The sequence below is a fragment of the Yaniella soli genome, from assembly GCF_054782375.1.
In genome coordinates this window covers 1-57,311 of the sequence record NZ_BAAGSP010000001.1, presented here as the reverse complement: position 1 = coordinate 57,311, position 57,311 = coordinate 1, and the positions used below count along the sequence as shown (strand labels likewise).

The 57,311-nt window shown below is 57.8% G+C and carries 53 protein-coding genes, 2 tRNA genes, 1 other RNA gene and 2 pseudogenes (1 of these 58 running past the window's edge); 30 read left to right on the top strand and 28 right to left on the bottom strand.

The features are described 5' to 3' along the window. Together ACYVJT_RS00290 and ACYVJT_RS00285 are read left to right on the top strand one after the other, a co-directional pair. A protein-coding gene (locus tag ACYVJT_RS00290; RefSeq protein ID WP_343959201.1) for a sensor histidine kinase crosses the window boundary here: on the top strand, positions 1-1,395 show its 3' portion. It extends 507 nt beyond the left edge of the window; only the last 1,395 of its 1,902 coding nucleotides appear in the window; its start codon lies beyond the left edge, outside the window; it ends in the stop codon at positions 1,393-1,395. 86 nt (positions 1,396-1,481) lie between these two features. Next, positions 1,482-2,594: a fatty acid desaturase family protein gene (locus tag ACYVJT_RS00285; RefSeq protein WP_343959204.1), complete on the top strand. Its 1,113-nt coding sequence runs from the start codon at positions 1,482-1,484 to the stop codon at positions 2,592-2,594. Between the two features lie 52 nt (positions 2,595-2,646). On the opposite strand, the gene ACYVJT_RS00280 is transcribed toward ACYVJT_RS00285, so the two are convergent. From ACYVJT_RS00280 to ACYVJT_RS00265, 4 genes are read right to left on the bottom strand one after another with little or no spacing between them, the layout of a single operon-like run. Then, positions 2,647-3,711, bottom strand: coding sequence for a lipoyl synthase (locus tag ACYVJT_RS00280; RefSeq protein ID WP_343959206.1), 1,065 nt, complete (start codon positions 3,709-3,711; stop codon positions 2,647-2,649). After that, positions 3,689-4,357: a lipoyl(octanoyl) transferase LipB gene (lipB, locus tag ACYVJT_RS00275; RefSeq protein ID WP_343959208.1), complete on the bottom strand. Its 669-nt coding sequence runs from the start codon at positions 4,355-4,357 to the stop codon at positions 3,689-3,691. The genes ACYVJT_RS00280 and lipB overlap by 23 nt, the downstream gene beginning before the upstream one ends. 51 nt (positions 4,358-4,408) lie before the next feature. Further along, positions 4,409-5,278: an Fpg/Nei family DNA glycosylase gene (locus ACYVJT_RS00270; RefSeq protein WP_343959210.1), complete on the bottom strand. Its 870-nt coding sequence runs from the start codon at positions 5,276-5,278 to the stop codon at positions 4,409-4,411. Next, on the bottom strand, positions 5,278-5,784 hold the full coding sequence (locus ACYVJT_RS00265; protein ID WP_343959212.1) for a ribose-5-phosphate isomerase: 507 nt from the start codon (positions 5,782-5,784) through the stop codon (positions 5,278-5,280). The genes ACYVJT_RS00270 and ACYVJT_RS00265 overlap by 1 nt, the downstream gene beginning before the upstream one ends. A 104-nt stretch (positions 5,785-5,888) precedes the next feature. Here ACYVJT_RS00265 and pepN point away from each other — a divergent pair, with 104 nt between their 5' ends. Next, entirely contained in the window at positions 5,889-8,342 is a 2,454-nt protein-coding gene (gene pepN / locus ACYVJT_RS00260; RefSeq protein WP_343959214.1) for an aminopeptidase N, read from the top strand. Here the strand turns inward: pepN and ACYVJT_RS00255 are convergent. Together ACYVJT_RS00255 and ACYVJT_RS00250 are read right to left on the bottom strand one after the other, a co-directional pair. Then, on the bottom strand, positions 8,339-9,289 hold the full coding sequence (locus ACYVJT_RS00255) for a PKD domain-containing protein (RefSeq protein ID WP_343959216.1): 951 nt from the start codon (positions 9,287-9,289) through the stop codon (positions 8,339-8,341). The two genes, pepN and ACYVJT_RS00255, sit on opposite strands and share 4 nt — an antisense overlap. Beyond that, positions 9,289-10,056: a DUF6318 family protein gene (locus ACYVJT_RS00250; RefSeq protein WP_343959218.1), complete on the bottom strand. Its 768-nt coding sequence runs from the start codon at positions 10,054-10,056 to the stop codon at positions 9,289-9,291. The genes ACYVJT_RS00255 and ACYVJT_RS00250 overlap by 1 nt, the downstream gene beginning before the upstream one ends. Before the next feature lie 104 nt (positions 10,057-10,160). Here ACYVJT_RS00250 and ACYVJT_RS00245 point away from each other — a divergent pair, with 104 nt between their 5' ends. Next, positions 10,161-11,906 carry an HNH endonuclease signature motif containing protein gene (locus ACYVJT_RS00245; RefSeq protein ID WP_343959221.1) on the top strand — a complete coding sequence of 582 codons (1,746 nt, stop codon included), beginning with the start codon at positions 10,161-10,163 and terminating at the stop codon, positions 11,904-11,906. A 108-nt stretch (positions 11,907-12,014) separates the two neighbouring features. Here ACYVJT_RS00245 and fdhD read toward each other — a convergent pair whose 3' ends face one another. After that, positions 12,015-12,953 carry a formate dehydrogenase accessory sulfurtransferase FdhD gene (gene fdhD / locus ACYVJT_RS00240; RefSeq protein WP_343959223.1) on the bottom strand — a complete coding sequence of 313 codons (939 nt, stop codon included), beginning with the start codon at positions 12,951-12,953 and terminating at the stop codon, positions 12,015-12,017. 57 nt (positions 12,954-13,010) lie between these two features. Here fdhD and ACYVJT_RS00235 point away from each other — a divergent pair, with 57 nt between their 5' ends. Genes ACYVJT_RS00235 through ACYVJT_RS00225 form a run of 3 tightly spaced genes read left to right on the top strand, consistent with a single transcriptional unit; the run spans position 13,011 to position 15,546 of the window. Continuing rightward, positions 13,011-14,123: a ThiF family adenylyltransferase gene (locus ACYVJT_RS00235; protein WP_343959225.1), complete on the top strand. Its 1,113-nt coding sequence runs from the start codon at positions 13,011-13,013 to the stop codon at positions 14,121-14,123. Beyond that, positions 14,120-15,319: a molybdopterin molybdotransferase MoeA gene (locus ACYVJT_RS00230; RefSeq protein ID WP_343959227.1), complete on the top strand. Its 1,200-nt coding sequence runs from the start codon at positions 14,120-14,122 to the stop codon at positions 15,317-15,319. Before ACYVJT_RS00235 ends, ACYVJT_RS00230 begins: the two co-directional genes overlap by 4 nt. Next, complete coding sequence (locus ACYVJT_RS00225) at positions 15,316-15,546, top strand: MoaD/ThiS family protein (RefSeq protein WP_343959229.1); 231 nt, start codon at positions 15,316-15,318, stop codon at positions 15,544-15,546. Before ACYVJT_RS00230 ends, ACYVJT_RS00225 begins: the two co-directional genes overlap by 4 nt. Here the strand turns inward: ACYVJT_RS00225 and ACYVJT_RS00220 are convergent. Continuing rightward, the gene (locus tag ACYVJT_RS00220) at positions 15,543-15,989 is read right to left on the bottom strand and encodes a molybdenum cofactor biosynthesis protein MoaE (protein ID WP_343959231.1); all 447 of its coding nucleotides are present in this window, start codon (positions 15,987-15,989) and stop codon (positions 15,543-15,545) included. The genes ACYVJT_RS00225 and ACYVJT_RS00220 overlap by 4 nt on opposite strands. Positions 15,990-16,062: 73 nt before the next feature. Here ACYVJT_RS00220 and ACYVJT_RS00215 point away from each other — a divergent pair. Together ACYVJT_RS00215 and ACYVJT_RS00210 are read left to right on the top strand one after the other, a co-directional pair. Next, positions 16,063-16,488: pseudogene (locus tag ACYVJT_RS00215) on the top strand (OsmC family protein); the annotation flags it as partial. A 147-nt stretch (positions 16,489-16,635) separates the two neighbouring features. Next, a complete protein-coding gene (locus tag ACYVJT_RS00210) occupies positions 16,636-17,109 on the top strand; it encodes a globin (protein ID WP_425579895.1) in 474 nt (157 codons plus the stop codon). Positions 17,110-17,131: 22 nt separating this feature from the next. Here ACYVJT_RS00210 and ACYVJT_RS00205 read toward each other — a convergent pair whose 3' ends face one another. Further along, on the bottom strand, positions 17,132-17,869 hold the full coding sequence (locus tag ACYVJT_RS00205) for a DUF8185 domain-containing protein (RefSeq protein WP_343959233.1): 738 nt from the start codon (positions 17,867-17,869) through the stop codon (positions 17,132-17,134). A gap of 35 nt (positions 17,870-17,904) precedes the next feature. On the opposite strand from ACYVJT_RS00205, the gene ACYVJT_RS00200 reads away from it, so the two are divergent. After that, the gene (locus tag ACYVJT_RS00200) at positions 17,905-18,795 is read left to right on the top strand and encodes an acyl-CoA thioesterase (RefSeq protein WP_343959235.1); all 891 of its coding nucleotides are present in this window, start codon (positions 17,905-17,907) and stop codon (positions 18,793-18,795) included. 49 nt (positions 18,796-18,844) lie between these two features. After that, positions 18,845-20,203: an MFS transporter gene (locus ACYVJT_RS00195; RefSeq protein WP_343959237.1), complete on the top strand. Its 1,359-nt coding sequence runs from the start codon at positions 18,845-18,847 to the stop codon at positions 20,201-20,203. Between the two features lie 67 nt (positions 20,204-20,270). Here the strand turns inward: ACYVJT_RS00195 and ettA are convergent, their stop codons facing one another. Beyond that, positions 20,271-21,953: an energy-dependent translational throttle protein EttA gene (gene ettA, locus ACYVJT_RS00190; protein ID WP_343959239.1), complete on the bottom strand. Its 1,683-nt coding sequence runs from the start codon at positions 21,951-21,953 to the stop codon at positions 20,271-20,273. Positions 21,954-22,033: 80 nt separating this feature from the next. After that, positions 22,034-22,483, bottom strand: a complete 450-nt coding sequence (locus ACYVJT_RS00185) for a single-stranded DNA-binding protein (protein WP_343959241.1) — start codon at positions 22,481-22,483, stop codon at positions 22,034-22,036. Between the two features lie 29 nt (positions 22,484-22,512). Here ACYVJT_RS00185 and ACYVJT_RS00180 point away from each other — a divergent pair, with 29 nt between their 5' ends. Then, positions 22,513-22,650, top strand: a complete 138-nt coding sequence (locus ACYVJT_RS00180) for a hypothetical protein (protein ID WP_343959243.1) — start codon at positions 22,513-22,515, stop codon at positions 22,648-22,650. Beyond that, positions 22,641-22,714: transfer RNA gene (locus tag ACYVJT_RS00175), tRNA-Arg, on the top strand. Before ACYVJT_RS00180 ends, ACYVJT_RS00175 begins: the two co-directional genes overlap by 10 nt. Positions 22,715-22,785: 71 nt before the next feature. On the opposite strand, the gene ACYVJT_RS00170 is transcribed toward ACYVJT_RS00175, so the two are convergent. Then, positions 22,786-23,445, bottom strand: coding sequence for a response regulator (locus ACYVJT_RS00170; RefSeq protein WP_343959245.1), 660 nt, complete (start codon positions 23,443-23,445; stop codon positions 22,786-22,788). Further along, positions 23,442-24,719: a sensor histidine kinase gene (locus ACYVJT_RS00165; RefSeq protein WP_343959247.1), complete on the bottom strand. Its 1,278-nt coding sequence runs from the start codon at positions 24,717-24,719 to the stop codon at positions 23,442-23,444. Before ACYVJT_RS00165 ends, ACYVJT_RS00170 begins: the two co-directional genes overlap by 4 nt. 108 nt (positions 24,720-24,827) lie before the next feature. Between ACYVJT_RS00165 and ACYVJT_RS00160 the strand changes: the two genes are divergently transcribed. Next, complete coding sequence (locus tag ACYVJT_RS00160) at positions 24,828-25,649, top strand: GAP family protein (protein WP_343959250.1); 822 nt, start codon at positions 24,828-24,830, stop codon at positions 25,647-25,649. A 14-nt stretch (positions 25,650-25,663) separates the two neighbouring features. Here ACYVJT_RS00160 and mptB (ACYVJT_RS00155) read toward each other — a convergent pair whose 3' ends face one another. Next, the gene (gene mptB / locus ACYVJT_RS00155) at positions 25,664-27,346 is read right to left on the bottom strand and encodes a polyprenol phosphomannose-dependent alpha 1,6 mannosyltransferase MptB (protein WP_343959252.1); all 1,683 of its coding nucleotides are present in this window, start codon (positions 27,344-27,346) and stop codon (positions 25,664-25,666) included. Then, positions 27,256-28,851, bottom strand: a complete 1,596-nt coding sequence (gene mptB / locus ACYVJT_RS00150; RefSeq protein WP_343959254.1) for a polyprenol phosphomannose-dependent alpha 1,6 mannosyltransferase MptB — start codon at positions 28,849-28,851, stop codon at positions 27,256-27,258. The genes mptB (ACYVJT_RS00155) and mptB (ACYVJT_RS00150) overlap by 91 nt, the downstream gene beginning before the upstream one ends. Before the next feature lie 103 nt (positions 28,852-28,954). Between mptB (ACYVJT_RS00150) and orn the strand changes: the two genes are divergently transcribed. Next, complete coding sequence (gene orn / locus ACYVJT_RS00145) at positions 28,955-29,638, top strand: oligoribonuclease (protein ID WP_343959256.1); 684 nt, start codon at positions 28,955-28,957, stop codon at positions 29,636-29,638. Between the two features lie 73 nt (positions 29,639-29,711). Beyond that, a tRNA-His gene (locus ACYVJT_RS00140) sits at positions 29,712-29,787 on the top strand. 85 nt (positions 29,788-29,872) lie between these two features. Here ACYVJT_RS00140 and ACYVJT_RS00135 read toward each other — a convergent pair. Both ACYVJT_RS00135 and ACYVJT_RS00130 read right to left on the bottom strand, forming a co-directional pair. After that, on the bottom strand, positions 29,873-30,295 hold the full coding sequence (locus tag ACYVJT_RS00135; RefSeq protein WP_343959258.1) for a PIN-like domain-containing protein: 423 nt from the start codon (positions 30,293-30,295) through the stop codon (positions 29,873-29,875). Continuing rightward, complete coding sequence (locus ACYVJT_RS00130) at positions 30,292-30,918, bottom strand: DUF433 domain-containing protein (RefSeq protein WP_343959260.1); 627 nt, start codon at positions 30,916-30,918, stop codon at positions 30,292-30,294. The genes ACYVJT_RS00135 and ACYVJT_RS00130 overlap by 4 nt, the downstream gene beginning before the upstream one ends. Before the next feature lie 358 nt (positions 30,919-31,276). On the opposite strand from ACYVJT_RS00130, the gene ACYVJT_RS00125 reads away from it, so the two are divergent. Next, on the top strand, positions 31,277-32,056 hold the full coding sequence (locus tag ACYVJT_RS00125; RefSeq protein ID WP_343959262.1) for a MerR family transcriptional regulator: 780 nt from the start codon (positions 31,277-31,279) through the stop codon (positions 32,054-32,056). After that, positions 32,057-32,818, top strand: coding sequence for an enoyl-CoA hydratase/isomerase family protein (locus tag ACYVJT_RS00120; RefSeq protein WP_343959264.1), 762 nt, complete (start codon positions 32,057-32,059; stop codon positions 32,816-32,818). It abuts the gene before it with no gap. Between the two features lie 24 nt (positions 32,819-32,842). Here ACYVJT_RS00120 and ACYVJT_RS00115 read toward each other — a convergent pair whose 3' ends face one another. The 3 genes and pseudogenes from ACYVJT_RS00115 to ACYVJT_RS00105 all read right to left on the bottom strand — a co-directional run bounded on the left by ACYVJT_RS00115 (position 32,843) and on the right by ACYVJT_RS00105 (position 36,160). Continuing rightward, a complete protein-coding gene (locus ACYVJT_RS00115; protein WP_499418006.1) occupies positions 32,843-33,877 on the bottom strand; it encodes an MMPL family transporter in 1,035 nt (344 codons plus the stop codon). A gap of 159 nt (positions 33,878-34,036) precedes the next feature. Then, positions 34,037-35,245 (bottom strand): annotated as a pseudogene (locus ACYVJT_RS00110) (MMPL family transporter); the annotation flags it as partial. A 312-nt stretch (positions 35,246-35,557) separates the two neighbouring features. Then, complete coding sequence (locus ACYVJT_RS00105) at positions 35,558-36,160, bottom strand: TetR/AcrR family transcriptional regulator (protein WP_343959268.1); 603 nt, start codon at positions 36,158-36,160, stop codon at positions 35,558-35,560. Positions 36,161-36,346: 186 nt separating this feature from the next. Here ACYVJT_RS00105 and ACYVJT_RS00100 point away from each other — a divergent pair, with 186 nt between their 5' ends. Together ACYVJT_RS00100 and def are read left to right on the top strand one after the other, a co-directional pair. Beyond that, the gene (locus ACYVJT_RS00100) at positions 36,347-36,652 is read left to right on the top strand and encodes an antibiotic biosynthesis monooxygenase family protein (RefSeq protein WP_343959270.1); all 306 of its coding nucleotides are present in this window, start codon (positions 36,347-36,349) and stop codon (positions 36,650-36,652) included. Further along, on the top strand, positions 36,653-37,270 hold the full coding sequence (gene def / locus ACYVJT_RS00095; RefSeq protein WP_343959272.1) for a peptide deformylase: 618 nt from the start codon (positions 36,653-36,655) through the stop codon (positions 37,268-37,270). 95 nt (positions 37,271-37,365) lie between these two features. On the opposite strand, the gene ACYVJT_RS00090 is transcribed toward def, so the two are convergent. The 3 genes from ACYVJT_RS00090 to rnpB form a co-directional block, all read right to left on the bottom strand. Continuing rightward, complete coding sequence (locus tag ACYVJT_RS00090) at positions 37,366-38,826, bottom strand: glyceraldehyde-3-phosphate dehydrogenase (RefSeq protein ID WP_343959274.1); 1,461 nt, start codon at positions 38,824-38,826, stop codon at positions 37,366-37,368. Positions 38,827-38,946: 120 nt separating this feature from the next. Next, positions 38,947-39,675: an HNH endonuclease family protein gene (locus ACYVJT_RS00085; RefSeq protein ID WP_343959276.1), complete on the bottom strand. Its 729-nt coding sequence runs from the start codon at positions 39,673-39,675 to the stop codon at positions 38,947-38,949. A 27-nt stretch (positions 39,676-39,702) separates the two neighbouring features. Beyond that, positions 39,703-40,064, bottom strand: an RNA gene (gene rnpB / locus ACYVJT_RS00080) — RNase P RNA component class A. Positions 40,065-40,128: 64 nt separating this feature from the next. Between rnpB and ACYVJT_RS00075 the strand changes: the two genes are divergently transcribed. After that, entirely contained in the window at positions 40,129-40,878 is a 750-nt protein-coding gene (locus ACYVJT_RS00075; RefSeq protein ID WP_343959278.1) for a YaaA family protein, read from the top strand. Here the strand turns inward: ACYVJT_RS00075 and ACYVJT_RS00070 are convergent, their stop codons facing one another. After that, positions 40,879-41,610, bottom strand: a complete 732-nt coding sequence (locus ACYVJT_RS00070; protein ID WP_343959280.1) for a zinc ribbon domain-containing protein — start codon at positions 41,608-41,610, stop codon at positions 40,879-40,881. It abuts the gene before it with no gap. A gap of 6 nt (positions 41,611-41,616) precedes the next feature. Continuing rightward, complete coding sequence (locus ACYVJT_RS00065) at positions 41,617-42,525, bottom strand: Nif3-like dinuclear metal center hexameric protein (protein ID WP_343959282.1); 909 nt, start codon at positions 42,523-42,525, stop codon at positions 41,617-41,619. A 310-nt stretch (positions 42,526-42,835) separates the two neighbouring features. Here ACYVJT_RS00065 and ACYVJT_RS00060 point away from each other — a divergent pair, with 310 nt between their 5' ends. The 4 genes from ACYVJT_RS00060 (at position 42,836) to ACYVJT_RS00045 (ending at position 48,446) form a co-directional block, all read left to right on the top strand. Then, on the top strand, positions 42,836-43,666 hold the full coding sequence (locus ACYVJT_RS00060) for an NlpC/P60 family protein (RefSeq protein WP_343959284.1): 831 nt from the start codon (positions 42,836-42,838) through the stop codon (positions 43,664-43,666). Positions 43,667-43,796: 130 nt separating this feature from the next. Further along, entirely contained in the window at positions 43,797-44,840 is a 1,044-nt protein-coding gene (locus ACYVJT_RS00055; protein ID WP_343959286.1) for an NAD(P)-dependent alcohol dehydrogenase, read from the top strand. A 36-nt stretch (positions 44,841-44,876) separates the two neighbouring features. Further along, positions 44,877-47,519, top strand: coding sequence for an ATP-dependent helicase HrpB (hrpB, locus tag ACYVJT_RS00050; RefSeq protein WP_343959288.1), 2,643 nt, complete (start codon positions 44,877-44,879; stop codon positions 47,517-47,519). An 18-nt stretch (positions 47,520-47,537) separates the two neighbouring features. Then, a complete protein-coding gene (locus ACYVJT_RS00045; protein WP_343959290.1) occupies positions 47,538-48,446 on the top strand; it encodes a macrolide 2'-phosphotransferase in 909 nt (302 codons plus the stop codon). A gap of 194 nt (positions 48,447-48,640) precedes the next feature. Here the strand turns inward: ACYVJT_RS00045 and ACYVJT_RS00040 are convergent, their stop codons facing one another. Then, a complete protein-coding gene (locus tag ACYVJT_RS00040) occupies positions 48,641-49,297 on the bottom strand; it encodes a response regulator (protein WP_343959292.1) in 657 nt (218 codons plus the stop codon). Further along, on the bottom strand, positions 49,294-50,454 hold the full coding sequence (locus tag ACYVJT_RS00035; protein ID WP_343959295.1) for a sensor histidine kinase: 1,161 nt from the start codon (positions 50,452-50,454) through the stop codon (positions 49,294-49,296). The genes ACYVJT_RS00040 and ACYVJT_RS00035 overlap by 4 nt, the downstream gene beginning before the upstream one ends. Before the next feature lie 133 nt (positions 50,455-50,587). Between ACYVJT_RS00035 and ACYVJT_RS00030 the strand changes: the two genes are divergently transcribed. After that, entirely contained in the window at positions 50,588-51,058 is a 471-nt protein-coding gene (locus tag ACYVJT_RS00030; RefSeq protein ID WP_343959297.1) for a hypothetical protein, read from the top strand. Between the two features lie 99 nt (positions 51,059-51,157). Here ACYVJT_RS00030 and ACYVJT_RS00025 read toward each other — a convergent pair whose 3' ends face one another. Continuing rightward, positions 51,158-53,284, bottom strand: a complete 2,127-nt coding sequence (locus ACYVJT_RS00025; protein WP_343959299.1) for a penicillin-binding transpeptidase domain-containing protein — start codon at positions 53,282-53,284, stop codon at positions 51,158-51,160. A gap of 160 nt (positions 53,285-53,444) precedes the next feature. Here ACYVJT_RS00025 and ACYVJT_RS00020 point away from each other — a divergent pair, with 160 nt between their 5' ends. From ACYVJT_RS00020 to ACYVJT_RS00005, 4 genes are all read left to right on the top strand, one after another. Further along, positions 53,445-54,134 (top strand): VldE C-terminal domain-containing protein, encoded by a 690-nt coding sequence (locus tag ACYVJT_RS00020; RefSeq protein WP_343959301.1) that lies wholly within the window; start codon positions 53,445-53,447, stop codon positions 54,132-54,134. 79 nt (positions 54,135-54,213) lie between these two features. Continuing rightward, the gene (locus tag ACYVJT_RS00015) at positions 54,214-55,323 is read left to right on the top strand and encodes an FUSC family protein (RefSeq protein ID WP_343959303.1); all 1,110 of its coding nucleotides are present in this window, start codon (positions 54,214-54,216) and stop codon (positions 55,321-55,323) included. A gap of 97 nt (positions 55,324-55,420) precedes the next feature. After that, a complete protein-coding gene (locus tag ACYVJT_RS00010) occupies positions 55,421-55,672 on the top strand; it encodes a hypothetical protein (protein WP_343959305.1) in 252 nt (83 codons plus the stop codon). A gap of 130 nt (positions 55,673-55,802) precedes the next feature. Further along, on the top strand, positions 55,803-57,026 hold the full coding sequence (locus ACYVJT_RS00005) for an acyltransferase family protein (protein ID WP_343959307.1): 1,224 nt from the start codon (positions 55,803-55,805) through the stop codon (positions 57,024-57,026). Positions 57,027-57,311: the final 285 nt, after the last annotated feature.

Sequence of the window (57,311 nt, the reverse complement as noted above, 5' to 3'; positions counted from 1 at the left end):
ATCGTGCCACCGGGCAACACCGCTCAGTATGTTGTGGATGCTGCCGTTGCGGTTGCACTGGGAGTGTTTTTCCTCGTCACCCTGTCGCCGCTCGTCAACGGGTTGGCGTCCTTCGATGCGTGGCTTACCAGAGCGTTATTAGGAGGCCGTCACAACCCCGCCGCCACGGGTGCTCCGGGAGACGACACTGTCGCAGTGGAAGCCGAGGGACAGGAATCGTTCAGCGCAACGGCTTGGTCTTGGACCGGTGCGATTTTCGCCTCGGTCGTGCTCCTGGCGGTCGGCTGGCCCGTGGTCGCGGTGATCTATTCGATCAACGCGGCAGTGGTCATGGGCTTGGCCATCATGCACTGTGGAGCCATCGTGATGACGTTACGTTGGACGTGGCCCGGTCTCATCGTCGCGACGGTCGCTTCGGGAGCGTTCATGCTCGTGACTGCCTCTGCGGGTGTGGCAGTGTGGCCCTGGCCCGTCACCGTGTTCTTAACACAGTGTGCGGTGCTGATCGTAGCGGGCATGGTCCGTCCCTGGTATTACGCGGTGTCGGGTTGGTCCGCCAGCGTCATCCTCACCATCGTCGGGCTGCTGACGGTGGCACCGCAGCTGCCTGCCGGGGCGATGGCGAATAGCATCGTGTTTGTGTCAGTCAGCGCCGGCGTCGTGGTCGCTGCCACGTTGAGCAGAATGTGGATCCGCAATGCCGGCCGTCTCAAAGCAGCTGAACGAACCAGCGCCATGCAGGACCGGCGCAGCAAAGAACTCACTGAACGTAACCGGATTGCGCGCGAACTACACGATGTTGTCGCCCACAGCATGTCGGTGATCAGTGTGCAGGCGGCAACCGCACAGTATCGGAATCCGGGCATTGATGAGCGGTCGCAGCGTGAGTTCGACGAAATTGCCAGCTCCTCGCGACAAGCGCTGGCCGAGATGCGGATGCTGCTGAGTATTCTTCGCAATGAAGACGACCCACCGACCGTACCTACCCCGGGGCTGGCAGATATCGACGCATTGATCGATGCCACGCGGGTTTCGGGGACGGCCATTCATTATCGCGGACTTGGCGCCGCTGATGAGGCTGTGGTCGGTCACGTCGCGCCGGCAACTGGCTTAGCGGCCTATCGCACCGTACAAGAAGCGCTCAGTAATGCGCTGCGCCATGCACCAGGCACACAGGTCGACGTCGCACTAGAAGTGGCCGCAGGACGCGACGATACCCACTGGATTCACATCGCGGTCACCAACGGGCCGCCCCCACAGGACATCGTCGAGACACCCGGTTCAGGTCTCGGGCTAGCTGGCATCCGCGAACGAACGGCAGCCGTCGGCGGCACGTGTGAAGCCGGGCCCACTCCAGCAGGCGGCTTTGCAGTCTATGCGAACCTTCCGTTGTGACGATTGGGACCCCATACCCCAGTAGGGGGTCAGAATGGCTCTGACGGGTGATGTGCCAGGTCAGGCCGGTACATAGTCTGAAGGGTATGCCTAGCCCACAAGAATCTTCCAGCAATATGACACTTCCCGCCGCCTCACGACCCCGGCCAGCGCCCGACAATAATCAGCACGTCAGCGGCTTCTTTGAACTCCAGCAACGCGTCAAAAATGCGGGACTGATGGAACGCCGCGTCGGGGCCTACATCTTCCGGATGGTCGTATTGGGCCTCGCGTTTGTCGGCGCGTTTGCGCTGGTGGTGGCATTGGGAAACACCTGGTGGCAGCTCGCGGTCGCAGCATTATTTGGTGTGCTGTTCACCCAGGTCGCGTTTCTCGCCCACGACGGAGCCCATCAACAAATTTTTGCCGCCGGTCGGCACAACGCGTGGTTTTCCAGAATCGCCGGGAATTTGGTCGTAGGGATGAGCTACGGCTGGTGGACACGGAAACACGGACGTCACCACGCACATCCCAATACGGTCGGTAAAGATGACGACATCGCCACAGGCACCCTGGTCTTCGTACCGGAAGAGGCCAAAAACCGCAGTGGTTTCATGGGATGGCTGACACGGCGTCAAGGGTGGTTGTTCTTTCCACTATTGACCCTGTTTGCGCTCGCGTTGCACTACACATCGGTGAAATCCATCGTGCAGAATCCAAAACTCAAATACCGCAAAACCGAACTCGCGTTGTTGGCACTGCGCTTTACCGGGTTTCCGGTACTGATGATCCTACTGCTCGGCCCGGGGCTCGGTGCGGCCTTTATGGGCGTCCAACTCATGGTGTTCGGTGTGTATATGGGTGGCAGTTTTGCTCCCAACCACAAGGGCATGCCGCTGATTCCCAAGGATGCGAAGGTCGATTTCTTGACGCGTCAGGTGCTGACGTCACGCAATATTCGCGGTGGCAGAATCGTGGACTGGGCGATGGGCGGGTTGAACTATCAAATTGAGCACCACCTGTTCCCGCGGATGCCCAGTGCAAACCTGCACCAGGTTCGTCAAATTGTTCGCGAACATTGCGCGGAACAGGGCATACCGTACACCGAGACCGGACTCATCGAGGCCTACCGGATTGTGATTAAGTATCTGAATCGTGTGGGCCTCGGCGAGGCCGATCCCATGGAATGCCCGTTGATCACGCAATTGAGACCACGTTAAACACCACAGCGCCTGTCCTTTTATGAGGGCAGGCGCTGTACTGTGCGGTCGGTTAGTTCATCGACACCGCGGGGATGGCCGCAACGTCGTCATCGGTATCGTCAAAACGGGCGGCGACGGATTCGGCTTCCTGACGGGCAGGGGTCTCGGCGTTGTCTACCAGCGATGAGAACTGTGCCGGAATCTCGCGGCCCAAAAACCGCATCGCCTCGACATAGAGTTTGCCGGAACGATAGGACGAACGCACCAGTGGACCCGACATCACCGCCGCGGCACCATGTTCATAGGCAAAGTCGCGCAGCCGCAGGAATTCGTTGGGTTTGATCCAGCGATCCACCGGATGATGCAGCGGTGAGGGCCGCAGATACTGGGTGATGGTGATGATGTGGGTACCGGCCTGAATGAGGTCGATGATCGTGTCCTCAATTTCTTCGGTGGTCTCCCCCATGCCCAGAATCAGATTGGATTTGGTGACGAGCCCAGCATCGCGGGCCGCAGTGATTGCAGCCAAGGATTTTTCGTAACGGAACGCCGGGCGAATGATTTTCATCAGCCTTGGCACGGTTTCAATGTTGTGGGCAAAGACCTCTGGTTTGGCGTCGAAAATCTTCTGCAGTGCAGAATCACCGCCGCGGAAGTCATCCACCAACAGTTCGACACCGGTGGACGGGGTGCGCTTGTGAATGGCACGGGCCGTTTCGGCATATAGCCAGGATGCCCCGTCCTCAAGGTCGTCGCGAGCCACACCCGTCACCGTCACATAGCGCAGGCCCAGTTCCTCGACCGAATCGGCCACGCGGTAGGGTTCATCGGTGTCATACTCATCGGGTTTGCCCGTCGCAATGTCGCAGAAAGCACAGTGGCGGGTACACACCGCGCCGCCGATGAGGAAGGACGCTTCCCGGTCTTCCCAGCACTCGTAAATATTGGGGCAATTCGCCTCGGCACAGACCGTATTCAGCGAAGTGTTTGCCACCTGACTGCGCAGGTTCTGGTACTCGGGGCCCACGGTGGCACGGGTCTTGAGCCATTCTGGACGGGGTTCGCGCGGTACTTCGGCGTTGCGTGCTTCGATACGCAGCAGTTTGCGACCATCAGCCTGCGGGATGGTAGACATTGACGTCTCCTTCAGTCGTGATTGGGGCAAGAAGTGGTTCAAGACGATGTTCAAGTGCAGCAGTCAGTGGTTCCGCCACGGCAGCCAGTGTGGTGGGAACGCCTTCTTCGGCCATCGAGGTAACCGTGGCATCGGTAATACCGCACGGAATGACCCCGGCAAAGGCGGTGGCCGGGTCGGTGTTAACGTTCAGTGAGATGCCGTGTAGTGTCGCGTCTTGCGAGATTTTCAGGCCGACCGCCGAAATTTTTCGATTTCCGATCCATACCCCGGCGCGCCCTTCGATGACGCCAACGTCGAGGCCGAAATGGTCGCGCAAGGTGTCGAGGACGGCACCTTCGACCGCGCGGATGTATTTGATGACATCGACGGGAGCGGCAAGCTTCACCAGTGGATAACACACCAGCTGGCCGGGCCCGTGCCAGGTAACTGAGCCGGCGCGATCGGTGTCGATGATCGACAGGGCATCATCAAGAATGTCGTGCTGTTGGGTGTGGCGGCCGGCCGTATACGTTGATTCCGCTTCGAATATCAGAAACGTATTTGGATGCTGGCCCGTGGCGATCCGGGCATGCAGTTCCCGCTGGAGCGTATCCATCGCGGTGTAAGTTTTCAGGCCGGTATCGAGTAAATTTATGACATGCACAACCTCAACTAAACCACACATCACCCATTGCTTGAAGGGTTGATGAAGCGATCATGACTTCTGGCACGACGTGCACCAATACAGTTTTCGTGCCTCCAACTCTTCCACGATGATCGTGCGGTAGCCACACACCAGACACTGTTGCCCCTGGCGCTGGTACACATAGTTGGCGTGCTCAGGCCACGCGTCGGATAAGGCAATGCCGGGACGATGTTCGGGCTCGGTGGTGATGATCCGACCGGTTTCCACACCGATGCCCAGCAGGTGCACTTGATCCTGCCAGATCTGCTCGCGCGTTTCGGCGGTCAGTGCCTTGGCCGGGGTATGCGGATTCAGTTGCAATCGGAAGAGCCCTTCGGCCCGGAAAATATTGCCAATGCCGCCGATGATTTTCTGGTCCATCAAAATGGCACCGATGCGGCGCCGGGTTTTGGCTGCGACATCGTAGAACCGTTGTGGATCGGCATCGGCACGTAGCGGGTCCGGACCAATGGCGTCGATGACGTCCTGGGATTCGGCAATCGTCAGTGTTCGACAGATCGCCGGACCTACCAGATCGGCCCACGAATCGTCACCCACAATACGCACCCGCGTGGTCGGTCGGGGTTCGGTCAGCTCAGCGGCGGCGTCACCGTGGTCTTCTTGTTCACCGATCTTGCGTGGCGCTCCGATGGAGGAATGCTGTTGGCCCCCGAAGGTCCAGGCCCCGTACATGCCCAAGTGCACGTTGAGCACCAAATCATGGTCGAAGTATAAAAACCAGTGTTTGCCGTAGGCCTCGGATGCGACGGCGCGGTGCCCGTTGAGCAGGTGCGCGCCGTCGGCGAACCGTCCCTGCGGCGAGGACAATTCCAGCTTTTGGGTGAGAAACACCTCGTCAAAGTGCTGAGCAATCCGATGAATCGAGTGACCTTCAGGCATTAACGCTTGGCAATCCCGTCGGTACCCAGTGCAAAACCGGCGATGGCTCCGGTGGTTTCGAATTCCGCGATCTGACCGATGCGCCGGGCATGGCGATCTTCGTTCGACCATGAGCCGGTCAGAAATGCCTGGATGATTTCCAGGGCTTCGGATGGTTCGTGCTGGCGCCCGCCCACGGCCACCACCTGAGCGTTATTGTGTTCCCGGGCCAACTGCGCAGTCGAGATATTCCATGCCAATGCGGCGCGAATCCCGGCAACTTTATTGGCGGCCATTTGCTCGCCGTTGCCCGAACCACCCAGCACAATGCCCAACGAATCCTGGCCTGCTGCACGCTCCGCTGCGACCGCTTTCGCCGCATTAATACAGAACGATGGGTAGTCATCAGCGGCATCATAGTGTTGTGGACCGTGATCGATCATGTCGTAGCCGGCATCGGCCAAATTCTCGATCAAATACTGTGCCAGTTCTAAACCGGCATGGTCGGTAGCAATGTGAACGCGCACGTGGGCTCCTTCATTCGGAAAACTTCTCGCGTCCAGCCTAGTCGGGTTTAGTCCCCGCCCCGATTGGTGAAACAATAGTGACAACCCGTTGAAAGGATCACCGCGTGACTCAATCCCACACCATCACTCGAGACGAAGCGCAGCTACGTGCCGCCATGCTGGATGTTCATACCTACCGGTTGGACATTGATGTCACCGATGCCAATGTGTTTCGGGTCCAGGCCGTCATCACTTTTTCGGCCGCGGAGTCAGCCGTGGGAGGTTCGACGTTCATCGACCTGTTGGAACATGACGTCTACTCGGCTGAACTCAACGGACACACGGTCGAGTATGACGGGTCTCGGCTGCGGCTTGAACCGTTGCAGCTCGACAATGAGCTCATCGTCTCGTCGACGGCCGAGTACTCATCCACGGGTGAAGGGTTGCATCGCTATATTGATCCTTTCGATGAGGCCGAGTACCTTTACTCGCAATGTGAACCCGCCGATGCGCGGCGCATTTTCCCCGTATTTGAACAACCCGATCTCAAGGCCACCTTCGCGTTGGGGGTGACCGCCCCGTCGTATTGGACCGTGTTGTCCAATGAGCCAGGAACGCATGTGCTGGACGGCGAGGTCGCGCACTGGACGTTCGACGCCACACCGGTGATGTCGTCGTATCTGTTCGCCCTGATCGCCGGGGAATACACCGAGGTAGCCACCGGTTCGTCGAAGAGTCGGGTCCCGTTGGGGTTGTGGGCGCGCAAATCCATGGCGGTCTACGTGGGTGCCGAGGACATTCTGGACATCACCCGGTCCGGATTCGCATTCTATGAGCACCAGTTCGGTGTGGTATATCCATTCTCCAAATATGATCAAATCTTTGTGCCCGAGTTCAACGCCGGCGCCATGGAGAACGTGGGCGCGGTGACCATTACCGAGGACTATATATTCCGCTCGGCCGTTCCCGCGGCCATGGTGCAGCGCCGGGCCATCACGATCCTGCACGAGCTCGCGCATATGTGGTTCGGCAACCTGGTGACGATGCGGTGGTGGGATGACCTGTGGCTCAACGAATCCTTCGCCGAATTCGTGTCCCACCTGGCTGCTGTGGACGCCGGATTCGCCGATGCCTGGACCACCTTTAACGCCACCGAAAAAACCTGGGCCTACCGGCAAGACCAGTTGGCCACGACCCACCCCGTCATCGCCGATATGGTCGACCTCGACGCCGTGGCCGTCAATTTCGACGGGATCACCTATGCCAAGGGGGCGGCCGTGCTGCGTCAACTTGTCGCCTGGGTCGGTACCGAACACTTTATGGCGGGGGTGCGCAACTATTTCACCGAGTACGCCTGGGCCAACACCACATTCGGTGACTTGCTGCGGCCTCTTGAGGACGCGTCGGGGCGTGAACTGTCCAGCTGGGCCGAAGAATGGCTACACACCACCGGTGTCAACACCTTGTCCTGGCAACGCGATGGCGACGAGGTGATCATCACCCAGTCCTCACCGGTTCGCAAGCATCGCGTGGTCGTCGGTTTCTACGACGTCGTCGACGGGAAGCTCACCCGCACCTCGTCGGTAGCCATCGATCTCCAGGAGAAAACCACGTGCCTTCCCGCTGACGATGCCGCGCTGATGCTGGTCAACGACGAAGACCTGACCTACGCCAAACTCCGCCCCGATGCCGCTTCCTTGCAGGTGCTCACGGAACGCCTGTCTGACGTTGACGATTCGCTGGCTCGCTCGTTGTTGTGGGGTACCGCATGGGATCTGACCCGTGATGGCGAGGCGTCTGCCGCCTGGTTCCTCGAGCTCATCCTGACCCATGTGGCGTCCGAGACTGATTCATCCGTGGTGTTCTCCCTGTTACGCCAGGCCACCACCGCGCTAAAGTATTTTGTGCCGACCGAACACGCATCGGCGACCCGGCAGCATTTTGCCCACGGGCTGTGGCAACTTGCCGAAGATGCTGTTTCCGGCTCCGATGTCGAGTTGCAACTGGTGCAAGCATTCATCCGTCATACCCGCTCCGAATCCAAAGTATCGGAGCTTGCCGACGGCCACGGGCTGGCCGGTTTCTCCGTCTCAACCGATATGGCCTGGTCCGCGATACAACGACTCGTGGCACTCGGTGTTGTCGGTGAAGCTGATATCGAAGCAGCCCATGCCGAGGATGACTCTTCCACCGGCTACCTGGCGGCCGTGCAGGCCCGGGCGATGATCCCGACGGCCGCCGCGAAGGCCGAAACCTGGCAGCGCATCACCGGCGGGGACCTCACCAATCTCGAGCTTCGTCACATGGTGATGGGCTTCGCCGACGTCCACGATCACGAACTGCTGGCCGGCTACGTCGACGAATACTTCAACCGCATCGAAGATCTCTGGGCCGCTAGCAGTTTCGAAACCGCCGAGACCTTTGCCCTGGGGTTGTTCCCGCTGTGGGCCAGCACCGAGGAGACGGCCAGTCGCACCATGACCGTGGCTTCATCGACAAGATACAGAGGTTTGCAGCGGATACTTACCGAACTGCATGACGATGTGCGCCGTGCCCTCACCGCTCAGTCAGCGTTTTAGCGCTCGAGTCCTTCACAGCCCCAAGCACTTGGGTTCTCGAGACAACTTTGGTCGACGTTTCGGGTCACGGCACGCCAGATGCGAATCTCGGTGGGCTCCGCCTGCTGAGTGACCGTTGAACTCACCTCCTGCACCTCTCCCCCGTCAACCTGGTAGGTTCCCTCAAACACCGTGGTCAGTTCGACGGTGTATAGGCCCGTCTCGTTGTACTGGTGGCTCGTGTCCGTTTCAGTGTTAAACTCATCGACCGGATAACCAGGCAGTTCAGTCACCAAAGTGTCGCCATCCCCATAGTCCCAACGGTATTCAATAGGTGTCGCGGTGATGGTCACCTCCTGGTCGAACATTATTCTCGTCACCGTTTGTGGCTCGTGATGGCTGGAGTAAAAGTTCGTGTGCGCATTCTTTAAGCCAAATGGTCCGCGATCCATAAGAATCTGCGGTGATTCGGGAATCAACTCCAGCAAGTCCGATTCTGTAATGGTGATCGTAACCGGTTCATTCACCACTTGCGCCTCTGGAGCTGGGGCCTGCGGTGCTGGTGGTGGGGCCGGCTCCCCAGGTAAAAACACATACTGGGCCAGGCACAACTCTATGCCCAGGTATTCCCTATACATTCCTGTGCACTGTTCCTGAATAGTTCTTGGCGGTGCCGCAGCTTGCGGATTCGACTTCCCACCACTTGTACTGCTTCCGCCGGAGCTGCTGGCGTTCGATTTTGTTGGAACGGGAGATGGAGGTCGTGACGAATTAGGGTTGATATATTTTAGTTCGGTACCACTACTAGCTTGCCTACGATTCTCAGAGGACACGCGCCATGAGTTCTCTTGCACCTCACCTTCAAACTCAGTCGAAGCCTTCGCCACGGTCCCGCCCATAAATAAAGATCCAAAGCAAAGAAGTATTAAAATCGACCAAAAAAACCAGGCTCGGATCACATGAGTCACTATTCCACCCATGTCACGCTCTCTTCTAGTCCAAGCCACTCAACTTCCCATCGTTGGCCAGTTGCATCAAAATACAGAAGACTTACCCATTTCTTTATATCCGGTTTGTCAAAGCTGTCTTGGTGCAAAATACCATCGTTCTCATAGAAATCGATGCCCGGTTCGTCTAACTCAAAGAAAACATGCGCAACTGGTTGGCTGCGTTCCTCATCATCTCCCAATTGAACTTCAGTAATTTCAATTTGTAGCTCTCCTTGAAGAACAACCCACTCTCCTTCACCGTAGGAATGTTCCCAACCTTGAATCGACTCGAAACAAAATTCACAGTCCTCAGACGAGACCAAGGCAAGCGGCTCCGTATCGCCGGTAAGCCGTGCATACTCTTCCGTTTCCCAAAAATATTCAAGGGTCGCCTCAGCGCCTTCTTCAGAATTCTCGGTGGCTACGGCAGGCAGGTTCGGCTCGGGTACGTTTTGGGCTGGGCCGTCTGCAGAGGCAGGAACATACTCCAACGATTCGGTGTCCGACGCATCGATAGTGTCACCGAGTGTTTCTTCGTCATCATTGGAACATCCAGTGAGGCCTACGGCCAGAGTCAAACCAACTAAACCGGTGACCAAACGATTTCGGACAGACTTCTTCATGAGTGGAGACATCAAGGCGCTTTCAAGTGAGTGATGAATAAAGGCTGTGATATTAAGGTAACCCGCAATTGACAGGGTAATCCAGGTCTCGTTTGCAGGATGTGGAAAACTTTTTAAAGTCAATGACTCTCACGAACTTGTCCACATTTGCTCCGACTCGCTCAGCGGGATGTGCGATTTTTGGTCACGATGGGAAGCAGCCGAACACGACTGGAGGTGACTTCCCAATGACTCAAACCGCAGCAGCGCCGCTGAATCCACTTGAGACGCTCGACTTGCATATCGCTGATGGACGCGTTGATTGGGCAGCCCTCTCGCACGAGCAACTCCATGACCTGATTCGGGGTGCTCGTCAACGCATCGAAGACATTGAACCCCGTGAGCCGACTGAAGGGCTGCTCCAGCGTTCATTAATGTTGGAAGAGACAGCGCGCTCATTCGCACCACTCCAGCATCGCTACACAGGGCTACTTAAAGACGCATTCGATACTCCGAAGTTGCGCTCAACTGTCGACCTGCCAAAAGGAAAAACACCGTTCCGGGATGCCACGGATATGCTGGCCAAAACGCACGGCATACGAGCATATGAAGCATCGGGACGAACCAAGATCGCTGTGGCGATGACACCGAAACGTGCATCAGACCCGGAACGAGATGACACAGTCGCCGTCGGGGAAACGAAGCTGCCCATCTTGGGAGCGATCCAAGCACAAGGAAACATTCATCCGTCGAAACTCTCGTCGGCATTAAACATGATCAACGCCGTCGACCAGGAAGCTGAAGCAGCAGGCAAAGATCAAGAGTATCGAGACAATCTGCAGCGCCTCGTCGAGAAGGACTTGGCCGGAAGAATTGGGGCCACGTCACCGGAAGAGTTCAGTCACTATGTTTCGAACAAGAAGAAGGACATACTGGCATCGATTGATCCGGCAGATAAGAAATTTACACAAGGCCAGACCGATGCGATGCATAGCGCGTGGTGCGAGGGTACCGTTCGTGGCAACCAGAACGCATACAAATGGGTCATCATCACGGATGCAGAGGGAAACGAAGCCTTCAAAACCATCGAAGCAACAGCCAATAATCCACGTGCCAAAGATGACGACGAGCAGGAATTCGACAGCCGAACGCGCGGTCAACGCAGTATGCACGCGTTTCGTGATGCCATCAAATTTGCTCTGGCCAATCTCTCGAATTCGGATTTGCGCGGGGCCAACGGTGCCCACACCCAAATGGTGGTGATGGCTGATTACCCAACCCTGATGGAAGGGGTCCGTCGGGAACTTGCCGAGCTCCTTCCGGACATTGAAGCCGAACAACGCGAACGGCTCTTGGCGATGCTCGCCGAGGCAGAGTTGGCCAAAGAGATCGGTGACTCACCTGAAGACGAGGACGTTGAAAATGGGAGCCTTATTCCGGCGCCAAATGCCAGGGTGACCGGCAAAACAGCACGGGAATTGGAACTGGATGGAGAAGTCGTCACGTTACCGCCGCCAAAAACTCCTGATATTAGCGCCATCTTGCACGATGACAATTTAGATCGGCTACAACCACGGATTTCGCAAGGCATTTACACACCGTATATGCCACCGGATGCACTGCTCCGAATGCTCTGCGATGTGAGCGTTTCGCCGGTAACACTAACTGGACGAAGACAGGTCCTGTCGATCGGTCGAAAGCAACGGAAATTCTCTGAATCAATACGGCGCGCCATTTTAGCCAGAGATCGCGGGTGCACTGTGCCCGGATGTCACTGGCCGGCCGCCTGGTGCGAACTCCACCACGTCATCCCCTGGTCACAAGATGGGGAGACGAGTGTCGAAAACGGCACCCTCATGTGTTCGCATCACCACCAGGCGTTGCACGCCAAAATGCTTCACATTGAACGAGTCGACGGCGAAATCCAATTCAGGCTCCACCCGTTGCTTGACCCTGCCCAACAACCACGGAAAAACTACTTTTGGCAGAGCTGACTCGACATTCCACCTGACCGAGCCGTCATCAATAACTCCCCGTATTCGAAAGAAACGTCGGATACGGGGAAACTTTTGTGCCCGATGATCCCTTTAAGTCCGGGCGGTTTAAGCCTGGGCGGTAGACGTTGCCTCGTCGGGTGCCTCTTCGTCTGCTGAATGCGGTGGCACAATACGGTGCTCCCCCGCATAAATGACGCACCGATGACCCCGAGTAAATCCCACCAACGTCATACCCGATTCCTTGGCGAGCTCGACGGCTAGCGAGGATGGCGCCGAGACGGCAACCAGCATTGGCATACCGGCCATAGCGGCCTTCTGAACGAGCTCGAAACTCGCGCGCGACGAGGTGACTAAGAGGTGGCGGCTTAATGGGAGCAGCCCTTCCATTAAGGCCCATCCCAGCACCTTGTCCACGGCATTGTGTCGCCCAACGTCTTCTCGGACCACAAGGAACTCACCGGTATCAACATCGTATATGCCTGCTCCGTGCAGTCCACCAGTCTTGGCGAAAACTTTTTGGTCCTCGCTGAGTTTATCGGGCAGCCCCATCACGGTGTGCTCATCGAGTGTGAAAGCCGAGCGCTCGTCGATGGGGTAACACCCGGTTTGGTGTACGTCGTCCAAGGATTGTCGCCCACAGAGACCACACGACGAATTCACGACCAGCTGCCGTTGCGTCAGCGCACCCGGTGACGGCACATGCGGGGCCAACGTGATATCGACGACGTTGTCAGACGTGTCCTCGAGCGAAACACGAGAACCGACGCCGAGCTGCTCGAACGGGTATAGCCCCTTGGGACCCTGATCCTTTTGGCAGTAGCGCACACGGGTGAGGTCGTCGGCAGAATGAATGATGCCCTCGGACAAGGCGAACCCCACGGCAAGCGAAAAATCGTGGACCGGGGTGCGCATCGTGACAGCCAACCGGGTGCCATTAACACGAATCTCCAGAGGTTCTTCGACCGCGAGTGTGTCGGCACGGTGGGTTCGCTCGCTATCGATATTGACACGAGCGACACGGACTCGGGCTTGTGAAGAACGCATGGCCCCATCTTAGCGTTGCCGGTCACTTAATGGCAGGGTCTTGCTAGGCTGGGAAACATGACACACGGTCCAGAGTTTATCCGCGCCAGGACTGCCCGACATCGCCGTCTTCCCGAGGTTGGTGATGGTGGAGCAGCTCGGCTCGCCGCTGCACGCGTTGCGGTGGTTGGTGCCGGGGGGTTGGGCTCAACGGTCATCCCATATCTTGCCGCCGCGGGTGTGGGTCGCATCGATGTGTTCGATGACGACGTGGTGGAACTGTCGAATCTGAATCGGCAGATTTTGCACTCGGTCGATTCGCTGGGCCAGCCGAAGGTGGATTCCGCCGTGGCGGCCGGGGCACGCATTGCCCCCGAAGTTCAGGTCGTGGGGCATCGGCTGCGACTGGATGACAACTTTGCCGAGGTAGTCGGCGCGGTAAAACCCGACATCGTGGTCGATGGGTCAGATTCCTTCGATACCCGGTTTGTGGTGGATGCCGGTGCCGCAGCTTTGGGTGTCCCGGTGGTATTCGGTGCCTTAATGCAATGGTCGGCGCAAATTACGATCTTTGACGCGGCTGGTCGCTATGGGCCTGCCATTCGGCTGACTGATATTTTTGCCGACACACCAGAGGTTCGTGCCACCCCGGGATGCGCCGAAACGGGAATTCTGGGGTCTGTTGCGGGCATGATCGGCACGTTATTGGCCACCGAGACAGTCAAGCTTCTCGTGGGCGCCGGGAAAACGCTGTCCGGACGGATGCTCATCGTCGACGCGTTAGATATGACGATGACGGAAATACCGCTCGCCGACACACCACAGGCGCAGCGAGGACCGTCCGCGCGACCCGGTGAGCACACCAACATTGTTGCCGTCGGGCTGGAAAATTTTGACGACGACGTGCCCCCGGTGTTCATTGATGTTCGCCGCGCAGATGAGGTGGCGCAAGACCCCGTGCCCTTCTCCACACTGCACGTCCCTTTTGACCAGTTGGATGGCCTCGAATTGGATGACGACCGAGAAATCGTCACCGTGTGTCGTTCAGGGCCGCGTTCCATCCGCGCCGCCCAACGTCTGGCAGCGGCAGGCCACCGCGTCGTGGGGTATCTGGATGGCGGCGTCAACGCGCTGCAGGACAAACCGCGGCCCGACCACCCGAGTCTGCATAGTGAATCGAGCCTGCGATGATTACCCAACAAGACCACTTGGCGCGCATTTTAGACTTAACGGCACCGCTTGCGGTGGAAGAAGTTCCGCTGGCCGAGGCGTTAGGCCACACACTTGCTGCGAATGTGATGACCACCATGGATCTACCGCCCTGGGATGCCGCGGCCATGGACGGGTACGCTATCTCGTTGGAACATTTTCAACCCGGTACCTTGCCGGTGACGAAAACGCTTCCCGCCGGCCACACGACGCCCGAACGCATCGCCCCCGGTGAGGCCGCAGCGATCATGACCGGCGCGCCCGTGCCTGCCGGCGCGGACACCATCATCCCGCTGGAAGTATTCCACGAGCCGTCCCAAAGTCTGCCGCGTGAAATTACCATCGACAACATTCCGAAAACAGATCAGCATATTCGACGGCGTGCCGAAGACACCCACGCTGGTGCACTGGTCGCGGCGGCCGGTACCGTGTTGGGCCCGAACCATATCGGTGCCATTGCGGCAACGGGCACGGCGACGGTGTTCACGGCCCGCCAGCCAAGCGTCGCGATTATTTCAACCGGTGATGAATTGGTCGCGCCCGGTACCCCACCGGATTACGGACAGATTCCGGATTCTAATGCGCCACTGGTCGCTGCCACGCTGACCAAACTCGGCGCAAAACCGACCCAGCAACTGCGCATCCGCGACTCCCAGGCCAGCCTCGAACATACGATTGCCCAACTCGAGCACACCGTCGACGCGATCATTTTGACGGGCGGTGCTTCGGTCGGGGCCCACGATATCTCCAACTATGTGCTCTCCGCGTGGCAACACGAGGACCCGACGCGGGCCATCACCTTCGACACGATCAATATCCGGCCGGGCAAACCTCAGGGGTTCGGGCTGTCGCCGGCTGGCACGCCGGTGTGGTCACTGCCGGGTAATCCGGTGGCTGTACTGGTGTCGCTGCACCTCTTTGTTGCCCCGGGCATCGCCAAAATGCAACGCCGCAGCCCCGAACCGCACAGACTTCGGGTACGAACCACCAAGACATTGGACACCCCGAAAAACATGAACTACTACATGCTGGCCACCCTGAATCAGGGCTATGCCACGCCGCTGCCGTCAAACTCGCACCTGGCCGTGAAAATGGCCCAGGCAACCGGGCTGCTCCATGTGCCCGCCGAAGTCGACGGCATCGAGGCCGATCAACCAGTGGAGTACATTGCCCTATGATTACCGTTCGTCTCTTCGCCGCGGCTGCCGACGTCATCGGGAGCAAATTCGTGACGATGCACGCTGAGTCGGTGGCCGAGGTGCTCGACGAGCTCTCGGATGCCCAAACCACCGCCCAGGTGATCTCGCGCTGCTCGGTTCTGGTCGATGGAGTACGCGCGAACCCTCAAACACAGCTGGCGGACGGGGCAACCGTCGACGTGTTGCCACCGTTTGCGGGTGGTTAAATCCCCACCCAGTGGCTGCCCTCGGGCCCAAATTGTTGTTTCCAAATGGGCACGCGAGCCTTGATTTCCTCAACGACGGTGCTGCACGTGGCGAACGCTTCCTGCCGGTGGGCCGCAGACACCGCCACGACGAGGGCAACGTCGCCGATGTCCAGGGCGCCGATCCGATGGGCGGCGGCGACGCGGATGGGTAACGGTGTCACGTCTTGGGTATTGTGCACCGAAATATTTGCCTCGGCCACGACTTCGCGCAAGAACGTTGTCGCATCGGGGTGCGCCGTATATTCCAGACCGGTGACCGCGCCGGGGGCTTCTGGGTCGTGATCGCGCACCACGCCCTGAAAGACGACGACTGCACCGGCATCGGGCGCGGACACGGCGGCTTCGAGTCGCTGCACGTCGAGTACTGTATCGGTCACCACTGACAGTTCCACCAGATTCATGCCACTAGTCTAAGTGTTCGCCACCCGGTGCAATCCACATCACCCGCCACGGCGCTGAACTAGACTAAACCCCGTGCAACATGAGTTTTCTTTACGCGCCGAATGGGCGACGAACACGGACCGTCCGCATCCGCAGCGGGGTTTCACCCGCGAGGTAACCATACACGCTGACGGTCCCGGTGAGCTGCCCGGGTCAGCGGCCAAACCATTTCACGGTGACGCGACCCGTTGGAATCCCGAGCAGCTGCTGCTGGCGGCCCTGGTCGAGTGCCACATCTTGTCGTATCTCTATGTTGCCGGCGAGGCCGAGATTGAGGTCGAGCACGTGTCGGTGCGCGGTGAATTGACCCTCGAGGCTGGCTCCGATGGCGGACAGATCAGTTCGGCCACGCTCTATCCGGAGGTCGTCGTCGCCGATACGATGCAGTTGGCCCGCGCCCGTGAGCTGCACGACGAGGCACATCGTCAATGTTTTATCGCTCGCAGCGTGAACTTCCCCATCAGTCTCGAAGTGCCCCACCAACACCAGATGCCCCAGCTGCCCCAGTTCTCGAATCGTCTGGGCGCGCCGATTGCGGTGCTCAAACCCCGTCGGGCGAAGAAACCATCACAGGTTTCCGGCAATGAGGACGCCCGGTTGGCCGCAATTCGAGCAGAACGCGACGCCGCGCACGAGGATCCCAACGCCAGTGCGCAAGAAACCAAGAGCGCGGCAGAACAAGCTCAGAAGACGAATGCTCCATCCGAGCAGACTTCGTTTTATGATCAGGTTGGCGGAGAACCCACGTTCAGAAAGCTGGTGCACGAGTTCTACCAGCAGGTCGAGGCCGACCCCGAGTTCAAAGCGATGTATCCCGAAGAGGATTTGGGTCCCGCCGAGCAACGCCTCCGACTGTTTCTCATCCAATATTGGGGCGGGCCCACCGACTACTCACAACTCCGCGGTCATCCGCGGCTACGTGCCCGGCACATGCCGTTCCACGTCGACACCAAGGCGCGTGACACGTGGCTAAAATTCATGCGCAACGCGATGGATACCCTAGATTTGGCGCCGTTGCACTATGACACCATGTGGGACTATTTCGAGCGCGCCGCCCGCGCCATGCAGAACCAGCACTAACGCCAAGCTTTAAAGGCCAGCTTTAAAGAGCAACCGCCGGACGGGCCAACACGTGTCCCCCGGCGCTCGTCAACCGCACCCAACCACTTGATGTCGACACGGTGGTTTCTCCGCGCGGCAGCAAAAACCCTAAACTGTGGGCGGCCAGTGTGGCACCGGCCGGGAACTCCACCTGTTCGGCGTCGCCGAGCTGTTCGCCCCACACGGCAGAGCGCACCTGCGATAATAACGGGGCGCCGGGATTCGACGGCAATCCCTCGCCAACCTTGGTAATCCCGTCGCGGGCAATTTTGCGGATGTCCGCGTCATCGACCACCGCGGCCGGTGCCCAGCCGGACCGTGGAGCGTTCATCGCCGTCCAGTTCACCGAAATCGCCACCGGGGGCAACGTCAGTTCGCGCGAGCCCGTCGAAATCATCCGCTGCGTCCGATCGCTGATCGCATCCATCTCAAATACCGTGTCGACTTCGAAACGTTCGGCATATGAGAAGTCCAGAGCAAACGTCCGCAACCCGATGACGATGGGCACACCGTCGCCGAGCCCGGCCGGATGCATCACCGAAACCGAAGCCGCCAGCACATCATGGGCGACCACGAACCGAACACCGGTGGTATCTAACGTCTTCGCCCTGGTGAGGAAGCTTTGCAGATCCTTCACAGAGTTTTGAGTCGCGAACGGCAAAACGTAATCCATGGCCCCAATTATGCCTTCCGTGGCCCACTCGGTCAGCAACGCTGCCGCCAATTGAGCTGATAGCACTAGAGTGTGAACACCACATTTTCTGAAAGGCTTTCATGGTGAATACAACCTACCCGGATGATCCGACCGATATTCTGCGCGACGTGCTCAAACTGGAACGCGTGACCTCCGACCCAGACAGCAGCACCTTCACCGGACATACCCCGAAGCAAACGCGTGGACAGGTATTTGGCGGCCAAGTCGTGGCCCAGTCCTTGGCGGCTGCGAGTCATTCGGTGCACGATGATCGCAACCTGCACTCCATGCACTGTTATTTCATCCGTCCCGGCGATGCCAGTGAGCCGTTGACCATTGGCGTGGATCATCACCGCGACGGGCGCTCGTTTTCGGTTCGTCACGTCGAAGTCACCCAGCACAACAAGGTCATCCTGTCGTTAACCTGTTCCTTTCAGACGCAGGACAAGGGGATCGAACACCAGGAGCCGATGCCCGAAGGCATTCCGCATCCGGATGAGTTGCCTCCGATTTCGTCGCTCGTGGGGATGATTGATGATCCCAACGCTCAAGAGTTGGCCTACAACCGGCCATTCGACATTCGCTATGCCTATGAGCCCATCTTTCTGCGGCCGGGATCGGAGCGCGTGAACCGCAATATTGTGTGGATGAAAACCTTCACGCCCGTCAATGTCTCCCGCAATATGGCCGCCGCTGGGCTCGCCTATGGGACCGATTACACGATCCTGGAAGCCATCATGCGTCACCACGGCATCACGTGGGTGGACCCGGAGAAATCAGTGGCGTCCCTGGATCACGCCATGTGGTTTCATCGCCCGTTCACGCTGGATCAGTGGTTGTTATTCGTCCAGGAATCTCCCTCCGCTCAATCAGCCCGCGGGTTGGGCATGGGCCGGATCTATACCATCGACGGCGATCTGGTGGCCACGGTGGCCCAGGAAGGTATGATGCGACTTTCGAAATTTGGGTAGTAACCGCCGGTTCACCTCGCCGCCATCACATTATGGGTACGATGCGACTATGTCTGACATCATCACTTCACATTCTTCTGCCACGCAGACCCCTCGGGTCAAACGCTCGCACGTGGCCGCCTGGGCCCTGTGGGATTGGGGGTCCGCTGCCTTTAACGCGGTCATGATCACCTTCGTGTTCGGAACCTATTTGGCTTCGGACACCTTCGGTGCTGACGGCCGCGGCACTTCGTGGCTGGCCACGGGCAATGCGATCGCCGGGATCATTATCGCGCTGACGGCACCGGTGATGGGTCAGCGGGCCGACCGTGACGGACGACGCTCACTATGGCTGGGTGTCAATACGGGGCTGGTCATTTTGACCACGGCAGCGTGTTTTTTCGTGCAACCCGATGAGTCATTTTTGTTGCTGGGTGTCATCCTGTTGTCGGCGGGCAACGTGTTTTTCGAGTTTGCTGAAGTCCAGTACAACGCGATGATGGTCAAGATCGCTACGAAGTCCACGATCGGTCGGATTTCAGGACTTGGTTGGGGTGCCGGCTACCTCGGTGGCATCTTCTTGCTGCTGCTCGTATACGTTGGGTTCATCGGCGGTGAGACCCATTGGTTTGGTATCGGTAACGATGACGCCATGAATATTCGCATGGTCGCGGTGTTTGCCGCGTGCTGGTTCGTGATCTTCGCGCTGCCGGCGATTATCGTGATGCGTACTCGCAAGGACTCCAGCGAACCACAACACCCACGGGCCGAACGGGTCAGCATTGTGCAGTCTTACCGTCAACTGCTGCGGACCATCGTGCATTTGTGGAAGTGCCAGCGCAATACGTTCTGGTTCTTGGTGTCCTCGGCGGTCTTTCGCGACGGCGTGGGGGCAGTATTTGCCTACGGCGCGATCCTGGGAACCACCGTGTATGGTGTCGCCCCCGACAACATTTTGTTCTTTGGTATCGCCGCCAACGTGGTGGCCGCCGCCGGCGCATTTTTGGGCGGGCTCTTTGACGACAAGTTCGGGCCAAAGAAACTCATCGTGGTCTCGCTGTCCGGGTTACTCATCTCAGCTGTGATTGTCTTCGTGCAAGATGGCACCCTGGCGTTTTGGATCTGGGGGCTCTTCTTGTGCTTCTTCGTCGGCCCGGTCCAGTCCTCATCGCGTGCATTTTTGGGCCGGCTCACCACCCCGAACACGGCCGGCGAACTCTACGGCCTGTATGCGACCACCGGTCGCTCGGTCTCATTTTTGACGCCCGCGCTCATTTCCGTGTTCGTTGGCGTCAGCGGGGAATCTCGGATGATGGTCCCGGCGATCATTGCGGTTTTACTGGCCGGGATGTTGTTGCTGTGGCCGGTACGGGATCCCAAGACTTCTGCCACCGAGGAAGTCCAGACCGATAAGACCCAGGCGCGTTAACACAGGCGCCTTAAAGAGTTCTGCTCCGTATCCTCAACTGTGGATACGGAGCAGAGACAGCTTGACCTTAGTTACGGGTCAGGCGACGGTGTGTTGCGCGTGCTTCACGGGTCGCATCTGGTCCGAGACGTTCGATCTTATTGGCTTCGTAGGACTCGAAGTTTCCTTCGAACCAGTACCAGTTGGCTGGATTTTCTTCGGTGCCTTCCCACGCAAGAATATGGGTTGCCACACGGTCCAGGAACCAGCGGTCGTGGGAAATCACGACGGCACAACCGGGGAATTCCAACAGCGCATTTTCTAGCGATGTCAGGGTTTCCACGTCGAGGTCGTTGGTCGGTTCGTCGAGGAGCAAGAGGTTGCCGCCCTCTTTGAGCGTCAACGCCAAGTTCAGACGGTTGCGCTCACCACCGGACAGTACACCGGCTTTCTTCTGCTGGTCTGGACCTTTGAATCCGAAGGCCGAGACGTAGGCACGTGATGGCATTTCGACTTGCCCCACCTGAATGTAGTCGAGCCCATCGGAGACGACTTCCCACAGGGATTGTTCTGGGTCGATGTTGCTGCGGCTCTGATCGACGTAGGAGATTTTGACGGAATCGCCGATCTTCATTTCGCCCGAATCGATTTCTTCTTGGCCGATGACGGTTTTGAACAGGGTAGTTTTGCCCACACCGTTTGGACCGATGATGCCGACGATACCGTTTGGCGGCAGGGAGAAGCTGAGGTTATCGATCAGGGTGCGTCCGTCGAAGCCCTTGGTGACGTTTTCGGCTTCGATGACCTGGCTGCCGAGGCGAGGCCCCGGTGGGATCTGGATTTCTTCAAAGTCCAGCACGCGAGTTTTCTCGGCTTCGTTGGCCATTTCTTCGTAGCGTTCCAGGCGGGCCTTCTGCTTCGACTGACGCCCCTTGGCGTTGGTACGCACCCAGTCCAGTTCGTCCTTCAGACGGCGAGCAAGCTTCGCGTCTTTCTTGCCCTGCACGTCGAGGCGCTCTTTCTTCTTTTCCAGGTACGTGGTGTAGTTACCCTCGTATGGATAGAGCCGACCGCGGTCGATTTCGGCGATCCATTCGGCTACGTGGTCCAAGAAATAGCGATCGTGGGTAATCGCGATGACTGCGCCCTCGTAGTTGGCCAGGTGGCCTTCCAGCCAGGCAACGGACTCGGCATCGAGGTGGTTAGTCGGCTCATCGAGGAGCAGCAGGTCTGGTTTTTCCAAGAGGAGTTTGACCAGGGCAACACGGCGGCGTTCACCGCCAGAGAGGTGGGTGACCGGTTCGTCACCATCGGGCAGCTGCAGAGCTTCCATCGCCTGACCGATCTGGGAATCGATGTCCCAACCGTCGGCGGCGTCAATCGCTTCTTGAAGCTTGCCCATTTCGTCCATCAGCGCTTCGAAGTCTGCATCTGGCTCGGCCATTTCTACAGAGATCTGGTTGAAACGTTGCAGCTGCTGGTAGACCTCACCAACACCTTCTTGTACGTTTTCCAACACGGTTTTGTCTTCCGTCAGCGGTGGTTCCTGCAGCAGGATGCCTACCGAATAGCCGGGTGAGAGCCAGGCGTCACCGTTGGAGGGCTCATCGAGGCCCGCCATAATTTTCAGGATGGTGGATTTTCCGGCACCGTTGGGTCCGACCATACCGATCTTGGCGCCGGGGTAAAAGGACATGGTTACGTCGTCGAGAATGACCTTGTCGCCTACTTTTTTGCGAGCTTTGATCATTTGATAAATAAATTCGGCCATGCCCTCTACAGTAGTCGGTTGCTGCAGCAGAACGTAATTCTTTCTCAAACTGCAGCAACCGACCCACAGAACAGTTCACGTTAGGCGGTCATTGGTTCGGCTTCCTCCCAACCGTGGTCGACCAGTGGGCTATCGGCAGGAGAATTATCGACGACACGCGGTGAGTTTTTGGTGTGTCGGGTGAACTCGGTAAAGCCACGCATCAGATCGTGTCCGGCCGTATCGGCGACGATCTCTGCCGTAGTGCCGCGTTTGGTTTCATCCTTGGAGGTCCATTGTTTGATCGAGACTTTCCCGGTGACGGTTACCGGATCGCCGACGGTGAATGAACGGAAAATATTCTCGGCCAACTGTCGGAAAGCTGACACCGTGTACCATGACGTGTTGCCATCCTCCCATTGTTCAGTCTGGCGGTTGAAGAACCGTTCTGTTGCCGCCAGGCGAAATTCGGCGATGACGATTCCTGTGTCGGTGACGACTCGTCGAGGTGCGGTGGCCACATTGCCGCGGACGGTAAGCTGGGTTTTCATAGTTGAACCTTTCGTTGAGGAAATATTCGATGGCGTTTCGAATACGTCCAGTCAACGGCAACACCATGGGTCACGAGACCAGTGACAACGAGAATGTGGATAACATGGATCCCTATTTGGGGATGTGGACAACATTTTGGGTAGACTATGCGATGTTGCCTCAGTAGCTCAGCTGGATAGAGCAACGGCCTTCTAATCCGTAGGTCGGGGGTTCGAGTCCCTCCTGGGGCGCGACATACCGGCATCTGACTTGGTTATATACCGAATCAGAGGCCGGTTTTTTTCTGCGTCGACAACATCATTTATGCCAGCAAACCAGCATCGCGTGCGATGAGCGCGGCTTGCGTCCGCGAGTCGATTTCGAGTTTGTCGAGGATATGCGACACGTGGGTCTTGGCCGTGCCGACGGTGATGCCAAACTCGCGCGCTATGGCCTTATTGGTGCTGCCGTGTCCAATCTCGGTTAGGACCTGTATTTCACGTTCGGTGAGGCCGCATTCCGTGAGCGAGACTTTCTCCGCTGGGCGCTGTTGGGATGAGCGTGCACCTGGCTCGGAAAGCACTGCGAAGAGTCGTCGGCCAACTTCGGGGGCGACTGCTCCCTGACCGGCGGCAACACGTTCTATGGCGTTGACGATGTCGCTGGCTTCAGCGGTTTTGAGTAGGAATCCTGCCGCCCCGGCCTCAATGGCCCCGAAGACGTAATCATCGTGGTCATAGGTCGTCAGTACCAAGACATTCATGCCGTGGTCGGCGAGCTCGCGTGTGGCCGCGATGCCGTCGACGTTCGGCATCTGTAGGTCCATGAGGATCACATCTGGTTTCAGCGCGTGGGCGTTTTGCATTGCGGCACGGCCATCGGAGGCTTCCGCCACGATCTCGATGTTCTCGGAGTTTGCCATGATCATGCGCAAGCCGGCTCGGATGGCGCTGTGGTCATCTGCGATAAGAACACTGATCATCTACTGGTGGCTCCTTGTGGCAGAGAGGGGGAAGGTGGCGCGGTAAACGGGAGCTCAATATGCACCGTCCAGTGTCGTATTACACCGTCACGTGTGGCTGCGGCACTGAAGATTCCATCGGCGTCATGGACTGCCCCGGCCATGGCGCCAAGACCGAGGCCGCCCGAAAGTTGCGAAGGCGCGACAGCGTCCGGTGCCACAGACGGAGCCAACGGGTTGGTGATGGTGCACGTGATTCCCTCGGTCGTGGCTTCGCAATGCATGGTCGCGGTACCGTCACCGTGTTTCAAAGCATTGGTCAGCGCTTCCTGGAGGACCTTCGCCAACAGGAGGGACGCACTCGAGTCCGAGCGGGTCAGTGCTGCTTGCACATGACGCTCGGATTCGGCTGTCATGGACAGTTCGAGGCCAGCCGAACGCAGTCTGCGGAGCATATCCTGCCAGGCCAACGGCGGTGCGGTGCCTGTGTCTTCTGCCTCGACATTGGCAAATGTTCGTAACACGTCAATCAATTCACGCATATCGGTGAGTGCGTCGAGCGAGGAACGCCGAACCTCCATCAGCACGGAGCGGTCGCGCTGGGCGTTCGGACTCATATCGAGTGCACCGGCCGTGTAGAGCGCTATCGTGGAGAGGTGCGAGGAAATCGTGTCGTGGAGTTGAGAGGCAAGGTCGGCTCGTTGACGCCTCAGGAGCTGTTCGCGCTCGTGTTCTTCTTGACGCCGTGCTGCAAGGGATTTGAGCCGCTCAGCCTCGGTTGACTCGTCTCCTCGGCGTACTTCACTCCCCCACCAGACCGCGATCACCGCGGTGAGAACTACCTGGAGTAACGCGTTGGTCGCGGAACTCACGCTGCCACTTACGAGGTAGACCAAACCGAAGGTCATCACACCAAAACCGACCAGAGACCAGCGCAGCAGTGAGCCTGCGGCATAGCGTGCAGCATTGTAGGCGGTGTTCGCCCACGCGATTAGCATCACCAGGTGAAATCCCAACACCATGTCTGCAATGAACAGGGCGGTAATCGCATAGAACACGCCCAGTGGGTAACGACTCTGCACGCAGGTCGCGAGGCAGGCCAGGACCAGGGGTATGGTGTGCCACCAGTGCAGCTGTTGTTGAGAAAACGGTATGAGTACGGGATATGCCGAAGATGCGTTGACACCGAGCCCCAGCAGCACCAGCCCCAACGCTAGGAGGGCTAAGGCCGTCAGCAGATCAGGCCGCGACGTCTTGTGTCGGACAGCGAACCTTGTGAACGGATGCACAGTCATACCTTGAGTATTCCATCTGTGGTGCGTTGACGGTATCTGTCTAAAGTTAGACACCGCACCTCACCAATGGCCGATGGCACATGGGGTGCACGCGCATACCGTCGAAGTATGGATACCGACATTGCGACCTCATTTGCGGTACTGCTCCCACTCTTAGCCGGATTGGCGCTGATTGATTCATTGAGTTTCGGCACCCTGGCCATTCCTGTCTGGCTGATGATGGCCCCCGGAAAGCTGCGGGCGACCAAGGTGATGATCTACCTGGCCACGATTGGTGGGTTCTATTTCGTGGTCGGGGTGATGCTGCTTTTCGCTGCTCGATTCGCGAGCCTGCAGTTTGAAATTGACTGGAACCATCCGGTGATCATGCTCGGCGGATTCGTTGTCGGGGCAGGGCTATTGATCTTGAGTTTCGTCATCGAACCACCCAAGAGCCTGCAGAAAGATACCACCTCGAAGAAAGCATCCGGCATGTACACCCGGTTAGCGGCCTGGCGTCAATCCGCCGTTGAAGACAATGTTTCAGCACTGGACGCGCGGATCAGTCAAACCAATACGAAACAGCGAACGAAATCAGGCACAGTGACTCTGATGAGTATTGCGGTGACCGCAGGAGTATTGGAAGTCGCCACGATGCTGCCGTATCTTGCAGCTATTGGACTACTGACGGCTAGCGCGCCCGCCCTAGGGTTAGGTTTCGTCCAAAGTTCCGGGCTGCTGGCGGCATACTGCGTGATTATGCTCGTGCCCTCCCTCACCCTGTTCTTGGGCAGGACTGTGTTACGAAATGCGGTCTCACCGCTGCTGGAACGAATTGATGAGTGGTTTGCCAAAAACGGCCAGTCGACCATCGCCTGGGTCATCGGTGCAGTCGGGGTGGTACTTATGCTGAACACATGGTCGGCAGTGGAAAATGTTTTGTTCGGCTAGAGCTTCGCGATGAATTATGCGTCAACGGTCTTTTTGGTCTGTGGGAACGCCCTGCGCGTTAACGGGTCGAAGAACATGAGCACGATGAGCCCGATGAGGCCGATGCCGGCTGTGAGGAGTCGCAGGGGCAAAATCGGGATCCACTGAGATACGGCCAGCTGGTCGACGACGCCGACCACCACCAGCACGGTGACCAGGAGGTAGAGCAATGTCGAGGCCCATCCGCGCCAAACACCGACGATGGCGAACAACGGCAGCACCCACAGGATGTACCAGGGTTGAAAGACTTGGGCGACCAGCACCGCAGTAGCCAAGGCAAGTGCTGCGGACAAGACCGGGCGCATGGGTCGTGGTTTGAGCGCCAGCCAGGCGGTCACGACGGCGATGGCGACCGTGCCCAGGGCATAGACGGTTTGGGCGACGGGGTCGATGCCGGAGCTAAATAATACGTCGACCAACCAGCCGATACCCAACCCGAGCAGCCCGAATGGTGCATACGGGAAGGCTGCCGACCCGGACGTCGTCATCGCTTCGATCCAACCGAACCACAGCCCTGTGATTGCGCCGAAAACCAAGAGGACTCCCCCGACGACCACCACAGATTTCGTCCAAACTTTGATGCGCACGCGGTAGGACATCCGCACGCCGGGCTTCCACAGCAGCAACAGCCCGGCAAAGGGTAGGACGAGCACGGTGAGCGGTTTGATGGCGATCGAACCTGCCAGCAGCACGAAGCCCAGCAGTATGCGTCGGCGTCTGGCGTGTTGCGGCCAGGAAGGGTTGATGAAGTATAGCCCGGTGAGTAGCAGGCCGAGCATCAGGGTGTCGTTGTGGGCTCCGGCAATCATGTAGAGACAGAACAGTGGATTGGCGATGACGATCCACTGGGCCCAGTCGCCACGGGCGCCGAAGCGTCGTGCCAGTCGCGGGATGGCCCACATGCACATGGCCATGCCGCCTAAAAACATCAGCCGAAACAGCAGGATCGACCATTCGGGGCCGCCGTCGGTAATGAACCACACGAATTGTGAGACGAGCAGAAAGGCGGGGCCATAGGGCGATGGGGATTGGGCCCAGAGTGAGTCGGCGCCGATCATGAACCAGCCGGGTAGCGACGAGACGCCTTCGCCGTAGGGGTCCAGGCCGGCATGCAGTACGCGGCCCTGGGCGAGATAGGAAAACACGTCTCGGGACATGATGGGAAATGCCAGGGTTAGCGGGGCGGCCCACCACCAGATGGCCCGGTTGATGACGCTGAGTTTGGAATCGTTGATGCGGTGTTTTCGGGCGGACTCTTTGACCGATGAGACACTGGGCCCGCCAGAACCTGTGGTGAAGGGCAGTTGCAGCGCTTGGCCAAGTCGGATCCACGAGCGTACGAGTAAGAGCCCGCCGACGACGAGAAACACCGCGCACACGGTCACGCCGGGTGTCCACACGCGCAGGGGGTTGAGGATCGTGGTGCCGGCGAACCAGGAGTTCTGTGCTTGCGGCAACCATCCCACGCCCCAGGAGGCAATCATGATGATGACGGCGGCCACCACACCCATACGGATGTGATGGCCGGGGTCGGTATCAATTCTGGAGGGTACGAACCGCTTGAGCATCACACCTCCGTATCCGTAGGTTGTGCCCGGGAGGCCCGCCATCGCCGGTAGGCCAACACGCCACGGCGCCAGCTTTGGCGCAGGTGCCATTCGTTTTTGAACATTGGCGCGGTCCAGGGATCAAAAAATAGTACCCAGATGGCCAACAGGATGGAGACGCCCCAGGACATGACTTGCATGAGTGTCCCAATCTCCAAGAACTGCCAGATATAGAGTTGATCGCCGGCACCGTAGGCCACGAAAAAGACGACGGTAAAAATCACCCAGCGTAACTGCCAGTTCGAGCGGATGCCGAGCATCACGAACAGCGGCAGTAGCCACAACAGGTACCAGGGGTGGATGACGGGCGACAAGACGACGATGGCGGCAAACGACCACGTTGCTCGCGCGAGAATGTTGTCGTATTTGCCCCAGAACATCAACACGAGCACGATGAGCACGGACAGTATCCGGCCCGCGAGACGCACCGTGGGCATGACCCATTCGCCATCACCGAGTCCGAGTTCGACTACCGCAACACGGGCCAGTTCGCCGAGCCCGCCCACTGGTGACCAGAAGCTCCAGATCGACCCGGTTCCGGCGATGACCTTGATCCAGTCGAGTCCGTAGCCGTTGAGCCATCCGACGCCGAGCATGATGGCGATCGTCAGCCCCAGCGTGATAGCCCAATACCAGAAGATTTTGATGCGTGAAGCGTTCCGCCTGGCCCACCACAAGCCGATGAACGGCAGCAGTACGATCGAGATGACTTTCATGCCGATGGACACACTCATCAGGGCTACGGCGAGTACCCCGTGGCCTCGCCAAACCGCGTAGATGGCGGCCACCATGAACCCAACCATCAGCGAGTCGTTATGACCCGAGGCGACAAACGAGATAATAAACAGCGGGTTCGCCGCGGAAATCCACTGGGCTCGCGCAGGATCCCACCCCTGCATTTCAGCAAGTTTGGGGACGTAGTACATGATCAGTGCGACGCCCACCAGGGACACTAGCCGGAAGAAGAAGATGGCGATATCGGGTTGATCCACACCCGTGACGCCAACCACGGCGCCCTCGATCCACAAAAACATGGGGCCATATGGGGTGGCGTCTTCGGCCCACATGGTGTCGGTTCCGAGTCGAAACCAGTTGGGCAAATTCGAGATGCCCGTTTCATATGGGTTTTGCCCGGCTAACACCTGCCGACCTTGGTTGAGGTATGCCAGCATGTCACGGGAAAAAATGGTGAGCGCAAACAGTTGCGGCACGCTCCAGATTGCCACCGTCCAGTTGATGGTGCGCAACCCGCCGGAAGCGAACTCATATTTTCCCCGGAATTGTTGTGTGGGACGGCGCAGCACGAGTCCGAGACGTAACCAACCCCAGATCATGCCCCATGCACCGACGGTCAACAACAGTGTTCCCGCAACCACGCCGAGTTCCGTGGTACGAAATGGTGCCAGCCACTGGGTAGAGTTCACACCGGAGTTTGGTGCGACCCATCCAACGGACCAAGACCCAGCTGTAAGCAGCACAGAGCCCAAAAAACCCACTGCGATAGCGGGCCAGGCGAGCATTTTTGTGCCATGCGGGGCGGTAACCGAGGTCGTCATCAACTGCTTTCAGTCGGTGCGTTTGTTATCAATGACTATCGGAATAAATGTATCACCGGACATCGGTAGGCTAAAGATCGACACCTGAAGTAGGAGAAATAGCTTGGACAAGACAAAAACCCCAGAACCATTTACACCAGTCTCCGATGCTGCAAAAGATCCCAGCCGCAATCTCGTGTGGTTAGACGCCGAAATGACTGGTCTCTATCCGGGCGTGGATGCCCTGGTAGAAGTCGCCATCATTATTACCGATGCCGATCTCAATGTGCTCGACGATGGTATCGATATTATTATCCGGCCGCCGGCAGCCGCCATTGAGCAAATGGACCCGGTAGTCATAGAGATGCACCGAAACAACGGGCTATCCGACCTGTGGCACAACGGAGTCACTGCAGCAGAAGCCGAGCAACAGCTGTTGGACCACGTCAAACGCTTCTGTCCTGAACCACGGAAAGCTCTGCTGGCAGGAAACACGGTGGGTCAGGATCAGCGGTTCCTTTTCGCTGAGATGCCACAGCTGGCTAGTCACCTGCACTACCGCATCGTTGACGTCTCTTCGATAAAGGAACTGGCCAAGCGCTGGTACCCGAATGCTTATTCCAAGGCCCCGGAGAAGCTCGGCAATCACCGTGCCTTGGGTGACATTACCGATTCGATCAACGAGCTGCGTTACTACCGCGACGCCATCATGGTCACTCCCCCTGGACCATCCGTCGCTGAGGCGCGCACAGTACGTGACGAGCTCGTGCTTTACTCAGAGCCAAACCTGAAGCGGGATCAGGATTAGGCAAAACATAAAATCTGAGCTATAGTAAAACGCGTTGCCTGATGGCAATCCTTCGCTGAGGAAACTCGACATGGTGGGTATAGCTCAGTCGGTAGAGCGCCTGGTTGTGGTCCAGGAGGTCGCGGGTTCAAGCCCCGTTACTCACCCCACACAGATCCCTGTGAGCACGCTGCTGTTCACAGGGATCTTCTGCATGCACATTAGGGGTCGGTCAACAAAAGCCGTCTCAACTTCTTAAGCGCGCAAAGGCGATGCCTTAACTCGCTCTTGCTTGCCAGCCTGCACGTTCATAACACGGAGCAACATAGGCTCTATTGCTTGCTCTAGCTCTTCTAGTATGTGAGGGAATGCTGCCACGTACGTAGCAACTGCAGTAGATACCAGCCGCATGCCAGCAAGGTTCTTTAGTTGCTTTCTGCCAATCCAGTGAATGCCTGATTCTATGAGCGCCTGCCGCTCATCCCTATTATCCAGCTGAGCACCGTCCTGGGTAATAATTGCCGTATACCTGTTGTCCTTCATCCAAGAAAACAGTGGAAGGTCTAGGGTGCCGCCTAAATTCAGGTCATAGACATGATGAAACTCATAGTGTGGGAGGATCATTCGGAGCGGATCAATCAGAGGTTTGAATTCATTTTCGTCTATAAGAAATTTCATGCCGGCATCGGCTCTCTGAGACTCTTTACCTGCTCATGAAAAGAAACCGCGTCGTCGACGGCATCGACAGAAACCGAAGGGTAGAACGCTTCAATATCTTTTACTGAATAGTCTCCACCGGTGAGTAGGTTTGCGACATTCTGATACGGCACGCGAGTCCCTGTAATCGTAGGCCACCCTCCGAGGCGCCCATGATTGAGTTCAAGGTTAGGCCTTGGATGCTCAAAATCCACAACTTCATTTCCCTTGAAATTTTCAAATGGCCGAAAAATCTGGTCCAGTCGAAAAAGGTTATGCTGTCCTTTTTTACCAATCAGATCGATGATGTCACCGTCCGCAGTTTCAACGCTAATATCCTTGTCATGAACTCCAAATGCATATCGAGATGGATGATCAGTTAGATCCAGCTCTTTCAGCGCCTTAAAGGCTTTGCCGATACGCTGCAGTGAAACCTGGGACCGAAGAAAGACGACGGCGCGGACGGCTACAAGGTCCCGGAATGAATACAGCGGGGGCCGAAGCCGTCGAACCTCAGGTATGAGAAGGCCCTTGTTGCGCCATTCGCGCAGTTGATAAACGCTTGCTCCTGTAAGCGCTGATGTCAGATCTTCTGGGAAGCCCATATCACTCTCACCTCCTTTCCCACGGTCACTCCTTATTGTGCCATGGGATTCTTGAAAACCACGCGGACAAGCGTGGGGTAAGTACCAGTTTCTTTATTGGCTGGGGCTCGCAAACTCGATACCGTCACTCAAGACTAGTTCTACGCGATGATTAGTTGGGAAAGCCCTCCTGCGTTTGTGGACATCGAAGATCGGGTCAACACCCGACGTACCTATCCACCTCCGTGCGTGGGAGCGATTACGCTCATAATGACACTGCCACTGATGGTGTTACATTACGTACGATGATGACCTATGGCATGTAATATCTCTCACATGAGAGCTTTGGAGGTTGCTAGCTGTGTCCACGGACCACAACATGACCGATGGTGAAGACCAGGTCACCTACGGATTGGCTGAACTTTCGGAACGTTCCGGTGTTGCTGCACGTACCATCCGGTTTTACACTACCGAGGGACTGCTGGCGGCTCCAGACAAAGCTGGTCGCGATGCCGTCTATCATGCACAACACCTGGTGACGCTAGAGCTGATCCGCGAACTGCAGGGCCACGGTTTCGGCTTGGCCTCCATCAAGGAGCACTTGAACAGGATTCCCGCAGACTCCTCGCCGACCACCATTGCCATGCACTCGACCATGCTGGCACCGTGGCTGGCAGATCGTCCCGAAACCATCACGCGAGCCGAACTCGACGCCCGAACGGCCCGACCGCTCACGGATGAAGACATCGCGGTATTGCACAGCTTGGGCCTTCTCAAACGCCTCGACGATGATGACGGCACACAACGTTATGAAGTGGCGACCGCTTTGTTGTCGCTGGCAGTGGAGCTTATCGACATCGGTATCACGCCCGATGCTGCAAAAGAGCTGGCCTACACTATTGATGAGGCGGGCACCAGACTGACAGCAGAACTCGGTGACTTATATACCCGCCTGGTCCGGCCGGTTCTAGCCGACAAGCACTACAGTGACGACGACGTGGAACGCTTCGTCGCGCTCTTCAAGCCCGTCTCGATTGCTGCAGTCGCCCGCAGTTATGAACAAGCCCTATCTGACCTGAGAGTCCGAGAATCCGAAGCGGCTCAAGGACGCCGCGACGCCCGAAATAACACCACACCAGATTCAACTCAAGGAGCCTAAATGTCCATCGAATTGTCCGTAACCAACGGGGTTGGAACTGCCACGTTCAACCGCCCCGACGCCATGAACTCTATTACCGCCAAAGTACTCACCGAATGGGACGCCGGCGTACGAGAGCTCGCAAACAACCCCGAGGTCAAAGTCATTGTGTTGACCGGGGCCGGCCGTGCATTCAGCGCTGGACTGGATCTGAAGAATAGCTTCGACGGTGGCGACGATATGCCCTGGAGTAATGAAACGAATCCAGCCGTCCGTCTTGCCAAGGCGCTGCGCTACGGCACAGATTTCATCCGTACCATTGCCGGGGTAGCCCAGCCAACGATCGCCGCGGTCAACGGCTATGCAGTCGGTGCCGGGATGTCTTTTGCTGCCGCCTGCGATATTCGGCTGGCTTCCCCCGAAGCCGTGTTTTCCGCGCCGTTTATCAAACTGGGCATCTCTGGAGGTGACCTTGGTTTGTCGTGGTTTCTCCCCCGGATTATTGGACTGCCAAAAGCGACCGACCTGATTCTCAACGCCGGTCAATATGATGCCCAGCAAGCCCTGGAGGCCGGGCTTGTCACCTCTGTTGAGGAGGATGTGGTCGCGGCAGCCCAAACGATGGGTGAGCATATCGGAAGTCACGAGTCCTTTGCTGTGACGGCATCGAAGCGGCTGTTGGCCGCCTCGTTGAATGCGTCACTGGATTCGCACCTGGATGCCGAGCTGTCGGCTCAGACGTTGGGGTTCTTTACGGACACCGCCCAGAGCCTGGGCCGGTAAGGGACGGTGTCCGCGCGAGGCAGACTAGATGCCGGCGCCTTGCGAGCGTTTGGTGACCTCTTGTTCCAAAGCGGTCCCTTCGACATCTACGTTCGGCAGGATGCGGTCGATCCATTTCGGTAGCCACCATGCGGCTGGGCCCAGTAGGTGCAGGACCGATGGGACGAGCAGCAGCCGGACCACGAAGGCGTCGAGCAGCACGCCAACGGCAAGCGCCAGGCCGATCGAGGTGATCATCACGTCGTCGGTGAAGATGAAGCCTGCAAAGACCGAGATCATAATCAGTGCCGCGGCGGTCACCACGGCACGACCGGCGACCAAGCCTTTTCGTACCGCCACTTTGGGTTTGGCACCCTGTGCGTAGGCTTCACGCATGCCGGTCGCGGTAAACAGCTGGTAGTCCATGCCCAACCCGAACAGGATTCCCATAACCAGGATTGGCAGGAAGGTCAGGATTGGGCCGGTGCCGGTGAGGTCAAAGACGTCCCCGAGCCAACCCCATTGGAAGATGGCCACCACGACCCCCATGGTCGCCGCAAACGATCCGACGAAGCCCAAGGTGGCCACCAGCGGTAGCAACAGAGAGCGGAAGACCATGATCATCAACAACAGCGACAGGCCAATAACAACGCCGAGATAGACGGGCAGTGCATCGGCGACGACATCCGAAATATCGATGCTTGCAGCAGCGGCACCGGCAACCGAGAGTTCTACGTCGGCGACGTCGGTGTCGGCCAGTACTCCCCCGGCGCGCAGGTCGTGCACCAGATTTTCAGTCGCTTCCGAAGCCGGTCCACCGGTTGGAATGATGGCTAGCGCGATGACGTCGTGGGCCTCGTTCATGCCGGTTGGCACCGCGGTCTCAACATCGTCGCGTTGCGCCAGATGTTCAGCAACGGCGATTTGTTGATCGGTTGCTTCCCCTTCGGACAGATCAGACTCTGGGAGGTCAGCAAGCACCAGCAGCGGGCTGTTCATGCCTTCACCAAAGGACTCTTCGGTTTCCTGGTACGCCTGGTATGCGGTGGAATCAGCCGGCTCTTGTGAAGCATCCGGCAGGCCAAGGCGTAGCGACCCTACGGGCAGGGCAAGGAAGACCAGTGCAACCAGGGCGCCGACCGTTGCCAGGACAGCGTTGCCGGTCCGCATCCCGGTCGTCACTTTGTCTCCGTTGTATTGTTCCGGACGGGCCTTCGCGCGTCCTGCTGAGCGGCGCTCCTTTTTGGAAAGGATGCTGTAGCCGGTGACGGACAGCAGCGCAGGGGTCATGGTAACGGCCATGAGGGCGGCTACCAGCACACAGAAGGCAGCGACCGAACCCATCAGCCCCAGGAAGCCAACACCAGTAACGTTCAACGCCAGCAGCGCGATGACCACGGTGGCACCGGCGAAGACCACGGCGTTACCCGAGGTGCCATTCGCCAACGCGATGGAGTCAGTCACATCCATACCACTCTTAAGCTGCTGACGGTGACGATGCAGAATAAACAGTGAGTAGTCGATACCGACCGCCAAACCCAGCATCAGGCCAAGGATTGGCGTAATTGACATCATCTCGATAACGCCGGATAACGACATCGCGCCGGCGACGCCAATTCCGACACCGATCAGCGCGTTGAGCAACGGTAGTCCGGCACCGATAAACGTGCCCAGCATAACCAGCAGGACCACGGCGGCAACCAGCAGACCGATAACTTCGGCAGTTGAGAACATCGCGGGCATCTCGAAGCTGAGGTCCTGGGTTGGCAGGACTTCTACACCGTCGATATCGGCGTCAACGAGTGTTTCTGAAACAGCCGTCACCTGATCCATGTCAAGTGCTTGGGCTGCTTGTGGGAAGTTGATCACCATCAGGGCTGCACTGTTATCGTCAGAGACGGTTCCCATGCCATCCGCCAGATCCAGCATGGCCTGGGCACGGTCTAACTCGACCTCACCGTCTTCGACTTCTTGTCGTAATGAGTCCAGCTCTTCTTGGGCTTCGTCGAGTTCTGCACGACCGGCATCGATCTGTTCTTGCTGTGCGTCCAACTGCGGCTGCACAGCTTCGGCCATACCGGCTTGTTCTGCCTGTTCGGCGGCAGCATCAAGTTCATCTTGACCGGCCTGGAGTTCTTCTCGGGCGGCGTCTAACTCTTCCTGACCAGATTCCAGCTGATCCAAACCATCGGTGAGTTCTTGGCGGCCCGATTCCATATCTGATCGGTTTGCCTCGACTTCATTGGCGGCTTCGAAAGGATCCGTTACCGAGGTGACAATGTCGTGTTCTTCAACTTCGGTCCCCAACTCGGCGATGGCATCCTGCTGCTCGTCGGTAAAGGCTTCGCCGTCTTCGGTGCGGATGACGACATTGGCGCTACCGCCAGAACCGTCGTCAAGCTCTTCGGTCATCCGATCGGCGACCTCGGTGGTTTCTAAATCGGGCATGCTGATTTGGTCGGTGAGTTGACCGCCAAAGGTCAGAAATGAGCCGATCGCAACCGCCAATATCGCCAGCCAGGCGAAGATCACGGTTTTGGCTCGACGAGCACTGAACATGCCCAGCCGGTAGAGCAGTTTTGCCATGGAAGGACTCCTGAATCCTGAGCGGGTCGGGTCGACGAAAATGTGCAGCACGAAACGGACCCGTGGAGGTTTGTACCTCCTCTACGATAAACAATACGCTGCGTCTCGCAAAACCCGTGACCCTAATTACCGGACAATTGTGTCCAAATCCACACGACTTTGTTGGCTGAGGCTTTAACGACCGACCCCGTCGACTACGACGTCGACCAGCGCATCAAACCACTCAGGTTCAGGTGTCACCCCAGAAATCAGCCGCAAGATAATCGGATAGACCAGTGCGCCGAAGGCTGCTGACAGGTCTGCATCCTTGCGTAGGCCGCCACGGTCTGCCTCTGCCGCAAGCCGCTTATACGGTACGGCGGTGAGTTCCAGGCTGTTCTGGGTCAAATAATCTTCGAAGTTCACTTCTTCGACGATGGCCGCTGAAATCAGCGAGCGTGCCAAGGAGACGCTCTGAGCGTTAAAGACACTGTCCCGAAGCACCTGGACCCACTGCCGCAGATCATCTCCGAGGTGACCGGTGTCTTGGACTTCACCGATGTGCATTTTGACGTGACCGGCCAGAATGGCCTCTAACAGCACGGAGGCTTTGGTCGACCACCAGCGATAGATGGTCTGTTTGCCGACGCCGGCTTCAGCAGCGATGCCTTCGATCGTCAGGGATTCATAGTCTTGGTGTTGTTCCTCAAGGAGCCGGGCCACAGCATTCAGCACAGCTTGGTGTGAGGTCGTGCTGCGTGGCCGTCCGCGCGGTGATTTCTCAGGTGCTGGAGTCACAGCGTCCATCGTAGTTCTTTCCTCCCAAGGGCCGTGGTGATATAGGCACTATAGCGGCAATCGTGCATTGTACTCGTTGGTGTGGCATCTTCGGATTCGGTAATGTCAGTACATGAGGCCAAACATAGATCGGTGCTACAGGCGCCGAAGCATGGCAAGAAATTCTGAGACTTTAAGGAGACACCTGTGTCGATCGTGGTTATTAACGCGCTGAGCGTTCCAGCAGGTCAAGGTAGCGAACTCGAAGCACGTTTTGCAGCACGCAAACATGCCGTGGATCAAGCCCCAGGTTTTGAAGGATTCAACCTGCTGCGTCCCACCGGTGACAACGAGCAATACTTCGTCTACACCCAGTGGGCGTCACGGGAAGATTACGAAAGCTGGCGTGATTCTCGCGACAATGCTGCGACGCATGCTTCTGAAGACGGCAAGCCTCGTCAGCCGGTTGCAACGGGTGCCGAATTGCTCGAGTTCGATATCGTGGAGTTGTAATTGGCCACCGAGGGAAAGATTTTACCGATCGTCATTCATGGCGATCCCGTCCTGCATAACCGTGCGGCAGAGGTTGAAGAAATCAACGACGACATCCGCCAGTTAGTCGCCGATATGCACGTCACCCAGGAAGCAGCACGCGGTGTTGGGCTTGCTGCCCCACAGGTTGGCGTTGGGCTCCGCATCTTTACCTGGGAGTTTGAGGACACCGGCGATGCACCGACCACCGGTGAAGTGCTCAACCCGGTACTGACGCTGTTAGGCAAGGTGTCGCAAGAGGACCCTGATCCGGAAAGTGAAACGGAAGGCTGCCTGTCGGTGCCTGCCCTGTCCTATCCGTTGAAGCGTTCGGATCACGTGCGACTCCAGGGATTTGACGTCGGCGGTCACGAGATCGATTTTGAGGCCACGGGCTGGTTTGCTCGGATTTTGCAGCACGAGTTTGATCACCTCAATGCCACGCTGTACGTGAACCGACTCAATCCTCGCTGGGCCAAGCGTTGGAAAAAGGAACTGCGCAAGCAAGGTTGGACGACCGCAGGCAACACTTGGATGCCCGGTGAAGATTCCGATCCATTTGGTCACGATGATGACGAAGCGGTCGAAACCTCAAACTAATCAGAATAATGAAACGCCGTGGCCGCTGCAGCAGATTGCTGTAGCGGCCACGGCGTTTGATGCGCTAGGCCCGAAGGACTAGTGCACTATGGTTGCTAGTTTTTTGGGAAGACCTGCAGGTTCTCCCCCGCCAAAGTTTCTACCGCACGCACAACCTGGGTTGAGTAGCCGTATTCGTTGTCGTACCAGACGTAGAGCACCAGGCTGGAGCCCTTGGAACCTTCGTTGACGATCGTGGCCAGACCATCGACGACGCCGGCGCGGTTGGAACCAACAAAATCGTTGGAGACGGCGTCGTGCGAGTAAATGTAGTCGATCTGTTTGCTCAGGTCACCGGTCAAGGATTCCTGACGCAGACGGGCGTTGATCTCTTCTTTCGACGTTTCCCCGTCGAGTTCCAACTTCAAGATCGCCATGGACACGTTGGGCACCGGCACACGGATGGCGTTACCCGACAGTTTGCCGGCGAGTTCCGGCAAGGCCTTGGCCACGGCGGTAGCTGCACCGGTCTCGGTGAGCACCATGTTCAGACCCGCTGCACGTCCACGGCGTGAACCCTTGTGGAAGTTATCGATGAGGTTCTGGTCGTTGGTGTAGGCGTGCACGGTTTCGACGTGACCGTGGTGAATACCGTATTCATCATTGATGACCTTCAACACCGGGGTGATGGCGTTGGTGGTACAGGATGCAGCAGAGATGATGGTGTCGTCTTCGGTGATGTCATCGGAGTTCACGCCAAAGACGATGTTCTTCAAATCGCCTTTTCCAGGGGCCGTCAAAATAACTTTGGATGTGCCCTTGGCCTCCAGGTGCTGACCCAGACCTTTTTCGTCACGCCATACACCGGTGTTATCTACAACAATTGCATTGTTGATGCCGTATTCGGTGTAGTCGATCGATGCCGGATCGGAGGCGTAGATGATCTGAATCTTCGTGCCGTTGGCGGTAATGGTGTTTGCTTCTTCATCGACTTCAATGGTGCCGTTGAATGCACCGTGTACCGAGTCGCGACGCAGCAGTGAGGCACGTTTGGTGATGTCGTCATCGGAGTTTCGACGGACCACAATCGCCCGAAGACGTAGCGTGGTGCCGCCACCGGCGTGGTCGAGCAAGATACGAGCCAACAGACGGCCGATTCGTCCAAAACCATAGAGCACCACATCGGTGGTGTCGCCGAGGCCTTCGCCGTTTTTGTCGACGATATCTGCGAGTTCGGTACGAACAAATGTTTTCGCGTCGCCACCGACGTCACGGAATTTCTTCACCATTCGAGCCAAATCCACAGAGCCAGCGCCAAGGTTCAGGTCTGACATCGCCTGCACAATGGCGAAAGAGTCGTCTACCGGAAGCGTTGATTCATCAACCTGGCGAGCGAAGCGGTGCGCCTTGAGAATATCGACGACCGACTGGTGCACGAGACTACGACCATAAATGGACGTCACGACATTGTTATTGCGGTACAACGACCCAATGAGCGGAACCATTTGCTCTGCCAACTGCTCGCGTTCGCTCCACTGTTGTAGAGTCTGACGCGTGCTGGCGGTGATATCTGCCACGTTGTGGTCCTTTTCTGCATAGTGTGCGATTGGCGGAGCAGCCAACCTATGAAAACATTCTCATCTTAGCGTTTCAGGGCAAAGGATACCTATACACTAAGCCGGTGCAAAGTCGTGCCGCTACCGGCGAAGCAACGGCAGCTCGTCACTGGTGGTGTACACGGGCTCGTCTGGACAATTGGTCAGCACATCACGGATCGCGGCGTATTCGGCTTGTGTCACCCAGAGCTCGTATTTGGCTTTGACGGCGGTTTGAACGGCAACATATTCGCACCGAAAATCTGTGTTGGGTGGCAGCCACGTGGCCGCATCGCCATCCGATTTTTGTTGGTTCGCGGGGCCATCGACGGCCAAGAGGTTCAACGGATCATTGGCAAAGCGCTCCCGTTGCTCCTCCGAGAGCTGTTGGGCGCCTTTTTGCCAGGCATCAGAGAGGGCCACGACGTGATCGATCTGGACTTCTTGCGACGTTTCAGCACCGCGCATGAAATCAATCGCGGTTGCAGTAAACGGATCCTGCAGCACACCGGTCAGCACAGTACACCCATCATCGTCGTGGATGACGCTTTCTAAATCTCGGCTGAGTATGTCGTTTCGACCGTCACAACCGTTGCCGTCGGGGTCCAACCAGCCATCGCCAAACTCGTCACGACTATACCCGGTTTGTGGTGCGCGTCCTTTGATTTCCAGGGTTTCTAGTTGCTCTGCGGCGCTGCCGGCTTGGGGCACATAGTCTTCTTCGGCGGGGAAGACAAAAGTGGCGATCAGATAGATGCCGATGACGACCAGTGCGATGGGCAATGGGAGCTTGGCGAGCTGTGAGGTTTTGCGGCGACGCTGCTGAGACAATGGTTTCTTTCAAAGAGCTGACGTGGGACGGGATGGAGTGCTATAAGCCGGATTCTGTGAGCGCACAATTATGAGTCGTGCGCTTGATGATCATCTATCTGGTCGCCGCGTTACCGCGGGACTCAAGCGATCAACCCGAACACTGGGCGGGCAGCCTCATAACGTGTTCTGCTTGATCTTGCACCGGATGGGGTTTACCGAGCCGGGCGCGTCGCCACGCCCGCTGGTGGTCTCTTACTCCACCCTTTCACCCTTACCCCAGCAAGTGGGGCGGTCTACTTTCTGTGGCACTAGCCTGCGGATTGCTCCGAGTGGGTGTTACCCACCATCCTGCCCTGTGGTGTCCGGACTTTCCTCGACGTGTGGTCGCGATCATCCGCAACTCCATCCCGAAATTCTCATTTTAGCGAAGATTGTCCAGCCGCAGTAATCGGAGCTACTACACTCAAACTTATGCTGATTTTGTTGCCCCCTTCCGAAGCCAAAACCCCGCCACACCACGGAGCCCCACTCGCGTTTAATGACCTCGTTTTTCCGGAACTCTCTGGCGAGCGGCGCACGATGATTCAAGAGCTTCAGGTTGTGTCGAGTCTGGGCAACGCTCACGAGGTACTAAAAGTCGGCAAAACTCTCACGGAACAGATCGAAGCAAATCAGCATATTCTTGACGCACCGGCCGCACCCGCTTGGCAGGTATATACCGGTGTTCTGTTTGACGCTCTGGATTACGGCACGCTTGAGAACGTAGACCCCGACGTTACGCTAGTATTCTCAGCGCTGTTTGGCGTCACGCGGTTAGCTGATGCGATCCCGAATTATCGCTTCCCGGCGACGGCCAAACTGCCGGGCATTGGCAATGTGGGCACGTGGTGGCGTGAGCGGCTCACGTCGGAGCTGGACGAATACGTGACCGGTCCGATTATTGATTGTCGTTCGAGCCCGTATAGAACGTTTTGGAAGCCCCGGTCGTTTCGAACCGTCACGGTTGATGTGTTCCAGTATGTCAATGGTGAACTCAAGACGGTCTCGCATTGGGCCAAACAGACTCGTGGTTTTGTGGCACGGCACTTGCTACAACAACACGCGAAGCAACCTATCGCCTCATTAGAGCAGGCTGCAGAATCTGTGAGTGAAATCTATGAGACCGAGCTCGTCCCGCCGACTGAACGCACAGCAGGTTCACTGCGCATCGTGTTGAGCTGATCAGTTCCGCACCAGAATCGCACCGGTATCTGGGCAATAGGTTAGCTCGTTGGCTGGTTGTTTTTGGATCTCAGCCAGTTCCGCTGGCGCAATCGGGACACCGGCACCGGATAGACCATCGGGCTGGAGTTGCATTACGCCGGTGCCGTGGTTTTGGTCGCGGATTTGTTCATACTCGGCCACGAGGTCGGCCGGTAGATCCTCAACCAGTACGGAGCGTTCAGCGGTGAGCTCTTTTCCTTGTTTGGACAGTTGTTGGCCCTGCTCATTAAGGGTCGTGATGCGCGCATTGACGGCTTGTTCCGCGTTGACAATTGCCGTTTTAGCCTGCTCGAGGCTGTGCTGCGCCTCTTCGAGGGCTTGTTCGGCTTGGAGCTGTTCCTCTTCGAGTTTGCCGATGCGGATCGTCAGCTCCGCAATTTCCTTGGTCACGCCCGGGACATCACGTGAGGAAACTTCATCAGCATCCATCTGCGACTGCATCCTGTTGCGTCGCGTGGTGGTCTCTTGCACAACTTTTGCGGCCTCGTCGACCACCGTCTGTCGTTGAGCTACCTGGGTTTCTTGCGCCTTTGCGCGTTCGACCGCTGAGGCTCCTTCGCGCCGCAGGCCTGCAAGCTGTTCGTCCTGACGGATCTCACTTAGCTGTGTACGCAACGGTGCAAGTTGATTGTCCAAAGACTGCAGATCAAGCAGTTGGTACTGCTGTTCGGTGGTTGCGGTGATGCTCATAAAAAATTAATCCGTTTCGTCGTGAGTTGTTGTCGCGTTGTCCCCGGAGGTCAAAATGAAGTCCCAGGGATCGGTATTGATGGCCGATACAGCCGAAGTGATGCTAAACCCTTCATCAGCCAGGGCTCGCTCTAGGGCGTTTGCACCGGCTGGCAGCCAGAGCCACTCCGAGGCGAAATGTGACACGTCAATTAAATAGGGACGATCAGATCCCATCATGGCTTGTTCTCGAGCTTCGGATGCGGGATGGTGTCGCAGATCTGCGGTGATGTAGACATCGGCTTCATGGTCACGGACGTACTCGAATAAGCTGTCGCCCGCTCCCCCAGTGATCGCAACTTTCGAGACGATACCGTCGGGGTCCCCCGCGACACGAACGCCGCCGGCTACAGCAGGCAAAGCGCCGTAGACCCGTGTCGCAAACTCTTCCAAGCGCATGGCGCTGGGCAGCGTACCGACTCGACCGATACCTTCTTCGGTCAGGCCATCCTGCGCGGCGGCCAGTGGCACCGTGTTCTCTAGCCCAAGAATTTCCGCTAGGACATCTGAAACACCACCCACCGCCGAATCTGCGTTGGTGTGTGCGGTGATCAACGCGCACGATTGCTCCACCAGCGTGTGTAGTACTTTGCCCTTAAACGTAGAGGCGGCCATGGAGGTCACCGGCCGCAAGAAGAGTGGGTGGTGGGTAATGACGAGATCCGCACCAGACGCAACCGCTTCATTGGCAACTACTTGCACCGGGTCTACGGCCCAATGGATGCGTTGGATGATCTGCTCGGGGCGACCGGCCACGATGCCAGAGGCGTCCCAACCCTCCTGCAAACCCAATGGCCATAGAGACTCCATGGCACTGACGACCTGGGAAAGTGTGGGATGTACGGCTGGTTCTTCTGGTGTGTACGCGGATGCCATGTCACCCATTGTGCCTGGTGAACGCACTGAAATCACTGTTTAACGTTCCGCACGCGCCACCAGGGAATAGTAACGGTTAGGTAACACCCAGAGCAAATACAGCAAATTATGAGGTTTTGCTCGAATCGCTGCAATGCTGCGGATCAATAACTGAAACAGCGCCGACACGACCACTTAAGCGTTTCATCAGGTTGCGTTTTGATAACAGGAATGTCACGGTTAATAACGATCTGATAACGGAACGTGCTGGAGGCAGCTTGTTCCAAACAGAAACCGGAAATCCTTCCACTTCGTTTTTGAGGGAACTACTATGACCTACACCACTCGCCGAGCACGCATCGAAGCCGAAAAAGCCGAACTGATTGCACTGCGGTCACGTCGGAACAAGAAATTCTCGATGGGAATCGCTGGCCTCGCAACCGCTGCAAGCGCGTCCATCTTCGGTATGGCCCCTGCCAATGCTGCTATTGAAGATGTCCCAGCACAGTCGAGCACCACTTCAAGCTCAACCACAAGCTCCGCTGGCACCTACACCGTACAAGCCGGTGACACGCTGTCATCCATCGCCAATGCCCAGGGCGTTTCACTCAATGACCTCATGAATGCTAACGGCCTGTCGGCATCATCGATCATCTACCCGGGTGATCAGCTACAACTCAGCGGCGGTGGCTCGGCAACCACTTCGACCGCAAGCACCAGCGATAGTGGCACCGGCGATTCAACCGGTATCCAGACCGCTTCGACTACCTCAGCGACCTCATCGAGCGGCCATGCCGCAGCCGATGCAGCCGTCGATATCGTCAACTCCGGTGTGAGCTACCAGTACGGCGCAACCGGCCCAAGCGCTTATGACTGCTCCGGTCTCACCAGCGCGGCATTTGCTCAAGCAGGCATCGATCTGCCACGCACTTCCAGCGCCCAGTACAGCGGTGGCCAGAAGGTTTCGCTGGACAACTTGCAGGCCGGTGACCTCGTCTTCTGGTCCAGCAACGGCTCCGCATCGGGTATCTACCATGTTGCCGTCTACGTTGGCGACGGCCAGATCGCCCAGGCCCGCAATCCACAGTCCGGTGTGAGCATCGATTCGCTGGATTCCTACAGCCAGCACTCCCCACCACTGAACACTGCAGCACGCTACTAAACACAGCAGCGTCGTAGAAGCTTCGCGGTGGCACCGAATATTGGTGCCACCGCGAGCTGTTTTAAACCCCAACTCCACACGCACCGAACAGGTTCTGGCACAGGCGGCATCCGTTTGCTATACCTGGAGCATGACTACACAAGCCACAGCCTTGCTCACCCCGTCCACCGGTGCACCTTTTGAACGCGGTAGCATTACCCGTCGCTCATTGAATAGCGATGACGTGCTGATCGAAATCGCCTACGCCGGTATCTGTCACTCAGATATTCACAACGTCCGAGACGAATGGGCACCCGGCATATATCCGATGGTTCCCGGACACGAAATCGCCGGGATCGTCACCGAAGTCGGATCAGACGTCACCAAATTCAAGGTCGGGGATCGTGCCGGGGTCGGCTGCTTCGTTGACTCGTGTGGCACCTGCGGCCCTTGTCGTGCTGGAGAAGAACAGTTCTGCGAACAGGGCGCAGTGATGACCTATAACTCCACTGACTATGACGGCGACGTCACCTACGGTGGCTATTCAACCCATATCGTGGTGAAACAAGACTACGTGCTGCACATCCCTGACTCGCTTGCACTGGACTCGGCCGCTCCCCTGTTATGCGCTGGCATTACGACCTATTCACCCCTTCGCCACTGGAACGCCGGACCCGAATCCAAAGTCGCGGTGATCGGCATGGGCGGACTCGGACACATGGCTGTCCAATATGCTCACGCAATGGGCTCGCATGTCACTGTCATCTCCCAGACACGTGCCAAAGAAGAAGACGGCAAACGTTTTGGCGCCGACGACTACCGGGCTATGAATGAAGAGGGCACGCTCAAAGCCCTTCGCGACAGCTTCGACCTGATCATCAATACGGTCTCTGCAGACATTGATCTCAATGCCATGCTCAAAACGCTGAAACTTGATGGCACGTTGGTTTTCGTCGGTCTGCCGGAAAACCGTCAAGATTTCACCGTGTTCTCGTTGACAGCACAGCGCCGCTCATTGGCCGGGTCAAACATCGGCGGTATCCGCGAAACCCAGGAAATGCTGGATTTCTCAGCGGAGCACGGGATCACTTCACAGGTGGAAGTCATCGACGCTGACCAGGTCGATGAGGCCTATGAGCGGGTTGTGAACTCAGATGTGCGGTATCGGTTCGTGATCGATGTCGCGACGATCTAATACACAACGCGCGAAGACGTCTTGAGATTGGGCACGATGAACAACGACTTTGCACTTGATGCCGTAGCTGCTGGTCTCCCAGCTGCCCGGTTGATTCCGGAGCTGTTGGCTGGTGGCCGCCACGGTGATGCACCATTGCGGGGCGTGGTCGTTGCGCCACCGGGTACAGGGAAGACCACCGTGGTGCCACCGACACTGGCCAATCGATTGCGGCAACAATCCCGCGACGGCAAAATTGTCGTGACCCAGCCGCGCCGAATGGCCGCCCGCGCTGCCGCTCGACGACTCGCCCAACTCACCGGCACGCAGCTCGGCCGAGAAGTCGGCTACACCGTACGCGGCGACGCGAAAACCTCCGATGCGACACGCGTGGAGTTCCTGACCACCGGCGTGCTGCTACGTCGGCTGATCAGTAATCCCGAAGCCACCGGTGTCTGTGCGGTCGTGCTCGATGAAGTGCACGAACGCCAGCTAGATACCGACATGACCTTTGCGATGGTCCAACAGCTCGGCCAGTTGCGCGATAGCACGGATCCGCTGGATATCGTGGTGATGTCTGCCACCCTGAACGCCCAATTCTGGATTGAACTCCTGCAGGACGATGACGAGCCAGCACAGCTGTTTGAAGTCGAAGCCGCCCACTATCCGCTGCGCGAGCAGTGGGCGCCTTTGCCCGGCACCCAACGAGCGCTCGATGCCCGCGGCGTCACTCGCGAATTCCTCCACCACGTGGCCACCACGGTTCACACTACGGCGGCGGCCGAACGGCACGGTGACGTGCTCGTGTTCCTACCAGGCGCCCGCGAAATCAATGTCGTTGCCCAACAGTTGCGCGATCTACTCCCCGACAACGCAGCAACCGAAGTGGTCACGTTGCTTGGCTCTACACCGTCCACCGAGCAGGACCGCATCTTGAGTCCGCGAGACACAGCTCGAGGCCAACGCATCGTGCTAGCAACCAACGTGGCTGAATCTGCGTTGACCGTGCCCGGCGTACGCACCGTGGTCGATGCAGGGTTGGATCGCCAGTCACGCCTGGATACCGGTCGGGGAATCGCCGGGCTGGTCACCGTTGGCGCTGCCAAATCCTCGATGGCACAGCGCGCCGGGCGTGCCGCTCGTGAAGCGCCTGGTCTCGTCGTGCGATGCCTTGGTGACGCCGACTTTGCCGCTCGACCAGCGCATGCACCCGCAGAGATTCGTACCGCCGATCTGACCCAAACGGTGCTCGATCTGGCGTGTTGGGGTGCCGCCGACGGGTCCGGTCTTCGACTGCCAGAACCCATGCCAGCTCGAACCTTCGCCACGGCCGTCGACGTGCTCACCCAGCTAGGTGCCCTCGATGGAAATCATCCCAGCCCCAACGTCACCGAGCTAGGACGCAAACTCGCACAACTACCGGTGGATCCGCGACTAGGCCGGGCGCTTTATGACGGGGCGGAATTCGTGGGGCCACGATTGGCTGCCCAGACGGTCGCCGCCCTCGCATCAGATCAGCGAGCTGACGGCGCTGATCTTGGCAAGCTCTTACGCCAATTGCGCACCGAGAAACCGAAACGGTGGGTCGACGACGCTGCACGGTTGTTACGAGCCCTGGCCCGCGACACTCGAGACCAGGGCCCAACGGATCCGATCGATGTGGGCATGGTGGCCGCGTTGGCCTATCCGCAACAGATCGCCCGGCGTCGCCAAACCCAAGCACAACAGCATGCTGGCAGCGAATACCTGCTCGCGTCAGGCACCGCAGCGGTCTTACCGCGTGGTTCGTTGCTGGAAGGTGTCCAGTGGCTAGCGATTGCCGATATCACCCTGCACGGTGAGCGTGCGATCATCCGGGCGGCAGCAGAAATCGATCAGGACTACGCCGAACTGGCAGCGGGCTCATTGCTCACCGAATATACCGAGGCACGTTTCGTCAACGGCAAGGTTTCGGCACGTACGGTGAAACGGCTCGGAGCCATTGAGCTGTCATCAACACCCGTCAAACCAACCGTCGAGCACACGCGTGATGCAGTTGCAGCCGACATGCAGCGCACCGGCATCCTGCAGTTCTTCAATATCGACCCGGGTGCGCAACAGCATGCGTCTTTCCTTGCGCTGCGGGCTCGCATGGGGTTGCTGCATCGCGTATTCGGAGCACCCTGGCCGGACGTGTCGGATGGTGCACTCACCGAGCGACTACACGACTGGTTGACACCTGAGATTGAGCAGTTGGCTCGCGGTACTCGAACCGAACGCATCGATCTGACGTCTGCCCTGCGGCGGCTCTTGCCTTGGCCAGAGGCCGCACGGCTCGATGAGATGGCACCCGAGCGGATTGCTGTGCCCTCGGGGTCGAATGTGCGACTCGACTGGCCTCCACCCGAGTCGCACACAGACGATGAGATTGCTTCGCCGGTGTTGGCAGTAAAGCTGCAAGAATGCTTTGGCTGGACCGCTTCTCCAACGGTGGCTGACGGGCGTGTCCCGATCGTGCTGCACCTGCTATCACCGGCTCGTAGACCACTTGCGGTCACCGCTGACTTGGCGAACTTCCGGGAGCACGTCTACCCTCAGGTGCGTGCTGAAAATCGTGGCCGGTATGTGAAACATCCCTGGCCCGACGATCCGTTCAGTGCTGTCGCCACAGCGAAAACGAACCGAGCGCTGCGCGGTGAACAATCGCGGCGAAAGCGCTGAGCGTGCCAGACTGGCACCATGACGAATACATCACAACAGTTGATAGACGAGATCGTCCGTCTGGCAGCGGCACACGATCTCACGATCGATCAGTCCACGGTTGCGGTCAACGAACTCGGGTTAGATTTTCGTGTCGCCATTGCGCGTACTGATACCGGTGACCAGTGGGTGTTGCGCATCCCTCGTCACGCCGACGTCACCACACGAGCTGAGGTGGAGGGGCGACTGCTACGTCTCGTGGCTGGGCACTTAGACGTAGCGGTTCCGGACTGGCACATCCAAACCTCCGAACTCATCGCATATCCCCTGTTGCCCGGTACGCCCGGGCTCGAACTCGATGCCCGAAGCGAGCCGCAGTGGCACGCGGATGTGTCCAGTACTGCATTTGCCTCAACTCTTGGCAACATGTTGGCCCAGCTGCACAGCATCGACGTTGAACAGGCGCGGTCGACCGGTGTTCAGGTCCGCTCACCCGCTGAGGTACGCGAAGGCTGGCGCGAGGACATTGCCACAGTGGCTGCAGAGTTCAAGATCGCACCGGGCCTGTTGGATCGCTGGAACGCATGGTTGAGCGATGACAGCTACTGGCCGACTCACTCTGTGCCGACCCACGGCGAGGTGTATCCGGGGCACACCTTGGTTATCGATAACCGGGTGACGGCCGTTATTGATTGGACGACGGCAGAAGTCGGCGATCCAGCTCGCGATTTTGTCTTTCACCACGCCACCGCTTCAACTACGGCGTTCAACCTCACGGTCCAGCGGTACATCGACGGCGGGGGCAGCGTGTGGCCAAAATTTGGTGAGCACTGTGCTCACAGGTACTCAGCCAGCCCCGTCAGCTACGGCCTCTACGCGCTGACCACAGGCGACGAGGAACACCGTACCGCCGCCGCGGCACAGTTGAATCCTTCAGAAGCTAGCTGATGAGACGTCGCGTTCCAGCCAATGAGCAGTGACTCCACGAGATCTTGAGGACACCGTGATAGTCAGGTCTTCCGATCCAATCAGCCATGATTCACTGTAGGTGATGACTTTGCCAGCGTCGTAGGGACAACGCACCTTGGATACCGATGTATTCACAGAATTTCACTGGACCGTTCGACATCCCTCTGAGAGATTCACTCCGAATGTAGCCCTGCACGGTGTGCCAAAATCGCAAGTTCAGTGCGATCACGAGCATCAAGCTTGGTGAGGATTCGACTAACATATGTTCGAACCGTGGCCGGGCTCAGAAATAATGACGCCGCAATTTCGCTGTTCGTCGCCCCTTGAGCAACATGGCCCAGGATATCCATTTCACGTTCGGTCAGGTCACTCAGATCTACATACTCCACATGATCGGTAGCCGGTTGTGACGCGACGGCCTCCATGAGCTTGCGAGTGATCTGTGGTGACAACAGATTACCTCCATCAGCCACCGTATGGATGGCTTTTCGCAGTTCGTATGCTCCAGCATCCTTGAGCAAATATCCAGCAGCGCCTGCCTTGACGGCATCGACAATATCCTCATCGTCATCGAACGTCGTCAGGATCACGACGCGAACACCGTCTAGCTCAGCCTCCTGGCTCATCTGATGGGTTGCCGCAATTCCATCGAATACCGGCATGCGGATGTCCATGAGCATGACATCTGGCCGATGGACTCGTGCCGCGGTGATAGCCTGCTGTCCGTCACTGGCCTCAGCGGCTACGAATATTTCAGGGTCCAAACTCAACAGGGTTCGCAAGCCGGCACGCACCAGATCCTGATCATCTACCAACACCACAGAAATCATGACTCCTCCTGCCGTTGGACCGGTAGTGCGGCGTGCACGATGAAACCTTGGGCGTCATGCAGTGCGGTCAGCCAGCCTCCTAAGAGAGCGGCACGCTCAGCCATCCCGTTGATGCCCGCACCGGATGCTGCATTCGCTGTCGCGTCACGTGCCGGACCCTCGTCAAAGACGGTCACCGTTAGCATGTCTTGTTCTTGGTGGATCCTTACGACCGCTGCTGTCGCTTCTGAATGTCGCAGCACGTTAGTCAATGCTTCTTGCACAATACGGTAAATCGCGGTCTGGACTGACAATGATAGGGAACGTTCGTTGATCTGTGGATCAATATCCATCTTAACATCCAAGGGAATGGATTGCGTGATGTGTTCCCGCAATGCGGTCAACGTCGTGACAGTACGATGCCGTTGACGTCTACGAAGCATTTTGACCGTCTGCCGTAGTTCCGACAGCATTTGCGAACTCGTCTTGGTGACGACCTCCAACGCATCTTGGGCTTCCTGTGGGTCGTGATCCACCGTTTGTCGGGCAACATCTGCGTACATGGACACCACGGTGGCTTGATGGCCCAAAGTATCGTGTAGGTCGCGTGCAATGTTCGCACGTTCGGCCGCGAGCGCCGCATGTGAACGGCTGCGTTCTTCGCGGGCCGTTGACTCGACCAAGCGAGCCGTACTGTATTGCAGTTCACATCGTAAGCGAAGAGTGACTCCCAGCGCAATGGCGGCTGCCATCAAACCGACCTCACCGGCAAGCTCGTAGCCGATGATCCGATCTAGATCCTGACCTTGTGCGATACGGACCACGTAGCTGATGGTCAACAGTGCCGTTGCAGCCATCACTGGCCACAAAACACGTCGAAATTCAGCGGCGCTCAGCAGTGCGGCAGCGGTTGGGATGCTCAGCCCGACAGCTGGATAACCAGCCATGTAGTAGGCCAACAGAGTGATGACCGTGACCCATAAGACGACCAATGGATAACTGCGACGGACCAGTAGCAACGCGCCCAGACCAAATGCCCAAAAATAGGCGATGGCATCAGGTGGCTGATCACTTGCTTGGTCCGCGGTGATCATCCACGACACCGCGAGAAACACGACAAAACCCAGCAGCGCATCCCCGAGGGAGGCGCGCAACTTGAGCAGCCGAGCTTTCACCATGTACCCAAGTCTATGAACTCAGGCTGTCAGGCGCTATCGCTTCCAAGCGACTCCGATTGTCGCTTCCTGATGACCTCGAGACACCACCGGAGACGGATGTGCGACATATGGCTCGATTCGTAGCGTGAGGGGTATGAATACAACACCAAATCAAGGACTCGGCCTCCCGTGGTGGGCGATCATCGGTCTAGCATTATTGGCGGTTCCACGAGTCGTTCTCCACGATCTACACCTGATTGACGAAGGCACATGGCTTAATGCGCTGTTTGTTTGGGTCCCACCGATCGTCTGGATCACCGTGGTCGTCGCCAAACGCATCCCCCGCCCGTTCGTGGCATTACTGTCGGTCGGGGTGGTCTACGGCCTTTTGCTTGCCGGCGGACATCTGCTGTTTTGGGATCAAGCGTTCCCTGCAGGCAACCCTCAGCTTGGCGGAAACCTCGCAGATATCGACCCTGTCGCGCAGTCTCTCATTTTCAAAACATTTGCTACCTTTAGCAGTGGCGTGACAGGAACCCTGGTGGGGGTCATCTGCGGACTCATCGCAACCGGTCTGAGTAAGCTCATCTACCGTTCCCCACACACCGGAGGAAGTTCCACATGAGCTCACCGGTCAAACGAGAGTCTGAACCAGTTCAACAAACACTCCGATAGCGCGACGCACCTCATTCAGGTTGAGCATCAAGCTTATGGCAAGAAACTGTCATTCTGAGGGAATAATTCCCTCAAGCTCAGTCAAGAACCCCTGGAGCACTGGTCCATTCGTCTGTGCACCTGCTTCTCCCTCGGTATAGAACAGCGACACGGCCAGATCTCCGTGGGTTGCCATAATCCAGGTATGGGCAAGATCTTCTCCGTCCTCGACGTATTGGGCAGTACCGGTCTTGGCAAGGACCGGAGCACCCGGTACATCTTGCAGAATCGGTACGGTGCCTGTCTCTACCGGTCCGGACATGAGCTCGGCCAGTGTGGCCGCTTCGTCTTCGGTCAGCGGTTCATTACCCAGCAGGTTCTCGTTCTCAGAAGGATCCACCGATGGCTCGCTCATCAGCACCGGTGTGACGGTCTCACCGGCAGCAATTGATGCGGCGACGGTGGCCATGCCCAGCGGGGAGGCTTCTACAACACCCTGACCGAAGAGACCGGCAGCGTGCTGTCCATCGTCAACGTCAGTCGGTACCGAACCGAGGAACGCGCCGTCGAATCCGACGACGGGCTCTTCGACCAGACCAAGGGCTGTCGCAGCATCATGTTCTTGTTGTGGTGAAATCTCGTCCCACTGATTGACGAAGACGGTATTGCAGGATTGAGCGATCGCATCGGCCAGGGTGATCTCCCCGAGGAAGGCCGTCGGATAGCCGTCAAAGTTTGAAATCTCGGTGCCACCAATGTTGGTGGTCTCGGGGCACGTCACGGTTGATTCGGGTGTCGCACCATTGCGCAGCATGGCCAGAGCCGTCACCATTTTGAATGTGGAGCCGGGAGGATAGGCGCCAGACATCGCCAGTGGCCAGCTCGTCTCGGCAGGGCCGTCGGCAGCTGCCAGAATATGGCCGTCCGATGGACGAATAGCCACCATGCCGGAGGGCACGTCGGACTCATCAAGCATTTGTTCTGCGAGTTCTTGAACTCGGGTGTCGAGCGTGGTCGTGATCGAGGTCCCGTCACTGGCATCGCGGCTAAACTCCACGGGCTGACTCGTCGGCTGCTCGCCGGTGGCCTCCGCGTTATCGACTGTAATGGTGAGCCCGTCGGTCCCGGCTAGCTCATCGTTATACATCCGCTGTAGTCCGGACAATCCGGTCGACTCGCCCGCGATCAACTGGCCGTCAGAGTTCTCAATTTGTTCGGCGTTCGGCTGACCAAACGTCCCCAACAGCGACCGGGCAAATGTGCTGGTCGGCCCGAGCACCATGGTGTCTTCATTCGCCACGGCACCTTGGATCTCATTGATTTCATCGAGCGGGATCTCGGTTTCGCCATCGTCGCGCAGCACGATGAACTCAACCCACGCGAGCTCACCGGCATTGAGCGTCCGGTCGACGAAGGTTTCCGCCTCGAGATCGAGTGCTTCCGCCAGGTCGGTGGCTGATTGAGTCACTGCCTCTTCGATCTCGGCGTCGGTGGGCTCGGCGTCATCGGCCGAGAGTTGATTCCGCAGATGGGTTTTGTCGATGCCGATCTTTCGCACAGGACGGTCAGTGGCCAGCGACTGACCTTCACTATCGAAAATATTCCCGCGTTCTGCAGCGTCAGTGGCCACAGCGACCTGGCCTCCGTCTGCCAGGCCCGGTACGAGTGTGTCGGAGGAAAGCTGCGGGATCCATGTTGCGTTTTCCTCGTTCCACACCATCATGGCTTGGGTGGTATACGACCACATTTCGGAGGACTCATCGGGGGCGTCTTCGCCAGATTCAGCTTCAGATTCTGTTTCGGGTGCCGCCTCGGAGCCGCCAGTTAGATCCCATGTGACGGTGTACTCCGCTGTCGCGGTGGTTGTGTCGTCGTCATCGTTCTCATCGATGCTCGCGGCGTCCAACGTGACAGTGACTGGATAGTTTTCCAGTGCAGCGGTGGCTTCGGCCAGGCGCTCTGGATCGACTGACTCATCAGTCAACGTGGCATCCTGGAGTGCTTCGAATTGGTCTGAGCCGAGTTGTTGGCCAAATTGTTCGGCGGCTTCGGTGGGATCATCCGCGCTCGGGCCGCATGCAGTCAGGCCCAACGCGCCGATGAGTACAAGTGATAATCCGACGGTTGCACGCCGTCGGCGAGACGACCGTGCCTGGTCGGAAGATTGTGGTGTGGTGAAAAGTGATGAGGCTGACATGGTGCTCAGTCTACTGCTGCACGTTGCCGTCACGCGCTTGCTTACGAGACTATGTAGGCCACTGAGCCACTAGCCTGGAACTATTCGTACAAAACCCCAGCACCGAAGTTGCCTCGTCCCCTTGGTCACAGTGTTGTGTCTTATCGGGCTCATTGGAGCCGTGGTCGTTCTGGGACCTCGAGTCTTCAATGATCTCCAAGACTGGGACGGGTCACTTCCGTGGAACCCGGAATGCACAGTCAAGACCTCGGACGATAAAATTGGTCTTAGCCGCGACGAAGCCAAACATGCCACAACTGCGGTGGCACTGTCTGCTCGCGGTTTGGAAACGCCGGAGACTTCCGAAATCGATCACGCGGTGATGCAACGCTTGGCCGATGGCCCTGCTGCGGACGCTGGTCCGAGTCTGAGTTGTCGGGCTTCCACCGCCGACGATCTTCCCCAGCAAGAGCCAACCGACACCGGGTTGACGCCACGCGCTGAGCAAGTACGTGACCAGATGACCGAAGTCTTTGGTGACCTGCCCATTGGTGGGTTCGCACCCGGCGGTGTCGATCACGGGCATCAAGAGAACTCAACGCACTATGACGGCCGTGCCATTGATATCTTCTTTCGTCCGGTATCCGAAGAAAACCGGCGTACAGGATGGCAGCTGGCACACTGGTTGATTGCGCACGCTGAGGACCTAAACGTCCAGTACGTGATCTTCGACGATCAGGTCTGGAGCGCCCGTAGCTTTGGCGGGCAGTGGCATGACTATAAGGCAGCGGATCCGGACAATGAGATCCTGCGTCACCTGGACCACGTGCACGTCGATGTCTTGGAGGGCGAGACGCCCGGCCGATCGTAACAACGTAGCCCGATAGTACTGTTGATCTCACTCCCGGCTGCTGGGACACATCCTCAGATTCCATTCGGAAGGAGCATCAGTGCCTACTGGAACATCACGCCTCAATAAGCGGTTGCTTGTCTGGTTGAAACAACCAGAGACCCTGACAGATCTGTTACAGGTGACCAAAACCGTCATCGCTGCGACGGCAGCATGGGCAATTGTGGCGTTGTGGTGGGGCTCTGAGATCGCGTTTCTGGCGCCCTGGACCGCAATGTTAACCGTTCATGCCACCGTGTATCGTTCCTTCTCCAGCGGCATCCAATCCACCTTGGCGTCCGCCATTGGACTCACACTGTCATTCGTGGTCGGTCACTTCCTCGGGGTGAGCCTCGCAACCTTTGCCCTTGCGCTGTTTGTCGGCCTCGTGGCGGCCCGGCTCAACTGGATCCGTGATGAAGGCATGGCCATTGTCACCACGGTGATCTTTGTGTTGGCCAGTGATTACCAGGACCAGGAACACCTGATGGTAGATCGGTTCGCCGAAGTGGCCATCGGGGTGGCCATGGGCATCATCGTCAACCTCCTGATCGTTCCGCCCCTCAGGAATCAACAGGCCCAACGCTATGTCAACCACGCCAGCGAGCGCATGGGTAATATTCTGGTGACCATGAGCGCGGAACTATCCGACTCGTGGAACACCGATGAGGTGCACGAGTGGCTGACAGAAATGGAATCGATGAGTGACGAGCTTGATTCGGCCTGGCAGATCGTACGTTTTGCGCGCGAAAGCGAGCGTGGCAACCCACGACGTCTCCGACCGTGGACTCGGCGGTCCCAGCAGCAGCACTATGATGAAAATGCAGACCGCAGCTACGAAGAGATACTGCAAAGCATGGATGAAGGAGTCTCGCACCTGAGTCATCTTGCGCGGACCTTGCGGGACGCTACCTATCAGCAAGGGGCCTGGGACACCGGATTTCGAAAGGAATGGGTGAAGCTTTTGCATGAGACCGGGGATGCACTCGGTGATACGGATGCGACCCTCGAGCCGTTGTTTGACCGTTTGGATGAGATTGCTCTCAAGTTTTCCCACGAAGACGACCTGCCGGCCCGTGGGTGGCCGGTGTACGGCTCACTGTTAACCAGTCTGCGCCATATCATCACCATCGCTGCAATGTCGCCAAAGATTGAGCGCGCTGCTTCGTGAACCTGCGCTAAAAAGTCGGGTGATGCCATGGTGTACGTCACACTCAACTGGTAGCGTCGGTGGTACGACCTACGCAGCAGCAAAGGAGATGAGACTCATGCATGAAACAACGAAAGCAACATTCACGGGGGCCAGCTTCGGACTTGCGTCTTCGCTAGGCGTGGTCATCGTCCGCTACTCCATGGGCCAACGCGACATGTCGGAAATTGGTTTAGCGATCCTGCTGGTCCTGTTTTTCACGCTGTTCGGTGCTGGCATCTGGTACTGGGCGCACAAGTGGAATACGAGAAGCCACCAAACCGCATCAAATTGCGACCCGGGATCTGCCCCATCAAACACCAGTTACTAAAACCTCAGTAGCGACCCAACCAGCCGAATGGGCTGCTTCCTCGAAGCCGTCTAGGCGTATTCTGCAAGGTCCCTGAGAGCTCAGTCTGTCTCGTTGACTCCTTAAATCTGGCGGGGCTACTGTTCACAGCATGCCCGTACAGACCCTGAGACCTGCACAACCTGCAGCACCTACCCACAGATCCTTTCGACCCGAACTCCAGGGGCTGCGTGCATTGGCTGTTGGATTGGTCGTGATCTATCACCTGTGGCCCGATCGCCTCAGCGGTGGTTTCGTGGGTGTTGACGTGTTCTTCGTCATCTCGGGATTCCTGATTACGGGCCATCTCTACCGCGAGCTGTCCAACACCGGCACCATTGAGTTGAAAAAATTCTGGGCGCGGCGAGCTATGCGCCTACTGCCGCTGGCCTTTACCGTGCTGGCCGTCAGCGTGGTAGCCCTGCTCTTCTTTGTGCCACAGACCGTCTGGGAAATGAACGTCCGACAAATGCTCGGTGCGTTACTGTATGTCGAAAATTGGGTTCTCGCGGCCGATTCCGTTGACTACATGGCCGAAAATAATGAACCCTCCATGGTCCAGCATTACTGGTCGTTATCCATCGAAGAACAGTTCTATATCCTGCTGCCGATCCTATTGCTCGGCGTCTACTTACTGATCAAGCGCATTCGCCGGAACCACAGCGGACCGGGCGTAGATATACACAAGGTGTTCATCGCAACGCTGGGTACGCTTCTGGTGGGATCCTTTGTTTTCTCCGTGGTCTTTACCGATCACAGCGCAGCACAGGCATATTTCATCACGCCAACGCGGTTCTGGGAGTTTGCAGCAGGCGGTCTACTCGCGATGCTGCCAGCCGCGACCCGACTGCCCCACCGCACTCAAAACCTCCTAGGCTGGGCAGGAGTCGCCTGCATCGTTGTTGCCGCCTTCGCCTTCAGCAGTGACACCCCGTTTCCAGGCTATACCGCATTACTGCCGGTAGTCGGCGCGCTGTTGTTTATGCGCTATGGGGCACAGCATGAAACCACGGGCGTGTACTGGTGGGCGTCACGTCAGCCCGCGTTACGCATCGGTGATTATCTACCTATGGCACTGGCCGTTGATCATTGTCGCAAGTTACCAATTGGACTCGTTTGGATGGCCTGCCAAGCTTGGCGTCATCGTTGTGACGATTGTGCTCTCGGCTGCTTCTCAGCGGTGGATAGAAGATCCACTCCGCCATGCCCCAAAGTTCAAGCGTCCGGGCCGAGCCTTCACCGTCATGGGCACCAGCATGGCAACGCTTACCGTGCTCACATTTGTTGTGCCGCACACCCTGATGCCGGATACCGATCAGGACGTTGCGATTTCTAAGTGCACGGGCGCCAACGCCCTGCTAAATGATTGCGACCACGTTGGCACGGAAGGTGAACCCGCGATTCCTTCAACCCAGGTGCAATCGGAGCAAGAGCAACCAACACACGCCGAATGCGTGATCCCCCGCGGGGAAACGAATGATAATCGAAGCGACTGCAGCCTCGGGGCCCCAGCAGAGACGGCTAAGAGATTGCGCGGATAGGGACCGGAAATTGGTGATTGGTTCGGGCGTGTCGCACAGGACAGGCATGGGGAGCTCGCGTTTCGATGGAAGTGCAAACC

Bases quoted from the DNA above. Each gene is read 5' to 3' on its own strand.
- ACYVJT_RS00285 (WP_343959204.1), top strand. From the start codon at position 1,482: ATGCCTAGCCCACAAGAATCTTCCAGCAATATGACACTTCCCGCCGCC.
- ACYVJT_RS00280 (WP_343959206.1), bottom strand. From the start codon at position 3,711: ATGTCTACCATCCCGCAGGCTGATGGTCGCAAACTGCTGCGTATCGAA.
- ACYVJT_RS00270 (WP_343959210.1), bottom strand. From the start codon at position 5,278: ATGCCTGAAGGTCACTCGATTCATCGGATTGCTCAGCACTTTGACGAG.
- ACYVJT_RS00245 (WP_343959221.1), top strand. From the start codon at position 10,161: ATGACTCAAACCGCAGCAGCGCCGCTGAATCCACTTGAGACGCTCGAC.
- fdhD (WP_343959223.1), bottom strand. From the start codon at position 12,953: ATGCGTTCTTCACAAGCCCGAGTCCGTGTCGCTCGTGTCAATATCGAT.
- ACYVJT_RS00235 (WP_343959225.1), top strand. From the start codon at position 13,011: ATGACACACGGTCCAGAGTTTATCCGCGCCAGGACTGCCCGACATCGC.
- ACYVJT_RS00230 (WP_343959227.1), top strand. From the start codon at position 14,120: ATGATTACCCAACAAGACCACTTGGCGCGCATTTTAGACTTAACGGCA.
- ACYVJT_RS00225 (WP_343959229.1), top strand. From the start codon at position 15,316: ATGATTACCGTTCGTCTCTTCGCCGCGGCTGCCGACGTCATCGGGAGC.
- ACYVJT_RS00220 (WP_343959231.1), bottom strand. From the start codon at position 15,989: ATGAATCTGGTGGAACTGTCAGTGGTGACCGATACAGTACTCGACGTG.
- ACYVJT_RS00200 (WP_343959235.1), top strand. From the start codon at position 17,905: ATGGTGAATACAACCTACCCGGATGATCCGACCGATATTCTGCGCGAC.
- ACYVJT_RS00195 (WP_343959237.1), top strand. From the start codon at position 18,845: ATGTCTGACATCATCACTTCACATTCTTCTGCCACGCAGACCCCTCGG.
- ettA (WP_343959239.1), bottom strand. From the start codon at position 21,953: ATGGCCGAATTTATTTATCAAATGATCAAAGCTCGCAAAAAAGTAGGC.
- ACYVJT_RS00185 (WP_343959241.1), bottom strand. From the start codon at position 22,483: ATGAAAACCCAGCTTACCGTCCGCGGCAATGTGGCCACCGCACCTCGA.
- ACYVJT_RS00180 (WP_343959243.1), top strand. From the start codon at position 22,513: ATGGCGTTTCGAATACGTCCAGTCAACGGCAACACCATGGGTCACGAG.
- ACYVJT_RS00170 (WP_343959245.1), bottom strand. From the start codon at position 23,445: ATGATCAGTGTTCTTATCGCAGATGACCACAGCGCCATCCGAGCCGGC.
- ACYVJT_RS00165 (WP_343959247.1), bottom strand. From the start codon at position 24,719: ATGACTGTGCATCCGTTCACAAGGTTCGCTGTCCGACACAAGACGTCG.
- ACYVJT_RS00160 (WP_343959250.1), top strand. From the start codon at position 24,828: ATGGATACCGACATTGCGACCTCATTTGCGGTACTGCTCCCACTCTTA.
- mptB (WP_343959252.1), bottom strand. From the start codon at position 27,346: ATGGCACCTGCGCCAAAGCTGGCGCCGTGGCGTGTTGGCCTACCGGCG.
- mptB (WP_343959254.1), bottom strand. From the start codon at position 28,851: ATGACGACCTCGGTTACCGCCCCGCATGGCACAAAAATGCTCGCCTGG.
- ACYVJT_RS00135 (WP_343959258.1), bottom strand. From the start codon at position 30,295: ATGAAATTTCTTATAGACGAAAATGAATTCAAACCTCTGATTGATCCG.
- ACYVJT_RS00130 (WP_343959260.1), bottom strand. From the start codon at position 30,918: ATGGGCTTCCCAGAAGATCTGACATCAGCGCTTACAGGAGCAAGCGTT.
- ACYVJT_RS00125 (WP_343959262.1), top strand. From the start codon at position 31,277: ATGACCGATGGTGAAGACCAGGTCACCTACGGATTGGCTGAACTTTCG.
- ACYVJT_RS00120 (WP_343959264.1), top strand. From the start codon at position 32,057: ATGTCCATCGAATTGTCCGTAACCAACGGGGTTGGAACTGCCACGTTC.
- ACYVJT_RS00075 (WP_343959278.1), top strand. From the start codon at position 40,129: ATGCTGATTTTGTTGCCCCCTTCCGAAGCCAAAACCCCGCCACACCAC.
- ACYVJT_RS00070 (WP_343959280.1), bottom strand. From the start codon at position 41,610: ATGAGCATCACCGCAACCACCGAACAGCAGTACCAACTGCTTGATCTG.
- ACYVJT_RS00065 (WP_343959282.1), bottom strand. From the start codon at position 42,525: ATGGCATCCGCGTACACACCAGAAGAACCAGCCGTACATCCCACACTT.
- ACYVJT_RS00060 (WP_343959284.1), top strand. From the start codon at position 42,836: ATGACCTACACCACTCGCCGAGCACGCATCGAAGCCGAAAAAGCCGAA.
- ACYVJT_RS00055 (WP_343959286.1), top strand. From the start codon at position 43,797: ATGACTACACAAGCCACAGCCTTGCTCACCCCGTCCACCGGTGCACCT.
- hrpB (WP_343959288.1), top strand. From the start codon at position 44,877: ATGAACAACGACTTTGCACTTGATGCCGTAGCTGCTGGTCTCCCAGCT.
- ACYVJT_RS00045 (WP_343959290.1), top strand. From the start codon at position 47,538: ATGACGAATACATCACAACAGTTGATAGACGAGATCGTCCGTCTGGCA.
- ACYVJT_RS00040 (WP_343959292.1), bottom strand. From the start codon at position 49,297: ATGATTTCTGTGGTGTTGGTAGATGATCAGGATCTGGTGCGTGCCGGC.
- ACYVJT_RS00035 (WP_343959295.1), bottom strand. From the start codon at position 50,454: ATGGTGAAAGCTCGGCTGCTCAAGTTGCGCGCCTCCCTCGGGGATGCG.
- ACYVJT_RS00030 (WP_343959297.1), top strand. From the start codon at position 50,588: ATGAATACAACACCAAATCAAGGACTCGGCCTCCCGTGGTGGGCGATC.
- ACYVJT_RS00025 (WP_343959299.1), bottom strand. From the start codon at position 53,284: ATGTCAGCCTCATCACTTTTCACCACACCACAATCTTCCGACCAGGCA.
- ACYVJT_RS00010 (WP_343959305.1), top strand. From the start codon at position 55,421: ATGCATGAAACAACGAAAGCAACATTCACGGGGGCCAGCTTCGGACTT.
- ACYVJT_RS00005 (WP_343959307.1), top strand. From the start codon at position 55,803: ATGCCCGTACAGACCCTGAGACCTGCACAACCTGCAGCACCTACCCAC.